Here is a 57,671-nt window from a genome sequence, read left to right on the forward strand (position 1 = left end):
GCTTACAAGCGAATTCGTTAGTTCAATGAAGTAACGTTCCCCATTAGCCAACCATGCGATTGCAATTGCTAACCTCAATGACAATTCTTTGCTGATGTCGCTGAATTCTATGTTTGATTGATTCATGTCTAATATCACTTCATATTACTTACGCAAAACTGGCTGGAGAGAAGGCGCTGAAGCTAACTCACGCCGACTTCGCCTGCACCTGCGCTATATCAAACCCCAGTATCTGATCAAAAAATGCGCAGCCCTCCGCGCTCTGGCATGCTGTCGCCAATTCCACCTCGCTCACCTCTGCCGGCGTGGCGGCTATCTCCAGCGCAGCCAAGGCCGCTTTTTGCAAACGTTCAGGCGCTTGCCGGAAATGCGCAATGCGGGCGCGCGCTGCCGCAGAAAACACCGTGTGGCTTTGCAACAGAGCCAGCGCGGCTTGCAAACCTTGCGGCGTGGCGTGTTGCGCGGCTTGCAGCAAGTCATGAAATTGCCGCGCCGCGCTGTTTTCGTGGATCTTGCATAACTGATCCAGCGCGCTGTGCAGGCAGTCCGGGCGCAAGCCGCCATCGATCAAATTCACCAGCGTCAAAAAGACTTCACCGCGCACATGCGACGGCAGTTTGGCAAAAGCCGCATGGCGCTGGCTCACATCCAGCGCCAGACTGGCGGCGTCTGCGCTGATGCTGTTGCGCTGGCGTGGCATACGTTGCAAGCCGGCGCGCGCGGCTTGCGCCACACATTCCGGTAAATCCAATTTGGCAAGTTCGGCCATATTCACCATTTCAGCGACCGAAGGCGCGTGCCGGCCCGATTCCCAGGCCGAGACGTTCGGCTTTTTACAGCCGTAACGCTCGCCAAACGCATCCTGGCTCTCGCCCAGAATACGCCGGCATTGCTGAACAAATTCACTGATGATCTGTGCGGGTGGGGGAGTGGTTTTCATGATCTGCGGAGTATAACTTCGATGCAAAAAACTGACAAATCAGATAAATTTTACAGTTTCATTGAAGAGTTCACATAAACAAAATATACTTTGCAAACTTTTGCAAACCATAGCCGCATGCGTGCCAGTCTGGTCAGGCGTGTTGGCATGGTAAGGGTGACCTTCATCTCAATAGGAGAAATCATGCATACATTATTATTGCTGAGCGATTATGCTGCTGTGGCCCAAGGTTTGAGCGTCATGCTGGGGCCGGAATATGTTCTCAAAGCCTTGCCGCCCCATGCCACACTGGCCGAAGGCCTAAAGCAGGGCGATCATGCGCTGGTTTTGCTCGATACCCAATGGCGCGGCGGGCAGCACTTCGGCATTACTTTGCGCCAATGTGTCAGCTATAAAACCCCGACCGTGCTGTTTGGCTATTCCTTGTATTCGCACACCCTGGCCGACGCCATCATTATGGGCGCGCACGGCTATTTACCGCCGTCCACCCAGCCGGCAGAATGGCGCGCCGCCTTGCAACAAGTGCTGGCGCAGCAATATGTGTTTTCGCCGGATCAGGTCTTATCTACGGTGCGCCACATGGGCGAACTTGTGCCGGAATTGAGCGAGCGCGAACGCGGTATTTTGGATTTGCTCTTGCTCAACGAAAATATGGAAAACCTTGAAATTGCTAAGAAACTCAATCTGTCCACCGGGCGCACCAAAAATGTTCTGACCGGTATTTATCGCAAATTCAATGTGGAAACCCGCCATCAGCTGATTCATGTCGCGCGTCAACGCGGTTATTACCCTGGCATGCCTTTGGAAATGTACGCCAAATTCTTTAAAAAATACGGATTACAAAAGCCGCGCCGTGCGCATGGCGCTTGAGCGGTGGATGCAATTGCGTCATGGCCGGGCGGGCGCAATATGCTAAAGTGCGGGCAAACTGATTCGCCTGTCGCCATGCCGTCTTCCATGCTCACCCATCGCTGCCAAGCGCAGCTCATTGCCGCTACCCGCCAGGCCATCCAGATGGCGCCGGGCGGCTTGGGGTTGCGCCGCCCCCCGCTGGAGCCGCGCCATGGCTAAAGAAACCGTCACCCAATCCAGCCGCTTCTTTTGCGTGAGCTTAGTGCCGGATTTTTGTAAAACGCCGGTCGGCCCCGCCACGCCACCCTTGCCTTACACCATCAAGGGCGAATTCAAACAAACCAGCAAGCCCAGCAAAACCCTTAAAACGCACAGCGAGCCGGTGTTTTTGCACAATACAAGCGTGATTCCCACCGTCACCGGGGACGAACCCGGGGTGGCCAAGGGCGTCAAGAGCAATACCGTGGGCAAACGGGTGGAGAGCCTGCGCTTTTCCAGCAGCTATGGCGCAAACAACACCAAGACCATCGAAGTTGGCCACATGGTGTGGATGAATGACCGCAACACAGTGGGACAGATTCAGGAGCGCGGCGCACAGCCGGCCAAGCCGACCCAGGCCGACTGGACGGTTAAATTTCAACAAGGCTTTAAACAGACCGAACAAAAAGTCACGCAAAAGCTGCAAGACTTGTCCAAACAAGTGAATCAAAAGGTGAAAGCCAGCAGCAACGCCTTGCTGGATCAAGGCGCCAGTATTTTGCAAAGCATTCACCAGAAAGCAGAAAACGTGCGCATCAGCTTGCAACCGCTGGCGCGCGAGTGGCAAAACGGCAAATCGCAAGCCTTTCACGCCTTTGGCCAGGATGCCATGGACACCGGCGGTAAAATCGGCGTCGGCAGCGCGGCGCTGGGCGTAGCCGGCTTGGGCGTCGGCGCCACCGGGATTGGCGCGCCGGTGGCGGTGGTGATGGAAGGCGGGGCCGCCGCCGGCGGCGTAGTGGCCGCCGGCGTAGGCGGAACCGGGGCCGTGGTCGATTCCGGCGCCACCTTGCTGGACGACGCAGCCAACTTCATCCTCAACGGCAAAACCCCGGATTTAGTGGCCAGCGCCAAACAAATCGGCAGCAATGCATTGCAACTCTTACCCATCGCCAAGCTGCGCGGCCTGGCCGGCAAACTCTTGCCCAAGGGCGCAGCGAAAGCGCCCAAGCCCGGCGCGCCGGCCCCCAAACCGCCCGCCAAGCCACCCAAACCGCCGGCCAAAGACCCGCCAGCCAACCGCAGCGGACGCGATGGCGGCAAAATCAAACCGGGTAAAAAACCCAAGCAAGACAAGCCCAAGGACGAGTGTCCTAAGAATTGCGCCACTGGCGGCGCCAATCCGCGCCCGGTCAAATCACGCCGCCCGGTACACTTTGGCACCGGTGAAGAAATTCTGTATCAGACCGATTTCGTCACGCGCGGCAGCCTGGGACTGGAATGGACGCGCTGCTACCGCTCCGGCAGCGCAGCGCAAGACTGGGGCGTGCTGGGCGCACGCTGGTCTTTACCCTACAGCGCCAGCCTGTCGATCTCGCGGCGCGGCATCGTGTATCACGACGCCAGCGGGCGCGCGCTGCGTCTGCCGCGCATCGCAGTTGGCGAGCGCCATGCTGTCCCCGGCGAAGGTTTTACCTTGGAGCGCAGCAGCGAGACAGAATGCATCCTGCATTGGCAGGACGGCAGCCAGGACCGCTTCACACGCGGCCCGGATGGCTGGCTGCCGCACGGGCATGATGGCGTCAACGCCATGCTGCGTCCCGGCGCGCCATTGGCGGTGCGCAGCTATCACTTAAACCGGCATCAAGCCGCCAATGGCCAGGGCTATCGTGTGCTGCGCGACTTCGCCGCCGCCCCCGGCGCGGCGATGCTCGAAGTGCAGGGCGACGACGGCACGGTATTGCGCGCGGTGCGCAGCCAGAGCGCGGCGCAACACAGCCCGCACAGCCAACCAGTGATCGGCGAAGTCTGGCAACTCTTCGAGGATGGCGCAGCGCAATGTATGGCGCGCTATGAATATGGGACAGAAGACTGGGCCTGCGCCGCGCCGCCGCCAGGCTTCGCGCCGCTAGCCGACAGCTGGCCCGGCGGCGAGGAGCAAGTAGCGCAACACGCCCCCGCCTTGGCAAACCAGGGCTTGCCGCATCCGGCCTTCCTGCAACTGCCGCCACGCTTAAATCTGACGGCGCAACGCAATGCCCTGGATGCGCGCCGCGAGTATGCCTACCGCCTGCACCTGCTGCAGCGCTACACCGATTATCTGGGACATGGCTTCACGCTGGAATGGATCAGCCTGGAGGCCTTGCGCGCCAGCTGGCGGCGCGACTTGAGCAGTATGACGCCGGAACAATGCGCCGCATGGCAAGCCGAGTGCGCAGCCCATGCGCCGATCCGCTTAAGCAGCAGCCAGCAAGCGCGCGCCATCGTCAGCGGTGCGGAGGACGGCGCGGAGCGGGTGCAGATCCGCTATCTGGATGAAGACAGCACCGAAGTGACAGAGGCCGACGGCAGTCGCCATCTGTACTATTTTAATGACGCCTGGCTGGTGACAGCCTACCAGGCATGGCAGCCCGGCATGCAAGATGAACCGGAACGCCCGGTGCAACTTGGCAAACGGCGCTGGAGCCGCGAAGGCTGGCTCTTGAGCGAAAGCGACGCCAACGGACATACCGAACAATACAGCTACGATGCGCATGGCAATTTGATTGAACAAATCGACGCCTGCGGCGCGCGCACCCGCATTGAGTATGACGCCGGCAATCGGCCCATCCGCATCCAGGATGCGCTGGGCGGCGAGACCCGCATGGAGTGGGACGCAGGCGGGCAACTGCTGCGCCACATTGACGCACTGGGACACTGCACCGCCTATGCCTGGGATGCACAAGGACGCTTAAACGGCGTGCAAGACGCGCGCGGCGGCCAGACCCGTCTGCAATACGATGCCGCCGGGCGGCTGATACGGCATACCGATTGCTCGCAACGCAGCACGGAATACAGCTACGACCGCAGCGGCAATTTGCTGCGCCAGACCGATGCCATGGGACAGAGCACCAATTACCGCTACGATGCGCTGGGCCGCCTGCTGCAAGTGATGTACCCCGATGGACTGAGCGAAACCCTGGAATGGGACGCGGCTGACAATTTAATCTGTCACACTGACACAGGCGGAGCGCAAACGCGCTATCGCTACAACAATCTGCAATTGCCGGTTGAGCGGATTGATGCGCTGGGGCAGCGCATGCGTTACGGCTATGACGCCATGGGGCGTTTGAGCATGCTGGAAAACGCCAACGGCGAGCGCTGCAGCTTTGCCTACAACCGGCAAGGCTGGCTGATCCGCGAAACCGGCTTTGACGCTAAAGTGACAGAATACCAATACGACGCGGCGGGCCGGCTGCAAAGCAGCGCCAGCGCCGGCGCGCAAACGCACTATGTGCGCGATGCGCTGGGCCGCATCTTAGCGCGCAACAGCGCGGATGACACGGTGCGCTTTGATTGGGATGCGCTGGGACGGCTCACCGCCGTGGAAAACCGGCACGCCAGCATGCGCATGCGTTATGACGCGCTCGGACGCCTGCTGGAAGAGCGGCAGCTGCTGCGCCTGCCAACAGAGATCCGCAGCGCGATGCAAACCCTGCATGCGCAAGCGGCAGCGCAAAATAATCAGCAAAACAATCAGCAAAACAATCAGCACGCTAACCAGCACGCCAGCGCAGCCGCCGCCGCCAGCGCAGCCAGCCAAGACCATGACGAACTGCCGCACAGCATCGCGCTGCTGACGCGCCACGAATACGACGCCTTAGGCAACCGCACCGCCAGCGTGCTGCCAAACGGGCGGCGGCTGGACTGGCTGCGCTATGGTTCCGGACACTGGCACGGCGCCCTGTGGCAGGGACAGGAAATCGCCCACATCGAGCGCGACGCGCTGCACCGGGAAGTGCGGCGCAACATCGGCTACCGCCGTGGCGCACAGCAAAACAGCCGTGGCATTGAACTGGAAAAACACTACGACGCACAATCGCGCCTGTCCCGCTTCGCACTGTACAGCGCACATAGCCAGCAAAGCCGCAGCTATGAATACGACCGCGCCGGCCACCTGCAGCGCATCACAGACAGCCGGCGCGGTTTGCAAGAATACCGCTACGACCCGCTGGGCCAATTGCTGCAAGCCACGCAAAGCGGCCACACCGAACGCTTCGCCTTCGACCCGGCAGGCAATTTACTGCAAGAAGGCAGCGCCAATCAGCCCAACGCAGCGCCAAACACCGGGACAAACACCGGGCCAAACGCAGCGCAAATCAGCGCGCCGCCCGGCCTGGGCCGGCTGACCCACAATCTGCTGCAACAATGGGGCGGCTGCCGTTACGCCTACGACAAACAGGGCAATATGATCAAACGCAGCCTGCAGCATGGCAGCCTGGAAGATCAGAGCGAATATGCATGGGACGCACAGCAATGTTTAAGCAGCATGCAGCGCAGCTACGCCGGACGGCGCTACCGCGCGCATTATGTGTATGACGCCTTCCAGCGCCGCATCGCCAAATACGTACACAGCGCGCGCCACGACGCGCAAGGCCGGCTGCAGGAAGAAGGGGCGGAACTGTATTACTTTGTCTGGGATGGCGACGTACTGCAGCAGGAAATCCGCTTCACCCAGCACCTGCCGGGACAGCCGGCCATGCACAGCGCCAACCATAGCGGCCGGCACAGCGCCAGAGATTACGACAGCGCCGACCTGCCAAGCCCGCACGCCACCCGTCCCCTGCCGGCGGGACAGGGGGAATGCACCACCTATCTGTACGAAGCGGACAGTTTCGTGCCGATGGCGCGCACAGTGAGCCGGCACGAACAGGAGGAATTCGCCGCCAGCGCAGTGTATCTGCCGCCGGCGCCAGGCTGGGCCAGCGCACGCGATCAGCTGGCGCAAGCGCAAGCCTGTGACAGCCATTGCCAGGCCCTGCAACACGCGCGGGAAGAATGGCGGCACCACCAAATCCAGGCGATCAGAGAAGAACGCGCGGCGCGCCTGGCGGCGCAAGACGCACAACTCTACTACCACTGCGACCACATCGGCGCCCCGCTGGAGCTGTTGGACGAAGACGGCATCGCACAATGGTCAGCGCGCCGCCTGAGCTGGGGCAAGCTGCACGACATCCAGGACAAACACGCCAGCCAGCCTTTGCGCTTCCAGGGGCAATATTTCGATGCGGAAAGCGGTTTGCATTACAACCGCTATCGTTATTACGACCCGGAAGTGGGAAGGTTTGTTTCGCAGGATCCGATTGGGTTATTGGGTGGGGAGAATCTTTACCAATATGCGGAAAATCCGATTGATTGGATTGATCCATGGGGCCTGTCAAAGTTAAGAAGCGCTAAGACTATTAGATATAGTCAAAATAGCATTGGGCGTAATTTTTCGGATGATTCAGATTGCGTCAATAGCTTAATATATCAATTAAAAGCAGAGCCAGGCTTTGCAAAAGAAATTGAGCCAATTAGGCTGATACGATTTAAAGATTTATCAAATGATGTACAGAAGAAGCTGATAGAAGGTGGTGCTAAACCAAATATGATTTTCTCATTGGATAATAGGCGATTGTATGCGGCAAAAATGGCAAAAGTCAAGGTAAATACGAGGTGGGCAACAAGAGACGAGATTGAACGGTTTGCTCATATTAAACGATTTTCAACAACGAATGGAGGTAAATCAGCATGTCCGAAATAAAATGTCTTAATATAAACACACCATTTGGAGTGGCACGGACTAGAGAGGCATATACTTTGAAAGAGGTATTGTTTGAGCCTAGAATTAGGAGTTTGACATTGAGATTTAATGTTGCTGTGCAGCCAGAAAAAGCAGCCCCTCAACGACATGAACTAGCCGTTCGATTTAATTCTGTTCATTATTTTGAAAGTATGGATTATGATGATGGAGAGTATTCTTATAGCAAGTACTCGAACTCTTGCTTTGATGAGTTGTTGCCAACTCTGTCTAAAAAAAAGGGGAAAAATACATATATAATATGGTTTTACGATAATGCTTTCAGGATTGATGCGGGTGGATATTCATTTTTAATACAAGAAACTTGAAAGAACCAGGCTAAACACGCCAACCAGCCTTTGCGTTTCCAGGGGGGCAATATTTCGACGCGGAAAGCGGCTTGTATTACAACCGCTATCGGTATTACGACCCGGAAGTGGGAAGGTTTTTTTCGCAGGATTCGATTGGGTTATTGGGTGGGGAGAATCTTTACCAATATGGGCCGAATGCGGAGGGTTGGGTTGATCCGTTGGGGGTGGCTAGGAAGAGTGCAAACTATTTCCATGGTAAAAAACAAAAATATGAAAATCCAGGCCATCACGATCCTTCATCTGGAAAATTTAGAGGCGGTGGTATTGGGAAAACTGCACTATTGCCATGTCACCATAAGAAATTAGCTAAACATGCTATCCCAGATAGTAATGGTGTGGATTGGTATTCCATTGACAATAAAGGGGTGATACATCGCTTCGGAAATAGCAATGATGGGAAGATGCATTGGAATGGGGACTCTGTACAGGGACGTGGAATTGTTGTGCCGCCAGAAGTTAAGAAAAGGCTGTAGAGTATTTATAAAGATGGAAAAGCAGTGCCTACGGAGTGCTAATTATGGAAAATGTTAATTTTGATTTTCATATAGAGACTGGGGTTGAATGGAATTCGGCATGCTGCAGAATGCAATTGTTGCTTTCCGACGCTAAGTGGAAGATTGGCGAAATTGAAAGTTCTGTGCTCTGTAGATTGATGTTGGCTTCGGTGAATTTTTTTCTGGAAACAATAAAAAAGCAGATGGACTATTCTGAAATATATCAGAATATGACAAGTTCTCTTCCAGCCAATAAGGTGATAGAAGGATTGTATTCAGCGCAATGGGAGGATGAAGAGTTTTCATGTGGATCAGTAATTTTTACCAAGGAAATAGCAATAACTCTAAATGCGCTTCCAATGACTGTGGAAACGTTTGACGGAGAGATTGCTTATATTATTTATTCTAGGGACACTGAAAGTGGTAGATTGATTTGGAGAGACTACGATAGTCGTAGTATTAATGAATGTCTAATCGATTTTAATCAATACATTAGTATGTGGGAAGAAGTTAGGGTGAAACTTGAAAGTAAGGCATTGATTTGATAGTTTGGAATTGGTCGAAGATCATGCGTCTCACTGGTCAGCGCGCCTGACTGGGCAAGCTGCACGACATCCAGGACAAACACGACAGCCAGCCATTGCGTTTTTGATGGTAATATTTCGACGCGGAAAGCGGCTTGCATTACAACCGCTATCGGTATTGCGACCCAGAAGCGGGAAGGTTTGTTTCGCAGGATCCGATTGGGTTATTGGGTTGGGAGAATCTTTACCAATGTGGGCCGAATGCGGAGGAGTGGGTTGATCCGTTGGGGTTGAATAGGTTAACACCTTCTCAGTTGGCAAAAAAAATCCAGGAAATTAAATCCAGCATCGATATTGCTGTGTGTAACTTCCAAGATGTGGATGCTGTTTTTTTGGTGCTTTCCCTAATGCATTAAAGTCACCTGGGGCAGGTGACAAGCCAGAGACTAAAACTGATCGAGATAAAATGAATTTCAAAAAATTAAGGAAAACAGCTGGGGTGCCGGTATTCCATAATGATTATAAATTTAGATCTGGTGGAAAAGTTTTATTTTGGCATGAAACTTTAGAGGATGAACATCCATGCAAGCATACTGCACACATAAATATGTATGACAATGAGAAAGGACAAAGAGTGACGATTTACATTAATAATGCGTGCAAATCCAGGGGGGGATAATGAATGAACTGAGTATTGAAAATTTGGAGAAAAATATAAGGGCAGGAAAGATTTTAAAATACTTCACTGATATTTTTCAGAATAACGAGCAAATTACATTTGAGTTGTATATTTCTTTTTTAAAAAACAATGGAAAATTTCAGGTGAACTGCTACAAATTCAAGGAAGAATTTTGTGATGTACCGGATTTTTATATTCTTAACTACAACGGGGTGTTTTGTAATTTTGAGGATGTGGTCTTATATCTTACCCAAGAATTAAATGTAGATGAGCAGATATTGAGAGACGCGAGAAATCTTAAAAATAAGTGAGAAACATTGCTCTATTTGGTTGTGCAAAATACAAAACATGATGCAAAACGCCACGCCCGCAAAATCAAACTGCTCGATATCCCTGAGTAGCCCTGTCCCCCTTGGCAAAACGACAGTGGCTTGGGCCAAGGGAAGAATGGCGGAGCCACCAAATCCAGGCGATCAGAGAAGAACGTGCGGCGCGCCTGGCGGCGCAAGACGCACAACTCTACTACCACTGCGACCACATCGGCGTCCCGCTGGAGCTGCTGGACGAAGATGGCATCGCACAATGGTCAGCACGCCGCCTGAGCTGGGGCAAGCTGCACGACATCCAGGACAAACACGCCAGCCAGCTTTTGCGTTTTTGATGGTAATATTTAGACGCGGAAAGCGGCTTGCATTACAACCGCTATCGGTATTTCGACCCGGAAGTGGGAAGGTTTGTTTCGAAGAATCCGATTGGGTTAGATGGCGGGATTAATTTGTATCAATACAGCATCCTGTGCAATGGATTGATCCATTAGGGTTGGCCAAGAAAAAAGGAAAAGAATCAACTTCAGGATCATTAGATTCTAAAGATGGCTGTGGTGAGTTGGTTCGGATGCGTCATTATACAAGTGTGAGTAAGGCTAAAAAAATTATGGAGATTGGAATGATCTTGCCTGGTGAGCATTTTAGGGTTTATTTGGAACATCATCTCATTATCATGGGAAATCAGGAACACATCATTGCTATGATTCAGAGGAAAAATGAAAACTCTTTTTTTTGAAGAATTGCTTAGTTACTTGGGGATTTCGAGATATTCCGTCATTACTGGTGAAAATAAGTATTGCTCCTTGCTTGATAGACTCGAAATGGAGGGATATCCTTCTTTATTAATCGTAATCTCACAATGGTTTGATACTCCTTTAACTCTTATTCAAGAGAAAAAGGGGGCAGTCGGCAATTTGGGATATTCTGACTTAATAAAGGCATGTGTCAATAGGCTGACGATCTCCAGAGGTTCGAGAGTTTTTCTTATAGATGTTGTTGAAATCAATATCAGAAAACAGCGAGTTATTGATTTACTGGTCAAAAATGAGGAGACTTTTGGGCGGCGTATTTTTCTGTTTTCAAATTTAAAAATGAGGAAACGAGATTGGATTGAGGAGAAGGTTGATAGTCTTCCTTTGCTTTTGATAGAATATTTTGATGAGCTGGATGGGCTAGTTCATCCCAATGGGGGTATTGATTCAGATGCGGCTTACATTTGTTGGCTTGAGTTTCAGAGGAAAATCTTCCGAGAAACAAATTTTTTCATAGCCTCAATTTTGTCAGAGAGGCGGGGTGTTAATGGTATTATTTGCAAAAATCTTACTGGTTTAGGTGATGATGAAAATGGTTTTTTAGATGATGATTGTAGATTACTTATTCCATGGAGAGGTTTTTGTGATTGAGATGTGAACGAGATGGAATGCCACACCGAACGCTTCGCCTTCGACCCGGCAGGCAATTTACTGCAAGAAGACAGCGCCAATCAGCCTAACGCCGCGCCAAACACCGGGCCAAACACCGGGACAAACACCGGGCCAAACACTGGGACAAACACCGGGACAAACACCGGGACAAACGCAGCGCAAATCAGCGCGCTGCCCGGCCTGGGCCGGCTGACCCACAATCTGCTGCAACAATGGGGCGGCTGCCGTTACGCCTACGACAAACAGGGCAATATGATCAAACGCAGCCTGCAGCATGGCAGCCTGGAAGATCAGAGCGAATATGCATGGGACGCACAGCAATGTTTAAGCAGCATGCAGCGCAGCTACGCCGGACGGCGCTACCGCGCGCATTATGTGTATGACGCCTTCCAGCGCCGCATCGCCAAATACGTACACAGCGCGCGCCACGACGCGCAAGGCCGGCTGCAGGAAGAAGGGGCGGAACTGTATTACTTTGTCTGGGATGGCGACGTATTGCAGCAGGAAATCCGCTTCACCCAGCACCTGCCGGGGCAGCCGGCCATGCACAGCGCCAACCATAGCGCCCGGCACAGCGCCAGAGATTACGACAGCGCCGACCTGCCAAGCCCGCACGCCACCCGTCCCCTGCTGGCGGGACAGGGGGAATGCACCACCTATCTGTACGAAGCGGACAGTTTCGTGCCGATGGCGCGCACAGTGAGCCGGCACGAACAGGAAGAATTCGCCGCCAGCGCAGTGTATCTGCCGCCGGCGCCAGGCTGGGCCAGCGCACGCGACCAGCTGGCGCAAGCGCAAGCCTGTGACAGCCATTGCCAGGCCCTGCAACACGCGCGGGAAGAATGGCGGCACCACCAAATCCAGGCGATCAGAGAAGAACGCGCGGCGCGCCTGGCGGCGCAAGACGCACAACTCTACTACCACTGCGACCACATCGGCGCCCCGCTGGAGCTGTTGGACGAAGACGGCATCGCACAATGGTCAGCGCGCCGCCTGAGCTGGGGCAAGCTGCACGACATCCAGGACAAACACGCCAGCCAGCCTTTGCGCTTCCAGGGGCAATATTTCGACGCGGAAAGCGGTTTGCATTACAACCGCTATCGGTATTACGACCCGGAAGTGGGAAGGTTTGTTTCGCAGGATCCGATTGGGTTGCAAGGAGATAGCAATATTTATCGCTATGCGGCTAATCCTGTTTCGTGGATTGATCCGCTGGGATTGGCTGGCCACCGTTGCGCTGATGATGCCGCTCGGGAAGCATTGATTCAGGCTAATGCAAAGTCGATTGCAAAAAATAAGGAATATGGAGGACTTATTTACAAAAATGGAAATAAGTATTTTGCAACGAATCCTATACAAGGTACAGGGCGTACTTTCTCACCGAAGAGTGCATTTAAATATGTGCCTAAAGGGGCGCAAGTAGTAGGTGATTATCATACGCATGGGGATTATTCAGTGAAAGGGTTAAATGGCAAGACGGTGAGAACTGGTGATCCTAATAATGATGATTGGGATAGTGATAATTTTTCTAGATCAGATAGGAAAATTCACATGGATGCATGTGAAAGATTTTCAAAACATAGATCATATTTGGGGACGCCAAGTGGTAAATTTTTTGTCTTAGATAATGGAGTTGTACATGGTTTTTGATGTGAGAAGATTTGATTCTTATTGGGATATGCGAAAAGAATATGATGGGAGAGATATTCTTGAAGTTATTAATGGTGAACTTGATGTTGTAAATGGCGAGGATGGGATTTTTCTTAAAAATATCATTGAAAAAGGATACGACAATTTTTTAATTGATTGTGGCAAAAAAGCTAAAATTGAGAACTATACGGTTATGATTTGGAAATACCCGATAGATTTTTTTTGTGAGATAGCTTTTGTTCCAAAAACAGAATGGTTAGATGGGTATGGATTTGAAGTGCCTAAACAAGGTGTGTGGCGAAATGGCCCTGGTATTAGTTACTATTATGATTGGATGACATGGGAGCTGCAAAGGAAGGTGTGGATGAAATGATTTTAATATATTCGGTTTGTTAGGTACTGTCTTGATTTGAGGATTGACTAATATCAATTATCCATTGATGATATTAAAAATTTTTAATTATTCTTGGCATCGAGATAGGTTGAATGTATCTCTTATCTGCAAAAAGCGGAGAGTTTTGTACCGATGCTGCGAACAGTATCCCGGAAACAACAGGTGAAATTCGCTGCTCGTATCAGCTAGGCAGCGCATGCAAAGAATTGCTATGATAGTTGCTGCTACAGCATGCAACACGCGCTGGAAGAATGGTGGCGCCACCAAATCCAGGTGATCAGAGAAGAACGCGCGGCGCGCCTGGCGGCGCAAGACGCACAACTCTACTACCACTGTGACCACATCGGCGTCCCGCTGGAGCTGCTGGACGAAGATGGCATCGCACAATGGTCAGCACGCCGCCTGAGCTGGGGCAAGCTGCACGACATCCAGGACAAACACGCCAGCCAGCTTTTGCGCTTCCAGGGGCAATATTTCGACGCGGAAAGCGGCTTGCATTACAACCGCTATCGGTATTACGACCCGGAAGTGGGAAGGTTTGTTTCGCAGGATCCGATTGGGTTATTGGGTGGGGAGAATCTTTACCAATATGGGCCGAATCCGGAGGGGTGGGTTGATCCGTTGGGGTTATCGTCATGTGATGACTGTTGTCCTGTCCGACGTGCGCAAACCGAAGGTGATGTCACCTTTAAGTCAGTACGTGCGGCAAGAAGAGCTGCAATGAGAGCACAAAATATTCCGACTTCTCAATCATACAGATCAAAAATTGAGATTGATCCTACTGCAAGAAAAGGTGATAAGTCATTGCGAGTTGAGAAAATCATGCAAGGGGGGGGAAATCTGGCGGACCAGTTGAAGTGGGAGAAATAGGTTTGCATCCAGATGGACACATCTTTCCGGCAAATAAACACACGCCATGCGTCACGTTTGAGCACCCACATTATCACGATAAAAATGGTGAGCATCTTTCGTATGCCGAAGGCATGCCTAGAAATACGAATAAATACAGTGGAAGGTTATAATATGCTTGAAATTAATTACGAAAAAGGAATGGATTTCTCAAATTTTATGTATAAAATAGTTTTATGTGATAAAGCTATTTTGAAATTTAACGATTTTGAGCAAGCTGATTTATATAAGGAGTTTCGCAACTTTGGTCAAGGAGATTTTTTGTGCGCATTTTATAAAAGATATAAAGGTGGTGAGAATAAAATAATTTCATTTCCCCCCCGTGTCAAAATAGTTGTCGCCTCCAGTGATTTGGAGTTCTAATCCATCCCGGGGGCGATGGAACAGACGATAATGAAATACACACAAGAGAAGAAAGAACATGTGCTCAAGCTGATGAGCGCACCACAAAACAAGTCTGTGGCCGAGGTCGCTGAGATAAGCGGCGTGCCAGAGGCTACGCTTTACCTGTGGCGGAAGCAGGCCCGTGAAGCCGGTCGTGTTGTGCCTGGCGACGGACAAAACCCCGAGCAATGGCGTGCTGCGGACAAATTTGCTGCAGTACTGGAAGCGGCGCCGCTGAACGAAGCAGAGCTGGCTGAGTATTGCCGCCGTAAAGGCTTGCTGGTAGCGCAACTGGAGCGCTGGCGCACAGAAATGCACGCTGCGCTTAGCAGCCAGAGCAGTCAAGCCGATGCTGCAGCCCGGGCCAAAGACAAAAAGCGCATCAAGGAGCTGGAAAAGGATTTGCGGCGTAAAGAAAAAGCGCTGGCGGAAACAGCGGCCTTGCTGGTTCTGTCCCGAAAGTACGAGGCGCTGGGGATCGACGGCGAGGACGCATGACTGCGTTGCCCCAGCGCCTTGAAATGATCGCCGATATTCTGCAGGCCCGGAAGGCTGGTGCGCGTTTAGCATTGGCATGCGCCGAACTCGGTCTAAGCGTGCGCACCTTGGAACGTTGGCGTTGTGACGGTGAAATTCGTCCTGACGGCCGACCGGAGGCAGAGCGGCCAGCGCCTGCGCACAAACTGTCTGATGAAGAACGTCAGCGCATCCTGCAACTGTGTCATGAACCGCGCTTTGCCGATTTGCCGCCAGCGCAGATCGTGCCGCGGCTGGCCGACGAGGGAGCGTATGTGGCATCGGAATCGTCGTTCTATCGTGTGCTGAGAAGCGCCGACCAGCAGCATCACCGGGGTCGCAGCAAGGCTCCTGTGGCCAGCGAGCCGGTGCGCCATGTCGCCCATGGCCCCAACCAGGTCTGGAGCTGGGACGTGACGTACCTGCCCAGCCGGGTGCGCGGCCAGTATTTTTATCTGTATGCCGTGCTCGATATTTACAGCCGCAAACTGGTCGCATGGGAAGTCCACGAGCGGGAAAATGGTGAGGAAGCTGCTTTACTGATTGAGCGCGCCTGCTGGCGTGAACAGCGCCGCTGCACGCCATTGGTGCTGCATGCCGATAACGGTGCTGCGCAAACTTCGCACACGCTCAAGAGCAAGTTGGAAATGCTGGGCATCGGCTCCTCGCATAGCCGGCCTGGCGTCTCCGATGACAATGCCCATATCGAAGCGTGGTTCCGCACCTGTAAATATGCGCCCAGCTATCCAGCCAAAGGCTTTGAGAGCATCGCGCAGGCTCGGGATTGGACACTGCAATTTGTGACTTGGTACAACTGCACCCATTTGCACAGCGCCTTGGCCTATGTGACGCCGGAGCAGCGCCATACGGGCGCCGCCAATGCGATCCTGGAGCGCCGACGCGACGTTTATGCCGAAGCCCGGCAACGCCATCCGCTGCGCTGGAAGCGTCATACACGGCCCTGGCTGGCGCCCAATGAGGTCTGGCTTAATCCGCCATCAAAGCTGGACCAGCGCATGGTTGCTTAATCGATTTTTTGCGACAACTACCTTGACACGCTCCGATTTCGTGGTGCTGCTGGTGCTATGAAGTTTCATGAGTTTAATAAGAATAAAATAATTGGATTAAAGAATAAGGGTGATGGGGTAATTGACTTCTTGGATATTTCAGTTCTTTCAAAGACAAGTGAAAATGAATGTGGAGATTTTTTTCGTTCATTATTTAAAGGATGGATGCTTAAAATTTTTTATTGCACAGGTGAGATTAGTAAACGGGATGTTAATATGGTAATAAAGCAGTCATGCATTAATTTTGGAGAAGTTGATTTTGACTATTCAGAAGATATGGGACAAGTCGAGATGGACACGAAGGGGGTATTTAATATATTTCCGATGATGGGAAATCATGGTGAAAGCCTATTTTTCTTTACAAAAAATCCTGAAAGGGCATTGAAAGATATGAAGGAATATATTGAAGAGCAAGAATTGGAGGGCTATTGTTTTAGGATAATCAATCCAGTGCGATTTTACTAAATTTATTCAAAGGGCGAATTCAAGCACCAACTGCAACACTGGGTTAATGAACAGTACCGGATTGATGCTTTAAAAGTCGGTTGAACTATTCACTTTGAGAACGGGAAAAGTGATTTTTTCAGCGTTTCCCTAAGCAGTTGATCGGCGGTAATTGCCGCCGGATTGCGGTTTTGCATAATTGACCGGCGAGGCGTTTCCAGCTTCAGGGCAATTGAAATCAAAATGCCGCGCTGCAGAATGAAACAATATTCCCGGCATCACAAGAATAAGTTTCGTCCTGTAGCGCGACTGCATGCAGAGGATACGCCTCAATCTTGGGTACACACTTTAGCATTTATCGGATTGTCATTGCCAGGCAGCAGTCTTATATATTGGCAGCTTGCCAATGCATGCCATCCGGTGTGCGCCAATTACCGCCCCAGGTCCACTCTTCACTCGCAAACGCTTCTAAAACCTGTGGAATCAGAGCAAAATTCGGGGTCTTATCTCCGAAAGAATTACGGGCTGAGTCAAAATCAATCGCACATCCCCAGCTATGCATGGAAAGCCGTGTTCCATTGCGCATCATTCTGAAATTGAAGGCGCCAGCATATAAACTCATACCCCATTCATTGATTTTATCTTGCTGCATGCCGGCATTGTTCCAGATAATTGAAAAAACTTTCTGCAGACTGTCTGCGCATTTCTTATGAACCTTGATTGATTTAACCGGCTTAAAATCCCAAGCGGTGATAATTTTCCAAGGTGGTGCGATACGGATGATGTTATCTGAAAGCCAGTCAGGATCAACTTCACCATTCTCGCCGCGTGGATTGCCATAAAAACTGTCCACCATGCTTTGTTTTGGCCATTTTGCCATCTTGAGCCTCCATTGGTTTAGTATGTTTTGCAGAAAAACGCGCATAATGGTTTTGCGCCGCTTAGCGCAAAGCGCTGCCCTGATGTAATAAACTGCGCTGCAGCTTTCGTCGGGCAATTTCCAAACTGCTTAAAGCGTCCAGACGCAGAAACTTTTTGCCGGTGTGCGGCACGTTATCATTTTCATCATCCCCATCCACCAGGATCTTGCCGCCATTGCGCAGGCAGTCGATGATGTCCGGTACTGACGGCAGCCGCCCGGTGTTGCGCAGGAAGAATTCTTGCAGCAGCAGAATCACGCCGCTGACCACCGGCGTTGCCTGACTGGTGCCTTGCTGCACTGATTCGCCACGGTCGGATGCAATGCCCGAGGAGGTCACCGGCGCGCCAGGCGCAAAAATATCGGTGCGGCGGGTGGCGTCCACATCCTGATGCAAGCGCTGTGAGAACGGCGTGATTTGATCGGCGCGCGATGAAAATGCGATAGCGCCGTCGTTATATTCAAACGGACCTTCATTCGCGTCGTACACCGCACCCACGCTGATGGTTTCGCGCAAAATGGCCGGATAGGACATACCCTGTGCTTTGAATTCAAAATAATCATTTCCAGCAGCGACCACAACTGGAATATGCAAGCCGGATAATTTTTGAATCAGTTTGCATGTGTCTTCATTGCGCAGATCATCGTCACTGATGTCATTGGATGATGACCCAAGCGACATGCTGACTACGCTGATATTGTGTGTGTGATGATTGTCCAGCACCCATTGCAGCGCTGCATCTATCATGGCAAATGAACCGCCGCCTTCATTGGCCAACACTTTAAGCGGCGCAATATTAGCCCCCGGCGCAATGCCATTGTGAATCCCTTTCGCAACAATAATGCCACCCACATTTGTGCCATGACCATTGCCATCAGTGACGTCATCACTGTTGCCATTATTGTCTGAGGTGAAATTTTTTTGCGCCCGCACTTTTCCTTGAAAATCCACATGTGTGGTGCGCAGGCCGGTATCAAGGACGGCAACAGTTAATCCGGCGCCACTGACTTGAAAAGAATTACGCGCACGCCGCACCCTGACCATGGTATCCACTTGCGCATCAAACAAGCTGATTTGCGGTTGACTGAATTGACGTGGTGGAATCGGTTGAGGAATGCTTAATTCACGATTGATCATGATAATCTCCACTGCTGTTGAAAAACAGGCGCATGGAATTGCGTGACATTCCTTCGCTGCGCCAGCTTTGTTCAAATGCGTTCGGCTAAGAAATAATCGTACTCTGAATGGCGTTTCACCATTTAGATGACAAGGAATAATTTCATACGCCTTGAGCAGAGGTCTGCCAGCCGACTGATTCAGACTGATCAAGCTCAAAACAGCACGAAAATATAAAGCCGGATTATTCCGGCGCATCACCACACTGGCGAGGGTGATGGCATGCATTTTTTATGGACCGCACCATGTTTCCTGATGGTGAGTGCTGCAAGTATAGGATATGGAGAGTGAAAGCAAAATGAAATTATATTAAAAGTAGGAATTATAAAACTTTAAATTTATTGTAAACATGTCTTGTTTGATGGTTTTTAAAAAATGTGTGCAAATAGTGTTGTCACGGCGAGAGTTTGAGGCAGGACGCAGCCACCGCCATGCCAGCGCCTGGCACAGCCAGAGCAGTCTTGTGAGCATGGGCGAGATATCTTTTGCGATCTTTTTCACAAATACCACACTTCAATTGCAAGCACTGGAGCTTGAGCCGATCCCAGGCTAAGATGCGCGTTTTGGTCCATGCCTGTTACTGCTGCCGGCCATTTGCCGCAAGCGCTGAATCCGTGGCGCCCCATCAATTTCCTCACAAAACCAATAGGAGGCATCGTGCAAACCACGCTCAAGCAAAGTCTATCCACCTGGCAGCTTTGGGGGATTGCGGTTGGTTTAGTGATTTCCGGCGAATATTTTGGCTGGAGCTATGGCTGGGCCTCTGCCGGCACTCTGGGCTTTGCCGTCAGCGCCATCTTTGTCGCCTTGATGTACACCGCCTTCATTTTCAGCTTCACCGAACTGACCACCGCGATACCGCATGCCGGCGGCCCCTTTGCCTACGCCAAACGGGCTTTCGGCCCGCATGTCGGCTATCTGGCCGGCGCGGCCACGCTGATTGAATTTGTATTTGCGCCGCCCGCGATTTCCCTGGCCATCGGGGCGTATCTGAATGTGCAATTCCCGCAAATCGACCCGAAAATGGCCGCGCTCGGCGCCTATCTGGTGTTTATGAGTTTGAATATTGTCGGCGTGCAGATCGCCGCCAGCTTTGAGCTGATTGTCACCCTGCTGGCGATTTTTGAATTGCTGGTGTTCATGGGCGTGGTGGCGCCCGGTTTTGCACTGTCCAATTTCGTCAAAGGCGGCTGGGCCGGGCAAGATCATTTTGGCTGGCATGCCGTACCCGGCATGTTTGCCGCAATTCCCTTCGCCATCTGGTTTTTCTTAGCGATTGAAGGGGTGGCGATGGCGGCGGAAGAGGCAAAAAATCCGCGCCGCTCAATTCCCATCGCCTACGCCGGCGGAATTTTGACCCTGGTCGTGCTGGCCCTTGGCGTGATGCTGTTTGCCGGCGGCGTGGGCGACTGGCGCGCGCTGTCGAATATCAATGACCCGCTGCCGCAAGCCATGAAAACCATTGTCGGCCAAAACAGCGGCTGGCTGCATATGCTGATCTGGCTTGGCCTGTTTGGCTTGATCGCATCTTTCCACGGCATCATTCTGGGCTATTCGCGGCAGATTTTCGCACTGGCGCGGGAAGGCTATTTGCCGCCGGTGTTAGCGCGCATCCATCCGCGCTTTCAAACCCCTTACCTGGCGATTTTAGCGGGCGGCGTGTTTGGCATTGCGGCGATTTTCAGCGATGAATTCATCAAATTCGGCGGCCAGAGCTTAACCGCCAACATCGTCACCATGTCCGTATTCGGCGCAATTTTGATGTACATCATCAGCATGCTCTCACTATTCCAATTGCGCCGCAGCGCGCCGCAAATGGAGCGTCCCTTTGCTGCGCCCGGCTATCCCTGGCTGCCCTTGTTCGCGCTGTGCGCCGCGCTCTTGTGCATGGCTACCATGATTTATTACAACCCGCTGTTGGCGGGCCTGTTCGCCGCCTTGCTGGCGCTCGGTTATATTTATTTCCTGCTCACCGCGAAGGCGCGCGAAGCGATGCAAGCGCGCGCGGCGCAGGGTATGCAAGTGTAAGCCGGGAGCCGTGCATGAGCCGTTTCAAACAACAACTCGGGGCGCAGGTCTGGCAATTTGCCGATCTGCGCGAACTGATGGCCAAGGCCAGTCCCTTGCGCGCAGGCGATTGCTTAGCCGGCGTGGCCGCCCTGAGCGATCAGGAAAGAGTGGCGGCGCAACTTTGCCTGGCCGAACAGCCCCTGTCCCTGTTTTTGCAGGAATATTTGATTGCGCCGGAACAGGATGAAGTCAGCCGCCTGATTTTGGCGCAACATGCGCGCGCACATGAGGCCGCCGGTTTTGCGGAGATTGCGGCATTGAGCGTGGGTGAATTCCGCAACTGGCTTTTAAGCGAGATTGCCGACACGCCGCGTCTGCGCCGGCTGGCCCCGGCCTTGACGCCGGAAATGGCGGCGGCGGTATGCAAAATCATGCGCAATCAGGATTTGATTCTGGTCGCGCGCAAATGCGAAGTGGTCAGCCGTTTTCGCAATACGCTGGGCTTATCCGGGCGCATGGCGACGCGCTTGCAACCGAATCACCCGACCGATGACGCCAGCGGGATTGCCGCCTCCATGCTGGATGGCTTGCTGTATGGCAGCGGCGACGCCGTGATCGGCATCAATCCCGCCAGCGACAACCTGCCGCAAGTCATGCGCTTGCTGCAGATGCTGGACGCGGTGATCGCGCGCTATCAGATTCCGACCCAGTCTTGCGTGCTGACCCATGTCACCAACACCCTGGCCGCCATGGCGCGCGGCGCGCCGGTCGATCTGGTGTTTCAATCGATTGGCGGGACACAAGCCACCAACGCCAGTTTTGGCATTGATCTGGCGATCTTGCGCGAAGCGCACGCCGCCGCCCAGTCTTTACGGCGCGGCACAGTGGGACAGAATGTGATGTATTTTGAAACCGGGCAGGGCAGCAGCCTGTCCGCCGGCGCGCATCATGGGATCGATCAGCAAAGCTGCGAAGCGCGCGCGTATGCGGTGGCGCGTGAGTTTTCGCCCTTGCTGGTGAATTCGGTGGTCGGTTTCATCGGCCCGGAATATTTGTATGATGGCAAACAGATCATGCGCGCCGGATTGGAAGATCATTTCTGCGGCAAGCTGCTTGGCCTGCCGATGGGCTGCGATATCTGCTACACCAACCATGCCGAAGCCGACCAGAACGATATGGATATTTTGCTGACCGTGCTGGGCGCGGCCGGCTGCAATTTCATTATGGGCGTGCCGGGTGCGGATGACATCATGTTGAACTATCAAACCACCTCATTTCACGACGCGCTGTATGCGCGCAAAGTGTTGGGCTTGCGCGCCGCGCCTGAGTTTGAAGCCTGGTTGCAGTCCATGCGCATCATGGATGAGGCGGGTCGTTTGCGCCAGGAGCTGAGCGCGCCGCTGGCGCAAGTTGTACAGCGTATAGGCTAAGGGAGGCGGCAATGGACAAACTGCCGGCACAGGAACAAACAGAACATCAGCAAAACACTGTACAGGACAACCCCTGGCAGGGTTTGCGCCGCTTTACCGCCGCCCGCATCGCCCTGGGGCGCGCCGGAACCAGCTTGCCGACCCGGGCCCATCTGGCGTTTCAAGCCGCGCATGCCTGCGCCCGCGACGCTGTGCATTTACCCTTGGCGGCAGAGGAATTGGCGCGCGATGTGCAGGCTGTGTTGCGCACAGCCGGCGCGCCGGATGTGCCCTGCCTGCAATTGCACAGTCGCGCCCGCACGCGCCAGGAATATTTGCAAAGGCCGGACTATGGCCGCCAGCTGGCGCCGGCCTCGCGCAGCCAGTTGCAAGCCTTGCCGCCTGCCGGCGCAGATCTGGCCCTGGTCTTGGCCGATGGTCTTTCCGCCTTGGCCTTGCGGCAGCAGGCCGCACCGTTTTTGCAAGCCCTGTTGCCTTTGTTGGGGACGGACTGGCGACTGGCTCCGTTGTCGATTGTGCAGCAGGGCAGGGTGGCGATCGGCGATGAAATCGGCCACTTGCTGCAAGCGCGCTGCGTGTTGGTCTTGATCGGCGAGCGTCCCGGATTGAGTTCGCCCGACAGCATGGGCCTGTATTTAAGCTGGCAGCCGCGCCCCGGCATGCACGATGCAATGCGCAACTGCATCTCGAATATCCGCCCCGGCGGGCTGGATTTTGCAACGGCGGCGCAGAAAGCGCATTATCTCTTGCAAGAAGCGCGCCGAATCGGCTTGAGCGGAGTGGAATTGAAAGACGAAACCGGGGCCGCCGCCCCGGAATTGGATATCAAGGGGAATTTTTTGCTGGGGTCTTGAGATTGATTGCACTGACGCAGTGTAAGTCACTGCGTCAGCCGTTCAAGCACTGAAAACATCATAAGTCACCCCGGCTTGTAATACGCCGACCAGGGCTGCCGTGTTTTCAGGACTTTCAGAAAATGCCGCCAGCACATCCGCCGCAGTGCCCTTCTTCTGATCCAGAATGTCCTGCCAGAAAGCGCGTCCGTCGGCATCCGGGGCGCGATGCAATACGTTTTGATAAAATTTGTCCACCAATTGGGCATTGCTGGGCGCAGCGCCATACAACGATTTGAATTCGGCTGACTGGATGAAACCTTGCGCAACCTGGGCTACGCTTATGCCGCCATTATCGAATTGCTTGATCCAAAAACCCAAACCGCTCTTATCTGGTGCGCGGTTGAATGCGGCCTGGTAAATACGATAAGCCTGTTCAGCATGGACGTCGCCTTTGAAGAATAAACCGGTATAACTACCTTCGATTCTTTCCACATTTGCGAATGTGATTGAGGAAGAAATGCTTGTGCTGATTTTGTATTGGTCCTCAATTTTTGTGGCTTTCCCATTGAAACTGCCAACTTTGATCATGTCAAAGCCATTGCCGCCATCCACAAAATCATTGCCATCGGTAACATAAAATGTGTCATTGCCGTCACCGCCATATAAGCGGTCATCACTTTTGCCACCGGTGATCAGATTATTCTGTGCATTGCCGCGTCCGGTTTGAATCCCGGCAGGAGTTTTACTGCTCTTGACCAGCACCAGGTTTTCAACATGATCCGGCAGGGTGAAATCCAACAGAGCAGAGAAGGCGCTGTCAGTGCCGGCGTCCGCATTTTCCTGCAGACGGGTGCCGCTGGAATCAATCCAGTAATGATCGTCACCCCGGCCACCGGACAATACAGCACTGTTGCCCATATCGTTGAGGTTGTTTCTTGTATCAGTATTGATTCCGCCATTGATGGAGATCAATTCCATATTGCTGACGCCTGAGTCAATTTCATTTGGGTTGCTCAGACCGGAACCGTACATCGTCTTGCCATAATTTCGCAGGAAAATCTTAGTGCCATCGTCACTCATGCCGGATACGGTATAGGCCACGCGGCTTTTTGCAGCATAAGGGGTGAGCGGATGTAAATCGCCTGTAACAGTGTCTTTGATAAAGACCTGTTCAGAAACGCGGCTTTGCCCTTCAAAACCGTCACCTTCCCCCAATAAGACATAACGGCCATCTGCAGACATATCCAAAAATCCGATATTTTTTGATTTAACGCCGTCATTGTATGTAAAAACCGGTTTGATGGCGCCGCTGGTTAAGTCTTTTTGTACAATTTTCTTTGTTTCAATATTGTTATTGATTTCGCTGCTGATAAAAAATACTTTACTGCCATCCGCACTGAGTTGGGCAAATGAAGCTGAATATATTTTCCCGTTGCTATCGGTGTCAGCATATTGAATTTTGCCAGTGTCCATATTTTTCACTAACAAACGTGGTTCTTTCAGCTGAACATTGCTGTTTGGCGTGCTATCCGGTAATAAATTCCCGGCTGAAGTTGAGAAAACGACGGTTCGGCCATCCGCGCTCAACGCCACCAGATCTGAATTGTCATTGCCAACCACGCCATTGGCTGTTTGTGAGACCAGTTTCCAACTGTTGTTTTGCAGGTCTCTGATATAGACATCCTTTTTGCCATTATGATCATTTGATACAAAGTCATTGCTGATGACATTAATTGCAATAAAACGCCCGTCACTGCTTGGAACGTAACTGCCCCAGACGAAATCATTATGTCCACCGGACTTGTACACTTCTTTTGAGACGCCATCTTTCACGTCGGCCATGTGCAATGTATAAGCCATGCCCTTGTCCAGAATATAGCTTTGAGTTGTATAAAATAACTTACTGCCATCGGATGAAAAATAAGCATTATCCGGATAGTTTTGTGTTTGTATCAGACGTGTGACGCCTGTTTGCAAGTCTTTTAAAATTAAATCCTCTCTGCCATTATTCACGGGCAGCGAAAGATGAAAAGCAGCGTATTTCCCGTTGGAAGAAATCACAGGGCTGTGGTTGTAAGAACTTGAACTTGAGATGCTGAAGAGTGTTTCTGAGACAAGTTGCATAGACTTTCCAGGATAAAGAATAGGATGTTGAGAGTGGTGGGATGCTGGATCGGTGCAATTGTAGCGCAAAAGATGCCGCATGGAAATATGATGCGTGCTTATTTTGTGGCGCCTCAGCCGGATTCAGGCAAAAAACGCAGGCTGGATTGAGCGCGGCGATAAGCCGGCGTCCGACTGTTGCCAAGGAGATGATGAGCCGGAGTTGTGTGTTGTCAGCGCTTCAGTTGACGTAAGGGCCTGCTTACGCACATCCGATCCAAACAGCATAAAGCGTTCCGGACTATGCGGCTTGTGGCGGCCAAGCCAAGCGGATGTGCGCAAAGGAATACTAGCCTGCGCAGTCCTTCTGCTCCTGCAGCAGTAGATGAAAAATCCGGTTCAATTCCCCAATCACATCCGGCGCGCGTGATTTTTCAGGCCTGGCGCCGACATCTTGCGCCAATTCCTGTTCGATAAAAGCCTGCAAGGCGGGGCGCGCCGGGCCTGAGTCTAAGACGCCAGCGCGTTTTCGAGCCAATAAATCTTCGACTTCAGCCAGGGCCGCAGGCGCATCCTGCAGCAGCGGCAGCAAGCGCGCAAAATCCACCGGCGGCGGCGCGCCATGCTGTGCAATCCAGCGTGCCGCCAGCAAATCGCGCAGCACATAAAAATATTTCTTTTGCCGCACTTCTGCTTCCCGCAAATGGCTGCGGAAGGTGCTGGCAGCCATATTCCGGTAATGATAAATTCCCTTGAGTGGGACATACATGCCGCTCAGGCTGCGCAGTGCTGTTTGCTTGAAGCAACCCGCTTCGATATAGCACAGCGGTGCTTGCAGCCATTCGATAAAGGCGGGATTGGCTTTCCACAGCAGGCGCAAAGCCTTGCGCAGATCCCAGCCATGCAAGTCAATCCCATCTGTCAGCGGATATTCAATCACATCGCGTTTTTCTTCCAAGTCCACCGCCTGATACCAGGATGGCGCATGCATATAGATAAAGCGCACATCAAAATCGCTGTCCGGCGAATCGAAGCCCCAGGCCCGGCTGCCGGCCTCCACCGCCAGCAAAATGCGCACATCGTGCTCAATTTCGGCTTGGCGCAAACGGCCCAGGATTGCGCTTTTCTGTTCTTCCGTCATCATGTTTGTTTCACTCCAGGCTGCGGGTTTGGAAATTCCTGCAAAACCGCATGGAAAATCCGGTTCAACGCTTGTTTCACCTCTGGCGCGTCGGTTTTATCATGGCGTGCGCCCAAGCCTTGCGCCAGTTCTGCTTCAATAAACGCATTCAGCAGTGGTATCGCCGGCGCCAGTCCCAATTCCGGCGTATGGCGTTTGAGCGCGAGTAAATCCTGCACTGCCTGGTTGAGTGGCGCGTCATCGCCCAGCAGCGGCGCCAAGCGTGCAAATTCAATCGGCGCCGCTGCGCCATACCGCCCAATCCAGCGCGCCGCCAGCAAGGGACGCAGCACGTAGAAATATTTTTTCAGGCGCACCATCTCCGTCCGTAAATATCCCCGGTAATTGGTTTTGGCCATGCTGAGGTAATGGTAAATGCCTTTGGCCGGCGCATAAATCTGTGACAAGGCTTGCAAACTGAGCTGTCGCAAAGCGCCATCTTCGATATAGATGATGGGGGATTGTATCCACTCGACATAAGCCGGATTGGAATTCCAAAACAGGCGCAGCGCTTTGCGCAGATCCCAGCCATTCAAATCAATCTCATCCACAATCGGATATTCGATCACATCGCGCCGCTCTTCCAAATCGACCGCTTGATACCAGGCTGGCTCACGCATATAGATAAAGCGCACATCGTAATCACTGTTGGGTGAGGCAAAGCCCCAGGCGCGGCTGCCGGATTCCACCGCCAGCAAGATGCGAATCCCATGTTCGGCGGCGCAAGCATGCAAGCGGCGCATGATTTCCGCGTGAATTCCGGCAGGAATCGCTTCTGTCACACAATTCGGCGGCGCCAGGGCCGCGCGCTGAGCGTCAGTCTGTGTCATGTTCTGCTTACCCGTCTGGCCCGGCGGCCAGCGCCGGGGTTTGTAAAAAAATGCGTAAGGTGTGCGCCAGCGCCGCGCCGTCGCGCAGCGTGCATTCCCATACCGTCAGCACTTGCCAGCCCAGCGCCGCCAATTGCGCGCAGTGCGCCGCATCGCGCTGGCGGTTTTTATGGATTTTTTCCTGCCAATAGGCGGCATTTTGTTGCGGCATGCGCGCGCCGCGTTTGCAATCGTGTCCGTGCCAAAAGCAGCCATGCACAAAAATCGCTTTGCGCCGCCCGATGAACACAATATCCGGCTTGCCCGGCAACTCCTTGCGGTGCAGGCGGTAGCCGCTGAATCCCAGCGCGCGCAACAGCTGGCGCACACACAATTCCGGGCCGGTGTGCTGCCCTTTGACGCGGCGCATGATCTGGCTGCGTTCCATCTTCAAGCCTCATGCAAACGGGCCAGCGGCAGCAACAGATGTTGCGCCAGCCAAGCCGCCACCGGGGCCGCCACCGCATCGCCCATCGCCTTGTAGGCGGCATTGTAAGAGCCTGGCAATTGATAATGTTCCGGCGCACCCATCAAGCGCGCAGTTTCACGCGCAGTTAATAAACGGCTGTGCAGGCGGCCTTGTTTTTGCAGCACCAGATATTGCCGGCTGCTGCCGCCGCCCGGCGTGCGCAGACAGCCGGCTACCCCGTCAAAGCGCAATTCCAACACCTGGCGCCCGTTGCGGGTGCGCTTGTACCCCGGCGCCACACAATCGCCCAGGCTTTGCAGACGCGCCTTGTGCGCCGGCGCGATCAAGCTCAAATCATGCGCCGCGCCTGCGCCTTGCTGACAGGGTGCATCCCATTCAATCAGATCCGCCAGATCTTGCGTGCGCGCCGGTGGAGCCGGCAGACGCCACCAGATCCAATCCTGCAAACCGGCGGCGGCTTGCTGAATCGGCGCAGGGTGCGGCCATTGCGGCCCGGCGGCGCATAATTCAGGCGGCGGCGCGATATCCGCGCGCAAGGCGATCACAAACACGCGCGGACGCGACTGCGGCAACCAGCGCACCGCATCCAGCAACAGCGCGCCGGCGCGGTAGCCGCGTGCTTGCAGGGCGTGGTGCAGGGCGCGGTAATGCGCGCCTTGATTGGCCGAAACCAGGCCAGCCACATTTTCCGCCGTCAGCACAGCCGGGCGCAGCGGCATTTCATCCAGCACCCTTAACCACTCCCACACCAGACCGCTGCGGCTGGCGTGGATGCCGGCGGTATTGCCAGCCAGGGATAAGTCTTGACAAGGGAAGCTGGCCCATGACAGGGCGGCAGGCGGTAAATCAGCGCCGCGCACATTGGCAATGCTGCCCAGATGAAAATGCTGTGCGCCATGATTGGCGCGATACACTTCGCCTTTTTTGGCGCAGATGTCATTCGCCCATTTCACCTCAAAATAATCGCGCAGGGCATAGCTGACCAGGCCGCTGCCGGCAAAAAATTCCAGACAGCCCGGACGGTGCTGGCGCTGTGATTGCTTACTCATTGAATCGTGTTCTTCCTTGATCGCCAAAGCTGCGGCGCATGCGCACACCCCGCGCTGGCCGGCTCAGCGAGTATAGCAGGCGTGGCGCGCCCTGCCAGCCGCTTGCTTTATACTGCATGTTTTGCCGGACTGCGCCTTGTGCGCCAGACCTTAACCATCAGTTTGCAAACTGGCTGCATCATGAACTCCCGCCTCCCCAAAATCCTCACCGCGTCAGCCATCATGCTGCTGCTGTTGATGATTGGCGGATTTGCCCTGCGCGCCATGCTTGAAAGCACCATGCAGCCGCAATGCCAAAATCAGATCTTGAGCACACTTGTCGCGCCGCAGGGCAAGCACAGCGCCATCTTATTTGCGCGCGATTGCGGCGCCACCACTGGCGGCTTGGCGCGGCATATTGCATTGCTGCCGGCCGGCGCGCAATTGCCAGCGCAAGAAGGCGGTTTTTTTGTCGCCGTATTGCACCGTGACGCCCCGGCCCCCGCCGAGCCGGTGCGCCTCGCATGGCGCCCGAATGGTGATTTGCAGATTACCGTGGCGCCCGGTATGGAGATGTATCACGGCGCAACATCTGTGCGCGGGGTCGCCATTCACTATCAATTTCCGCCTTCGCCAAGCGCGGCGGCGCAACCATAAGCAGCAATTGAGCACATCATGCAAATCATCCACCACAATGAGCAGGTATTTTCCATTCCGCATTTATTAAGCAGCGCGGAATGCGCCGGATTGATCCGCTTGGCCGAGGCCGGCGGATTTCAAGAGGCGATCGTGCGCACTGCGAGCGGTGAACAATCCTTGCCGCAGATCCGCAATAATCAGCGCTGCCTGTTAGAACATCCCGCCTGGCGCGCGCAACTTTGGGCGCGCTTGCAGCAAGCCGGCCTGCCTGTGCTCGACGGCGCCATGCCGGCAGGTTTGCCGCGTGAGTTGCGCTTTTATAAATATGCGCCGGGACAGCGCTTTAAAATGCATAAAGACGGGCCATGGGAAGAAGATGGTTTGCGCAGCAAACTGACATGTCTGGTGTATTTGAATGATGATTTTTCCGGCGGCGCCACCGATTTCCGCCAATTTCAGATCCAGCCTGAGACTGGCAGCGCCTTGCTGTTTGTGCATGCTGTCTGGCACGAGGGCTGTGTGCTGGAATCCGGGGTGAAATATGTGTTGCGCTCGGATGTGCTGTATGCGCCAGCCTGATGCATCTGCTCAAGCGATGCAAACGCAAATTGTTCACCATGCTTAACCCCGTTTGAGCGCCGCAACCGTTTATCTGTCAGCGCGCAACGCTTGCCGCCTTGAAGAAACGAATTGGAGAAATTATGTGGCGAAGAATAGTGATGTTGTTATCCTTGTGCAGTCTGGCATATGCCGGCCTCAGTCTGGCGCAAAGCACGGCGACGCGTCCCGCTGGCAGCGCGCAGGCGGGCGCAACGGCGCTGCCGGCAAAGCCGAATCCCGCCGTCGGCGCGGATCTTACGGCGCCGCGCATCCTGCCGCGCCCGCCGCAGCCGCCGCAATTCATCAGCGCGCCAGGCGCGGAAACGCCGATTGTCTTAAAAAGCCTGCGCCTGCAAACCCATATTGTGGGCGGCATGGCGCACACCACTGCCGACATGGTGTTTTACAATCCCAACCAACGCAATTTGGAAGGCGAATTGCAATTTCCACTGCAAGAGCAACAGCACATCATCGGCTTTGCGCTCGATATTGATGGCAAGTTGCGCGCCGCCGTGCCGGTACCCAAGCAGCGCGGACAAGAGATTTTTGAGGAAATCCAGCGCGAACAAATCGACCCCGGCCTGCTCGAAATGACGCAGGGCAATAACTTTAAGTTGCGCATCTACCCGCTGCCGCCCAAAGGCCAGCGCAGCGTGCAATTACGCTATACCGAAAATCTGACGCGTCAGGATCAACACTGGAGCATGCGTATGCCGCTCGGCTTTGCGCAAAACTGGCAGGAAATCACACTTGAGGTGCACGCGCGCGATCTGGCGCAAGCGCCCAAGGTCAGCGGCGCACCGCTCGCCTTCAGCGCGCAGGGCCGCGATTATATGGCGCGCTATGAAATCCGGGGCAAGACCGCGCAGCAAGAAGTGCGCCTCCTGCTGCCGCGCAAAAATACGCCGCAAGCCGCCGTGCAGGAATTTGCGGGACAACATTACTTCACCCTCGAAGCGCCAATCGAAGCGAAAGACAGCAAGCGCCAATTGCCGAATCAAGTCGGCATTTTGTGGGACAGCTCAAGCTCCGGCGCCAAGCGCGCGCACGCTGCTGAATTGGCCTTGCTGGATCAGTATTTCAAAGCGGCAGGCCAGGCCGAAGTCAGTTTAACCCTGCTGCGCGATGTGGCCTTGGACGGCGGAAGTTTCAGCGTGCGTAATGGCAATTGGGACAAACTGCGGCAAGCCTTGGAACGCGTGACATACGATGGCGCAAGCGCCTTGAGCGCCTGGCGCAGCGCGCCGCAAGTGCAGGAATATTTATTGTTTTCCGATGGCCTGCGCAATTATGGCAGCGCACCGTTTCCCATCCTGGCGGCAAACCAGCGCTTATATGCGATTCAAAGTGCGGCCAGCAGCGACAGCCCGCGCTTAGCCGCCTGGGCCAACGCCAATCGCGGCAAATTGATCCAGCTCGATCCCGCCCATGGCGCCGCCGCCGCGCAAGCCTTGCTGCAGGACGGCGTTTATCTCGAACATGTCCAAGCCCAGGGCGCCGGCGAAATTGTGTTTGCCGAGCGCCATGTGCAAAACGGCATGTTGCGCATCGCAGGCAAGCTGGAGAATGCGCAACAGGGCGCCCGCTTGCAATTGCAGCTGGCCGGCAGCCTCAAGCACAAGCTGGAAGTACAGATTCCAGCCGCGCCGCAAGCCCCAGCCCATCCCTACGCTGCGCAACAATGGGCGCAATACAAAATGCGCATGCTGGAAGGCGATGATGAATTGCACCGCGCACAAATCGCCCGCCTGGGCCAGCAATTCTCCATCCCGGGGCGCGAAACTTCGCTCTTGGTCTTAGAGCGATTGGAAGATTATCTGCGTTACGAAATCGACGGACCGCCAGAACTGCAAGCCGCACTGGCCAAGCTGCGCGAGACGGCCCGGCATGCCAAGCAAACGCAACAGCAAGCGCATCTGCAAACCGTGTTGCAGCGTTTTAAAGAAAAACAAGCCTGGTGGCAAAAAGATTTTCCTAAAGGTGACAAACCGGCGCCAGAGAAAAAGCAAGCCCTCATAGCGGAACAAAGGGTCGTGCTGACTGGCTCCAGGCTTGCAGATCGCAACGCGGCGGAAGCTGCAAGTGATATGCAGGAGCGTCGGCGCGTGGTCACAGAGATGCCGCACGCGGCGCCGGCATTATCGCCTGCGCCAAAGCAAGCTTCCGCCACCGCGAAAGAGGGTGCGCCAAACGCGCCGCAAATCAGCATCAGCCTGAAAAAATGGAAAGCCAATGCGCCGTATCTGACGCGCATGAAAAACGCCAAGCCGGAACATGTGTACGCCATCTATCTTGATGAAAAACCGGGCTTGCACAACAGCAGCGCGTTTTATCTGGATGTGGCCGAACTCTTATTGGAGCAGGGCCAGCAGGAACTGGGTTTGCGCGTGCTCTCCAATCTGGCCGAAATGGATTTGGAAAACCGCGCCCTGTTGCGCATTTTGGGCTACCGCTTAATGCAGGCCCAGCAAGCAGCATTGGCGCTGCCGGTCTTTGAAAAAGTCTTGCGCTTAGCCCCGCATGAACCGCAATCGTTGCGTGATCTGGCGCTGGCCTTGGCGCAAGATGGCCAGCAGCAGCGTGCGGTGGACACGCTCAACCGCCTGGTGGAGCAGAAATGGGACGTACGTTTTCCGGATATTGAATTGATCGCCTTAGCCGAAATGAACGCCATCATCGCCACCAGCAAACAAAAAATCGACACCCGCGCCATCGACCCGCGCTTATTGCACAATATGCCCTTGGATTTGCGCGTGGTGATGAGCTGGGATGCGGATAACAGCGATATGGATTTATGGGTGACAGATCCGAATGGTGAGAAATGCGATTACTCGCAGGTCTTGACCTACCAGGGCGGGCGCATGTCGCGCGACTTTACCCAAGGTTATGGCCCGGAAGAATTTTCGTTGCGCCACGCCAAACCGGGGAAATACCGCATCGAAACCAATTTCTTTGGTAACCGCCAGCAAGTTTTAGCCGGCGCCACCACCCTGAACGTGAAATTGACCACCGGCTTTGGCACGGATAAGCAAAAAGACCAGGTCATCACCTTGCGCTTGCGTGAGGCGAAAGACACAGTGTTTGTCGGGGAGTTTGAAGTCAAGCCATAAACCAGGCTTGGCGCAGGGCTTGACGAAGCTTTTTTGCTGTTCGTGCTGAGCTTGTCGAAGCACATCGCGGCAAACCTGCCCTGAGCGCCATAGGCGCAGGCGTATTTGGCCTCAGGTCTGATGCGCCAGCATGGCGTTGCGCATTGAAGCATCCAAAGCGCGCGCCAGGCTGGCAATCACATCCTCTGCGCTGTCCAGTCCCAGCGCTAAACGCACCAGACTGTCGCTGATGCCGGCGGCGGCTCTTTCCGCCGGGCTTTGTTTGTAATACGAAAAAATACAGGGCTGCTCAATGAAGGCATGCACCCCGCCAAAGCCGGTCGCCATGAAAGCGATGTCAACCGCATCGACAAAACGCATGGTGCGCGCCAGGTCGCCGTCAAGCTCAAAAGAAATCAAGCCGCCATGTCCCCGCAGCTGATGCGCCAGTTCTGCATGCGGATGCGAGGGCAGGCCGGTGTAAAACACGCGGCGTATGCGTTTGTCCTGCTCCAGCCAGTGCGCCACCTGCATGCCGCAATCATTCAGATGGCGCATGCGCAAGTTCAGGGTTTGCATGCCGGCCATGATGCGGGACACATTGGCGGATTCGCAAATCGCCCCGTTGACATTGCGCAAGGCGCGGATGGTTTGACACAAGGCCACGCTGCCGGCGACGCTGCCGGCCATGGCGTTGGTGTGTCCGCCGATATACTTGCCCAGACTGTGCAGCACCAGATCGGCGCCCAGCTGCAAAGGCTGTAAATTGATTGGCGTGGCCACGGTCGAATCAATCACCAGCAGGCAGCGCGGCGGCAACAGGGCGCGCAGGGCGCGGATGTCGGTCAGCAGCAAATGCGGGTTGCTCGGCGCTTCCAGCAAGACCATGCGCGTATGCGGATTAAGTTGCGCTTCGATCTGCGCCAGGATCGCTTCGGCATGATCCAGCTCCGGTGTGATGGGACAGGTTTGTATCCCATAGCGGGGCAAATGTTGATGGCACAGCGTGGAGATATTGCGATAGCCTTTGCTCGAATAAATCACCTGATCGCCTTGCCCGCACAAAGCCAGAATGGTGCTGAAAATCGCCGCCATGCCACTCGGAAACACCACAGCAGCCTCTGCGCCATCGAGCGCCGCCAGTTGCTGCTCCAGCAATTCCCAGCCGAAATTGTCATAACGGGCATAGCGCGCCTGCCGCCCCACACCCTGGTGATAATCAATCACTGCTTGCGAATTTTCAAAATAATAGCTGGCCGAGACCGCCATCGCCGGCACCACCGGATGCTGAAAATCCTGTTGCTGCGTCTTATTCATACCCCCTCCAGAATGATGTGCGTTATGCAAGCATGCAAAACCATTGTCGCTGGCGTGGATGGTATGAAGCGGGCATCCAGTCTGGTTAAATGTAGTACATATTTTCCTGTGCGGCAATTTTTTAAGAGAGCTTAGCGCCTGTGGGCAGGCGGCGAGGGCAACGCTGCGCCTTGCAGCCCTGGCTTGCTGATTGTCAGGGCGCTGCCGCCGGCGCTTTAACCGACTTGCGTCCTGAGATCGGTGAAATGGCGGCGCAGATAATGCGGTGTGTTATTGATCGACACCTCGTATTTGCGACCATCCCACAGGTTTTCACTGGTCATTTTGGGATTGGTTTTGAGTTCTGATCTGCTGGTTTTGCTTTCGCGTTTGTAATCAACCTGCGGGGTGACATCCCTGCCGCGACTGACAAAGGTCAGCACCGTGTTGCCATAACCACGCACCAGGCCGGCAATATCGTAAGCCTCGATCGCCGCATTCGGGTAGTTGCCTTGCGAACCAAAACCCAGCGCCTGGGCGATGACCTTGGGATTATGATTCGTGTTAAAGCCGACAATCGTTAAACGGTCTGCTTTGCGCGCACCCAAGCGATTGAGCATTCTTTGAATCACTTTTTTAGTGCCTTTTTGCTGGGTTGCCACAGTTGTTGCCTGATCTATCGTGAAGTGCCCCCCAATCATCGTGTCCCCAACCGTGATCACGACGGCAGTACAGGTGGACATATTCGGGAAAGTCAGAATCGTATCTTCATCGACATGTTCTTCCATCAACAGGGTCGCAGTTCTTACCAGAGGCATATGTTTCTCCAAGCGTTTTTTGCAATGCGGCAAGTATATGCGGCGTCCCAGCCGGCAGGCGCTTACAAAGCATGACAAGTGATTACCGGCGATGACAGCGCCGGCATGCTTTGTCAGGCTTGGCGGCGCGCCGGGATGCGGCGACGCCATGCCGGCATTCTGATGGGACGGAAAGTTGGGACACAGCGGCGGGGCAGAAAAACGGGGCAGAAATACAGAACAGAAATGCGCACAGGGATGCAGCAAACAACATGTATATGCACGTTGCCTTGACGCCTGTAAGCAATGGCTTGCCGAGCAAAAAATGCGCCAAATGATAATTGATGTGATTTATTTGATTGCAAAAAAATATCAAAAAATTCCCAAATGGCTAAGAAAATGCGTTTAAATACTGCCTGTCGGAAATTAATTTCCGGACGCACACTTTTCGCTCAGTGCTGTTTTCCGTGCAAAAAAGCCGTGCGCACAAAAAAATCAATCATGGAGACCCTTGAAGATGAATCGCCGTCACAGCGCATTGCCGCTTCCGCTTTCCTGCCTTGCCTTAGCCATCCTCCACATCCTTACCTTCAGCCAAAGCGCCTCTGCTGCTGACCTGGTGGCGCCAGCTGATCCACACGCCAGCGCGGCCAAAGAACAGCAGCGCAAACATGTGCTGGCCGGGCCGCAGGATGCAAAAAAACAAGCCCTGGCGCAGCAATTTGCGCGTGAACATCTGCAGCAGCTGTTGGCGCACAAGGGCAATGCCGGCGACGATGTGCAAGTGTTGCGCAGCTTCAGCGACGCGCGCGGGCGCGTGTTTGTGCATGTGCAGCACACTCAGGGCGGGATTCCGGTGTGGGGTTCGCAAGCGATTGTTGAAATGGAAAGCGATGGCATGCTGGCGCATGTGGTGGACGATGTGAAGCCGCAAGTCAATCGCGGCTTCGCCAAGGCCAGCCTGCAAGCATCGGTGACGGCGGAAAACGCCAACGCCCTGGCGCAAGCCGCCGCCGGGATGAGCGCGCGCCAGATGACCGCGCCAGCCCGGAGTGACTTATGGCTGTTGCGTGATGACAGCGGGCGCGACCGCCTGGCCTGGCGCGTTGCCCTGCGGCGCGAAGATGGCGGTAAAGACACCACCATGCCGGTGGTCTTTATTGACGCGCACAGCGGCGCCACGCTGTGGAAGTATGACAATCTGCAAACCGCCAGCGTGGCTGTGAGCGGGGTTTCCAATTACGAAGGGACACTCAGCCTGACAGGCTTTCAGAGCGGTTCCACCTATTATCTGGAAGATGTCGGCCGCAAACTCGGCACATTTAACTATAACAACACCACTTCGTCCTTGTCGCGCGTCAGCAGCAGCAGCGCTGACTTTAACAGCACCGTACACAAAGCGGCAGTGGACGCCCACTATGGCGCGGTGAAGACTTATGACTATTTCAAAAACGTGCATGGCCGCAATGGAATTGACGGCAATGGCGGCCCCGGCAGCACCATGTCGATTGACGGCGTGACCAGTTTGATCGGCTCGCGCGTGCATTATTCGACGCGCTACAACAACGCGTTTTGGAACGGCTCTTACATGACCTATGGCGATGGCGACGGCACGACTTTCGGCCCGCTCACCTCGCTCGACATTGCCGGCCATGAAATGACGCATGGCATCACCGAGCGCACTGCCGGCCTGGTGTATTCCGGCGAATCCGGCGCCTTGAATGAATCCATGTCGGATGTGTTCGGCGCCTTGGTCGAACGTTACGCCAAGGGCGAAAGCGCAGCCACCTGGAAAATCGGCGAACAGGTGTATACCCCGGCCAATGGCACAGGGGACGCCTTGCGCTATATGGACAATCCGCATCTGGCCAGCAATAACGGATTTACCGCCGATGACGACCCCGACCACTACAGTGAGCGCTACACCGGCACGGCGGACAATGGCGGGGTGCACATCAATTCCGGCATCGCGAATAAAGCGTTTCATCTGGTGGCCAAGGGCGGCAGCCACCATCTGGGCGGCACGATGACCGGCATAGGCGCGGATGACGCCGCCAAAATCTGGTACAAGGCGCTCACCACCTATATGACCTCCAGCACCAATTTCGCCGGCGCCCGCAGCGCTACGCTGAATGCCGCGACTGCGCTGTTTGGCGCAACGAGCGCGCAATACAATGCGGTGTGCAATGCCTGGAACATGGTCGGGGTGGGCGCTTCCTGCAATGTCGTGCCCAATCCCAACCCCGGCACGGATCTGCTCAGCAATGGCGGCTTTGAAACCGCGATTACGCCCTGGATCATGTCCGGCACAGGCGCTTTTTATATTGCGAATGGCAATTATCCGCAAGCCGGCACGGGTTACGCCTATTTCGGCAACGCCAACAGTGTGACGGGACAAACCTATCAGCAAGTCACGCTGCCAGCCGGCAGCAATCTGAACTTCAGCTATTACCTGAACGTCAGCTCGGCGGAAACCACCACCACCACGCAATACGATAAATTGTTTGTCGAGGTGCGTGACACATCAGGTGTTTTGCTGGCGACCCTGGCCACCTACAGCAATTTGAATAAGGCTGCGACAGGGGCGTACAGTCTGAAGAGCCACAGCCTGGGAGCTTACGCAGGCCGCACCATCCGTCTGCAGTTCAGAACCACGACGGATTCCAGCAATATCACCACTTTCCGGGTGGATACGGCGGCGGTGAAATAAGGCGGGGCAGGCAGCGGCCTTGTTTGCGCGCAGGAGCTTGGCGCCGCGAACAAGGCCGCAGGGAAATCATGCAGCGACATTGCTGGCGGGTAGGAGCGGCTTTAGCCGCGAAAACCGGCGGTGGCGCTGCGCAGAAGCTGATTTGTGAGCAAGGGGTTAAACCCCTCCTGCCAAGCAAGCCGCAGCAGCTGTCTTTAGGCGCCCGCGCCAAAGCGGCGGCGTAGTTTTTGTGTCACTTCATCGCCTATCCCCATTTTTTCCGCCTTATCCAACAGATCCAGCGCTTCTTCTCGCTGCCCCAGCTTCGCCAGGGTTTTGGCTTGATCACAGTAAAACGCAGGATTTCGGCTACCCGCCGCAATCTTGCCTTGCCGCAAATCCTGTGCGCCGGGGATATCGCCTGATCGTTCCAGCGCATTGGCGTAAACAGCCTCGCAAATGTCATCGCTGATGCCACGCGCGCGCGCCAAATCCAGCACCATGAGCGCGGCGCGCGCATCGCCTTGGCCCAGCCAGGCTTTGGCTTGATCGCAGTAATCCGCAGGATGCGTGCTGCCAGCATCAATCCGCTGTTGCCGTTGCGCTTGCGCTTCTTGCCAGTGCCCGGTTGCTTGCAGAATACTGCTTTCGATCGCGTGGGTTTTAGCGTCAGTGCAATCTCGCCGGCGTGCTTCTTGCAAGAGCGCCAGCGCCGCTTCGCTCTTGCCTTCAGCATGCAGGGCGCGCGCTTCGTCGTTATAAAAAGTTGCATGTTTTGAGCCGGCATTGATTTGCTGCCTGCGCAACTGCCGTGCTTGTTCCGCTTGCCCGGTAGCGCTCAGGCAATCGGCTTTCACCGCTAGCACATGTTGATCTATCCCCTGCGGATATTCCCGCTCCAGCTTTTCTATCTCATCCAAAAATGCCTGCGCCCCCGCCGCCCCCTGCGCCAGCAGGGCGCGGCCCAGATTAGTCCAAAGAGGCGGAAAATCTTTTTGAATCTCACAGGCTTTTTTGAAGCAGTGCAATGCATCTGCACTGTCCCAGCCATCGTTTTTCACGTGGCATTCGCCCAAAAAGCGCCAGGCGCGTGCTTCATCGGGGTCCAGATGCAGCCAATATTCCAGCACCCGCATTTGTTCTTTGCGCGGCGCGCGGGATTGATATAAATGCGTGTATAAATTTCTAATTTTCCGCAAAGCCCAATCCAGCTTGCCGCTTAATAATTCCACGGCAATGCCATGAATGCGCTCACTATCATTGGCTGCCACCAGGTGGTAAAACGCCTCCAGCGCACGCGCAATGTTTAATTGGGTGCGCCGTTTGCCGCCGCCCAATTGCTTCAACCAGCATTCGGCCACCGCCAGATGGCGCTCGCGCAACATTGCTTGTTTTTCCAGCGCCAAGCCATGCGCCAATACCCCTGCGCCCGCTTCGCCGCCGGCAGCATAGCCTTGCAAGGTGCGCAGCCACTCGGCAATAAAACCGTGCAAATAAAACGCATGTCCGTCCGGGCTGCTGCTGAGCAGCATGCGCTGGTGCAAGCCATCCCAGCCGCCGCTTAAGTCCAGGCGTGCTTCCAGCCAGTCTGCATGGTCATGCGGAATTTCGCTGCGGTAGAGCGCCAGGGTTTGAATCAAAATCTGCTCGTTATTACTTAACACATTGTGAAACAAATCGTTGAGCAATTTGCCTTCCAGCGCCTCTTGCAAATCACTGCTGTGCGTATCCAGCACCTGTTCAGGGCTTTTGCCGCTGCCGCGCGCCACTTGCACCAGCAGGCTCAAGGTTAAGGGGTGTGCGGTTTTACCATTGCCCGCGCCAATCCAGCCATAGATGCGCCTGAGCTTATCGCCCTTGTATTCCCATTGTGCGCCGGGCGGCGCGAGTGCGGCCAGCATGGCCCCGGTGGCTTCGCGGTCCAAACCCGGCACTTCGATGGCGTAGGCGGCGCTGCCCAGCAAGCCGGCGTCAGGCCGCTCGCGCAATTCCAGCACCAGCGGCAGCCGTGCGCCATAGGCTTGCTGCAAACCGGATAAAAAATGACGCATAGACAGGTCTTTAAACGCGGCGCCATTGGCTTGCAAGAGCAAATGCGCACGATCTAAGTGCAGCCAGAACGGGGTGGGATTCGGGTATTTCTTTTGCAGCTCGGCGCTAATCTGCCGGGCGTCGCCAGTGGGCGCTTGCGGATGTTCGCTTTGCTCGCCCAAAGACCAGGCAATCGCGCGGAATATATCGTTCGGGCTGGAATCGGCATGCAGCATCAATCGTAAGCCTGGCTTGCCGGCTAAAGGCGCTTGCTGGGCCAAGGCATCCAGCAAGGCGCTTTTGCCATTGCCGCGCATGCCGTACAGCAGCAAGACCGGGCGCTCTTTGAGTTTGGCGGCGCATTCGCGCAACAGTTTTTCGCGCCCAAACAGGGGGCCGGTCGCCGGGGGCGGCGTAGTCCTATTTTCTGTCCCTTGTTCTGGCTTGGGGGCGTTTGTTTGTACGGATGTGAACCAGTCAAGCTCGCGCATACGCAACGGCACATCAAACCCCCACACCCCATCTTCCGCATGCTGCGCCACCGGGTGTGTGAGCCAGCCTTGGCGGAATTGGAATAAATGCGCCGAGCCTTGTTGCGCGCCGTTCTGGAGTTGCACAAAGTTGATCCCAAATTCATCTTCCGTCCCCGCGCCTAAAGCCCCGGCGCCGATGCGCACATGATTCGTCTGCGCTTCCACCCAGGTATTGTGCATATGGCCAAACAGCCAGAAATCAAAATCGCTGGCAATCCTTACTTTGGCTTCTTCTCGCTCGGCTTCGCACAGCCAGTCCAGCGGGTGGTGGATTAAGCCGATGCGCATATCCACATCTTGCAAAGCCGTCTGTGCGCGGTTGAATTGCCATTGGGCGCCGAGCCAGAGGTGGCGGTCATCTTCATCGCCGGCGCAAGACCAGGCGGAATTAAAGCCGGCCACGCCGATTTTCAAACCGTCAATCTCCAGTTTGCTCTGGTAAATGCAGCGTCCCTCTTTATCGTGCTGGTGCGGTAAAAAATCGGCGATGAAGTCGGCATACGCTTGCAGCCGCTTCATGGCGTTGAGAAAGGGATTCGGTTTTTGCTCCAGGCGTTGATTGATGCGGCCAACATTATTGCGCGAATCCTGCGCCATGGCATGCAGCGCGCTTTGCGCATCTTCATCGAGCTGGCTGCGGTCAATATCATGATTGCCCGGCACCAGAAACAGCCGGCTTTTATCCAGCTTGCACAAGCTCAGCAATTCAGTAAAAAACTCCCTGGCTTGCGCATATTGTTCAGCTAAAGGGTGTTCTTTCGTGGCGCCGAAGGCGATATCGCCGGTGCAGAAAATCAGATCCGGGCGCGGCAACTTCTTCGCCTCAAAACGCTTTTGCAAAAAACTCAGCAACTCGCGGCGGGGGCGCGCATCGCGCCATGCGTCTTTTGCATGAAAATGAATGTCTGACAAATGCAACCAGTGAAGCGCCATATCACACCACCTTGAATGCTTGCTCGGGAACAGGCATTTTATCACCGCGTTTCGGGCTGTCCTGTTTTGCGCATTCTGGTTTGATGCGACAGATTGGCTGCCTGGGGCGCCGATGATTGATGACTGTTCCACCAGATGGCGCTCAAACCACTTGATCACCTCAGCCCCTCAGCAGCATGCCGGCGCTAATCAGGGGGAAGAATTTTTTCATCATTGGCGCAAGAATCCCGCTTGCAAACCTCAATCCTGCAGACCGGGCAGGCGCAGCCAAGCTCTGCTGCCGCCTGCGCGCCCCCGGTCCGATGTGGCTTGGCTTATTTCAAACAGTTCGGCGCCACTTTCACGCCCGGCCAGATCGACTGCAAATAGCTGGCCGAATTTTTATTCAAATTGAAGATCATGAAGCCGCCATTGAATTGATTCGCGCTCAGGCAGGCATTCAGATTTTTTGCGCTGGCGCCGGAAGTCAGCACGGTCGAGGCGCCCACGCCCAGCTTGGCCTTGGGCACGCCTTTGCCGACATAAGAATTGAGCCGGTTTTGACAATTGCCGCTGGAGTAGCTCATTTCCTGGCCATAGGTCAGCAAATCGCCCAGGCGTTTGTTGTTATATACCGGATCAAAATTGCTCAAGTCGGCAAACAGTGCTTTGGAGATGATTTTATCGCCCAGCTCCTGGCGCAAGGCGTAGCTGACTTTGACCAGCGAATCATTGTAGTGCGCCTGGCAGGCGTCGTATTCATCGTCGATGTCAATGCCGTCGAGTTGATAGCGCGCCACCGCCGCCGCCACTTCTTTGGCGAAGGCGCTGGCGCTGGTGGCGTCGGCAAAGCAAGACCAGCCAGCGTTTTGATGGTTGTTCAAAATGCTTAACACTACCTTGATGCCGCGTTTTTGCAAATTGCGCACGATGCCGATATTGTTTTCCAGCAGATCTGTGGTTTGCGGGTTGGTGGTGAGGGCCGCCTTGCCGTTCACAAAGCCGATATTCGCCGCGAAAATGGTGGCGATTTGAAACAGCGGGTCGCCATTCGGTTTATTGAAGCAGCCGGCATTGCCCAGATTGTGATCATTGACTTCAACATAGGCGGTGTTTTCGGCGCGTTTGCACAAGGCGCTGTTGAGTTCGCGCGCATCGTTTTGCTGCAGCGTGCAATTGCCGCCGCTGCCGCTCAAGGATGCCTGTTGCGACAGCCGCGCCACGTCTTGCGCGCCCAGCATGGCGCAATAGCGCTTTTTGTCCGCCGCCACATCGGCGTAGCTGAGACCGACATAGTTGCCGGGACAGGTTTTGGCTTTCACATATTGCACTTGTGGCGGCGGCGTCGGGGTTTGCGTGTCGGCGCATAAAATCGAACCAAGATTGCGGCTGTCGCTGGCTTTGATGCCGCAGCCGTAGCCGCTGCCATCCATCGAGCCGCCATTGGCGATGCGCACAATGCTCCACTTGCCCAAGACTTTGCAATATTCGGTTTTATTTTGTTGCGCTTGCGCATAGCTGACCACGCTTGAGCCAGCCGGGCAGCTCTGGCCATTGACTTCGCTGACGCCGGCTTGCGCCGGACTCGCCGCGAGCGCCAGGGCGCAAGCAGTCCAGATGCCGATGGCGCCGTTCAGGGACAGGGGCTTATGGTAAACATGCGATTTCATGGGTTTCCTTTGTATGCTGAATAAAGTGAAAAGATGCAATGGCAAAGCGGCGGCGCAATCTCAGACGCCGCAAGCGGGCGTGATCTGGCTGGGAAGGTGAGACGGGCGGGCGGCTTTTGGCTGGTTGCAGGATTCAGCCGGCGCCGGGATGCAGCGATGCAGGCGCGTTTGCGGCAGAACGGGCCAGACTATACGGCGCCAAGCCGGGGCGGCATGCTGAAAAACCGTGAAGTGCGCTGATATTTACCGATTTTGTCTTATTTTTGCATCAGGGCGGACGCTTGATTGCGCTGAGCGCTGCAATCAACCGTCCCTGTGACAGACTGCCCTTAACCGACCAGCGCCGCCAGATTGGTGAAATGCTGGCGCAAATAATGCGGGGTATTGTTGATGGTCACCACGCTCTTGCGGCCATCGAACAAATTATCTTTTGTGGCCTTGGGATTATCCGCAGTTTCTTCGCGCACAGTTTTGGAAGTCCGTTTGTAATCCACCGAGGGCTGGGCGCCATCGCCGCTATGTTCAAACGTAATCATGATGTCCTCGCGGTAATTGCTCACCAGATTGGAGATATCGAAAGCCTCCAGGCTGGCGCGCGCATAATCGCCTTTGCTGCCAAAACCCAGCGCCTGCGCCAGCAGGGCGGGATTGTGGTTGACATTAAAGCCGACTATCAGAAGCCGATCCGGGATGCGGGCGCCCAGTTTGTCTTTCAGGCGCTGCACCAGTTTTTTAGTGTGCGGCTTGAGCGAATCCACATCTTTGGCGCGGTCGGCGGTAAAGTGGGCGCCAAGCAGGGTGGCGCCGGCCACCATCACCACGGCGGTACAGGTTGACATGCCGGGAAAACACAAATTTTTATCTTCCCCGACTCCTTCTTCTTTAATGACGGTCGCATTTCTGACTACGGGCATGGCGCTCTCCTTTGAAGGTGGGTAAGGCTGCGGCAAACGTTCAGTATATACCCGCAAAATGGCGGCGCCACTGAATGAAATTGCATGCTGACCCCGCTTGCCAAGCCCGTCCCCAACTTATTGACTTGCCAGCGCCAAGGCGCCCGGCTTGAGCGTCAAACTTTGCCCATCGCTAAAGCGCACCGTTTTTTGCTGCGCCTGCGGATTCCAGGCAAGATATGTGCGCTTGCCGTCGGCGCGTTTGAGCACCGCAGCCCACAGGCTGTCGGCCTGTACGCTGAAATCCGGCGTGCCCCACTGCTTGAAACACTGAATCCAGTGGTATGTGTGGCTTACCGTCTCGCCCAGTTCGACCATGCCTTGCGCATCCCAGGCCCGCTCTGCCGCCTGCGGATCGGCCAGCGCCAGATAGCCTTCCAGAATGTCTTGCCAGATTTGCGCCGGCGCATATTCAGCACGCTCGATTTGCCGGTATTTGGCGTATTCGGCGTCGATGATGTTGCGGTGCCGTTTCACGTAATCAGCATGCTTGCCCAGATACAGCGAGGCGGCTGTCAGGGGCAGGAAATTGATGCCGGCGATTTCGCGCGGGTCTTCGGTAAACCAGGTGGTGTGCGCCAGTTTGCCGCCCCACACAATGCCGGCATTCATGTTTTGATATGCTGGCGGGAAACTCAGTTTGTGCAGGTCAAACCAATAATATTCCGCCGCCGCGATTTCACTGGCGTACAGAAACAGGCCGGCCTCGCGCACCGCTTTGTCGCCGCGCACCTGTCCCCACAAGGTGACCCCGGCCCAGGCGTGAATCGCCTCCGAGCTGGATTCCTGATTATTGCCCTCGAAAAAGGGCGCGCTGCCGCTGGCCCAGGAATGGCCTTCCCAGGCGTCGAAATGACGCAGGAAGGGGAATTGCGCGTCGCCGCGCTGCGGATTGGCGATATCGCGCACCAGCAAATCCACCATGCCGCCCCAGGTTTTGGCCCAGGCCGGATCGCGCAGGCCGACTTGCGCCGCCGCGTAAATCCAATACCCGTAATGAAAATGATGGTCGTTTAATTCCAGCGCGCTGCCATATTCATCCGGGTAGCCGATCAGCGTGCCGAGTTTGGCGTGGTAATAGAAATAACCAGGCCCATCGCCGCGAAACCAGCTTTCCATGCGCCGCTTGAGCGTCGCTAACAGGGCGTCGCGCGTGGCCTTGTCGCCGGCTTGCTCTGCCACCGCCATCAGCTGCGCGGCGCGGCCTAAGCCCTTGCCCTGCCAGTATGTGCCGGCGCCGGGTGCGGCCAGCAGGGCATCGGCCCCGCCGGCCATGTCTTTGGCGATCAGCTGGCGCAATTGCTGCTGCGCAGGGCCATCTGGCAGGGCCGGCAAAAACGGCAGCAGGCCGGGCAGGGCGCGTTTCACGCTGAAGCTGTGCGCGGCAATCAAGCGCAGCGGCCCGCGCACGCTGGCGTACTGTCCCGGCAACAGGTCCAGCGCCGGATTTTGGTGGTAATGATGCGGATACAGCGCCAGCAGGGGACGTAACTCGGTTCCGGCCAGGGCTTCGGTTTGCAGCGCATATCCGGTCAGCACACTGGCCTGGGCTTGATCCACTTGCCAACTGATGCGGCTGTCGCGGATGCGCACAAAAGCATGTTTGGTAAACAGCGCCAGCGTCGCCGCATCCTGCTGCGGCAGCACGGCCAGCGAGATGAAGCGGCGCGCAGCGGGCAGGCTGATTTCAATCTGCCGGCTGACGGGGTTTTCCTGCCAGCTGGCGCCATCCGGCAGATTCAGCAACCAGGGCGCGCCCTGCAGGGTCAGACCAAGGCGCTGCGGCTCGCGCAAAAATATCTCAGCCTTGCCCTGCATGTGCAAATCCAGGCGCGTGTGCCGGCTTTGCACCAGCAACACCGGGTTGCCGTGCGCCAAACTGACTTGCAGCATGTCTGGCCCGTTTTGCGCTGACAGCTCCAGCTCCAGCGCCCAATCGCTGCTGTGCGTCACCACAGCGCGCCGCCAGGCGCTGCCCGGGGTGCTGATGCGCCATGCGGCTTCATGCAAAAAGTTGACATCGATTTCGCCCCGGCTGGGAATGCTTTGCTTTTGCAGTTGCGGCATGCCGACTTCCAAGCCTTCATCATCGGCATGCACTGTCAGAGGCAGCGCATACAAGGGCTGGCTGCGCGCGCCAAACAGGCTGCCGGCGTACCAACTGTTGGAGGGGACGGGGCCGTGGCCGCGCCAGCCGGGGGCCGGCGGCGCTTCGCGTTCGCCACCGGGGCGCAGAGTGTGCGCCGCGCGCCACGGCGGAGTATCGGCGGGCGCTGCGGCATGGGCGGGCAGGTTCATTATCGTCATCCAGGTCGCCAAAAATAAAATCCATCGCCAAGCCATGATCAGGCGCAGGCTTTGCGCGCGTCCGCATCCTTGGCCGCCCCGCGCACATAGCGCACATTGGCAAAGCTCATGGAAAACTTGGCGGTGGTGTAAAACAGGAATGGCGTATTCACTGAGGTGAATTTGGCCCCGCTTTTGGCAAAGCAGGAGAGCGGGATTTTAACCGTGGCTTTTTGATTCAAGGGCAGCGCTTTGAAAATTTCCTGCGCCTCGATCACGCCCAGGCAAGGGTAGCGGCAATCCACGCGGATGGTGACAGAGTCCTGCGGTGCGCTGTGCACCACCGTGTCAAACACCAGGGCGCTGTCTTCATCCAGCCAATCGGCCAGATCCTGGGTCGATTTGGCTTGCACATACAGCTGGCCGATACCGCCATTCCAGCTGACTTTGCGGCCATCGCCCGGCGCATTGATTTGCGTGCTCTCGGCCTTGATCGAACCGATATTCAAACTTTCGCCATCCGGCAGCGGATAAGCCCAATTCGTCGGCGAGCCTAAAAACATGGTGTAGGGGCTGGCGGTTTTGCCATTAAACACCACCCATTCCTGGGTTTGGGCCGGATTCGGCGCGGCGTCTGCCGCCAGTGCGGCCACAGGCGTGGCCAGCAGCATGCTGCTGCACAAGAGTTGCAAAAAAAGCGGGCGATAAGTGGAAATATGCATGGTGTTCTCCTTGGTCCTGGAATGAATTGCGCTGTACCTGGCCTGGCGCGGTTTATCAATCTGTCGCGGCGACGGGCGATAAACCGCCTGGCCGGCACGCCGCAGCGTGTTGGCAGAGCTTTGTTACAGATTGAATTGCGCCAGTCTGCGTTTGCAATGGATTTTTGAAAGCGCTTTCAGTAGTATATGCACTAATTCCTGCCGCCGCAAGCGTTCCACTCCGTCAATTTCATGCAGCCAGTCTGCAGGGCGCCGGCAGGGCAAGGCGAAACAAGGTAAAGTATGACGGCGCTTTCACTTAACAGGATAAGCAATGCGAAAAGAACAGCGAACAGAGCAGCAAGACCCGGGCGAATCCACCGTCACCCTGGAAATGGTGGCCAAGGAAGCCGGTGTTTCCCCCAGCACCGTGTCGCGCATCTTGAACGGCACCGCCAAGGTGTCGGAAGACAAGCGGCGCGCGGTGGAGGCGGCGATAGCGCGCACCCATTTCCAGCCCAACGCCATGGCGCGCGGTCTGGCCAAGGGGCGCACCATGAGCATAGGTGTGCTAACCCAGTTCATTGATTCGCCGTTTTATGGCGAAGCCTTACGCGGAGTGGAAGACGCCTTGGCCGCGTCTTCCTTTATTCCGCTGTTCGTCTCGGGACATTGGAATTTAAAGGACGAGGTGGACCGCATGAGCCTGCTCTTGGGGCGGCGGGTGGATGGCGTGATTATCCTGACCGGGCGCTTGAGCGATGCGCAACTCATTGAATATGCACAAAAAACGCCGATAGTGATCACCGGGCGGCAGTTGCAGGCCCCGAATCTGCTGAGTATGGCGGTGGATGATTTCCAGGGCGGCTACACCGCCACCAAACACTTGATTGACTACGGCCATACGCGCATCGCCTATATCAGCGGGCCGGCGGATCACCCGGACGCCTTGGAGCGCCTGCGCGGCTACAAGGCGGCGATGGAAGAGGCCGGTTTGCAAGTCGATAGCGACTTGATTGCGCAGGCCGATTTCCACGAGTCCGGCGGGGCGATGGCGATTACCCAGCTGATCAATTCGCGCCGCGATTTCACTGCCGTGTTTGCCGCAAACGATCAAATGGCGTATGGCGCGCGACTGGCGCTGTACCGCTTGAATTTACGCGTGCCGGATGATATTTCGCTGATCGGCTTTGATGATTTGCCGACTTCCCTGTACGCCACCCCGCCCTTGAGCACCATCCGCCAGCCGGTGTATGAGATCGGCAAGTGCGCTGCGCAAGCGATGCTGTGCCTGATCGAAGGCCGTCCCTATGAGGGCAGCTTGCCGCCGCTGGAATTGCTGATACGTGAGACCACCCGCAGATTGCGCAGATAAAGGGACAGGCGCGCGGCCAAAGCCGCGCCGCCCTTGCATGAAAGCAAGCGGCGCCTGCATCCGCTTGCCCCGCAATCTGCCTTTGCCTCTGCCTTTGCCGCTGCATCAGCCAGCGCGCGCCGCCAAAATTTCCCGCAAATGTAAAAAAATGTGTTGACACCCCGCTTTGCGGGTTTATAATTTGCTCAGTTTTGAAAGCGCTTTCAAGAAGGCGCAAAACCCACCAAGGTGACTGAATGAATAAGAGAAGACAGATTATCCTGGCGGCGCTGGCTGGCGCTGTCATTGCCGCGCCGGCGCAAGCTGAGCAAATCACATTGACCGTGGCGGCTTTTCCGGCGGTGGATCAAATCGTCAAGGCGGCTGTGCCGGCCTGGAAGAAATTGCATCCGGAGATCGATATCAAAGTGGTCAGCCGCGAATATGCCGATCATCACAACGCGATGACCCTGGCCCTGGCCACCGGCAATAATCATGCCGATGTGATGGCGGTCGAGCTGGGCTTTTTAGGCCGCTTTGCCGAAGGCGGCGGGCTGGAAGATTTGTACAAGGCGCCGTATCAGGCGAAAAACCTGGTCGCGAAGTTTGAACCCTGGACCATCCCGCAAGCCACTTCCAACAGCGGCGAATTGGCCGCAATTCCGACGGATATCGGCCCCGGCACGCTGTTTTACCGCCATGATATCGTCAGTAAAGCCGGCGTCACGGCGCCGGATTTAACCCGCTCCTGGGACAGTTTTATTGAAGCAGGCAAGCGCATTAAAGCCGCCACCGGGGTGTATCTGGTGGCGCATGCGCGCGATATCACGGAAATCATGATCCGCTCGAATTTGAAAGACGGCGAGGGGATTTATTTTGACAAAGATAATAATGTGCTGGTCGAAACGCCGCGTTTTGTGCATGCCTTCCGCTTGGCCAAAGCTGCGCGCGAAGCGAAAATCGACGCCAAAATCAATGCCTGGAGCAATGAATGGACCGAGAGTTTTAAACGCGGCACGGTCGCCACGCAAATGATGGGCGCATGGCTGGGCGGTCATCTGGCGAATACTTTCGCGCCCGCAGCCAAGGGTTTATGGCGGGTGGCGGATCTGCCGGCGGGCGCGTATGCCTCCTGGGGCGGGACGTTTTATGCGATTCCGAAAAAAGCCAAAAACAAGGCGGCAGCCTGGGAATTTATCAAATTCATGACCTTGCAAAAGGATAATCAAATCGCCGCCTTTAAAAACCATGACGCCTTCCCGGCGCTGGTAGAAGCGCAAAGCGACGCCTTTTTCGAGCAGCCGCTGGCCTATTTCGGCGAGCAGAAAGCGCGCCTGATCTGGCGCGAAGCCAGCCGCCGCACGCGTGCGATTGATGTGAATAAATATGACCCGCTGGCCGCCGAAATCATCAATACTGAACTCGATAAAGTCTTGGATCAGGGCAAGGATGTGGCGCAAGCGCTGGCTGACGCTAAAAAATTGATTGTCAAACGCGCACGCCGTTAAGTCTTGCGCCGGAGGAAAACATGATGAAGATCGAAGCCGGCCGCATGCCGGCTGTGAGTCAAAACCAGCGCAAGGTGCAATGGCAGCGCTGGCAGCGCCGCGCCGCACCCTGGATGTTTTTGACGCCATTTGTTGTGCTGTTTTTGTGTTTTGGCGTCTTTCCCATTCTGTTTTCGCTGTTTTTATCGTTCCACTCCTGGAACCCGGCGGATGGCTGGGCCGGCATGAAATTTGTCGGCCTGGAGAATTTCAGTTTTGCGCTGGGCGATGAATGGTTTTGGAAATCGCTCTGGAATACTGCGTTGCTGGCGCTGTTATCCGGTTTGCCGCAGCATCTGGTGGCGATTCCGCTGGCGTATTTTTTGCACACCTCATTCAAGCGCAGCCGTAATCTGGTGGTGGGCGCCTATTTTGTGCCGTATATCACGTCCACCGTGGCGGTGACGCTGATGTTTACCGCGCTGTTTTCAACCGATTTCGGGGTAATCAATGCGGCCTTGCTGTGGCTGGCCAAATTACCGCTTGTGGGCGGCCTGTTTCCAGTCGAGGCGGTGGATTGGATCGGCAAACCGGCGTTTATTCAACCGGCGGTGGCGTTTATCGTGTTTTGGCGTTTTGTCGGTTTTAACACGGTGTTATATCTGGCGGCTTTGCAAACCATTCCAAAAGAATTGTATGAAGCGGCGGAAATGGATGGGGCCGGCAAATGGCAGCAATTCTGGCATATCACCTTGCCCTTATTGCGTCCGATGATGTTTTTCGGCGCCACCTTATCGGTCATCGGCGGCTTGCAGTTATTCGATGAGCCGTTTGTGCTGACCGGCGGGCGCGGCGGCGCGGATCAGGCGGTGCTGACCACTGCCATGTATATGTTCCGCTCGGCCTTTGAGTTTGGCGAATATGGCGCAGCCAGCGCGATTTCCTGGCTCTTATTTGTGATTATCGCTTTGCTCTCCTGGCTGACGCATAAAATCTTCGGCCAGCATGATGAAGCAGCGGAAAAAGGAGAGCAGCATGCATAAGGCGCATTCCATCAAGCGTGCGCGGCAACATCGCGCCATCATGGCGTATGCCCTGGTCGGCATTGGCGCGCTGTTTATGCTGACGCCGTTTTATTTTATGTTTGTGTTTGCCGGCCATACCAGAAGCGAGATTTTCCAAATGCCGCCGCCTTTATGGTTTGGCGGGCATTTTCTGGAAAATATGGATTTACTGCTGGAGCGGATTCCATTTTGGCGCAATGTGGCTAACAGCCTGTATGTGGGCTTGATGAGCACTGCCTTGACTCTGCTGTTTTGCGCGATGGGCGGTTATGCCTTCGCCATGTATGAATTCAAATACAAAAAAGCGGTGTTCGCCCTGGTAATGTCAACCATGTTGCTGCCGCAATTTCTGGGTTTGATTCCGACTTTTATGATCATGGATTTTCTGGGCTGGCTGGATCAACCGCGCGCTTTATATCTGCCCGGCGCGGCCAGCGCGTTCGGCATCTTTTTAATGCGCCAGTACATCGGCTCGGCGATTCCGAAAGAAATTATTGAGGCGGCGCGCATGGATGGCTGCGGCGAATTCCGCATCTTCTTTTCCATCGTGCTGCCCCTGATCGGGCCGGCTTTGAGCACGCTCGGATTAATCGCCTTTATCGGTTCCTGGAATAACTTTGTCGGCCCGCTGGTGGTTATGCAAAGCGTGGAAAACTACACCTTGCCGCTGGCCCTGCGCAGTCTGCAAAGTCCGGTGAATACGCCTTGGGGCGCGGTGATGGCCGGCTCTGCGGTGGCGGTGCTGCCGTTGCTGGTTTTGTTCGCGCTTTCTTCGCGCCGTTTAATCGATGGCTTGACCGCCGGCGCCGTCAAATCCTGATTTACTCATTATCTGCATACACGGCGCGTGAGCGCCGGGGGAGAACTCATGCCTGAAATTTGTCAAACCGGTGCGCCGGAAGCGCTGGCCGGCAGCGTTGCCGATCTGCCCAACGATTTCCCCGCCGACTTTATCTGGGGCTTGGCCACCAGCGCCTATCAAATCGAGGGTGCGACTGAGCTGGATGGACGCGGCCCCTGTATTTGGGACACCTTTGCAAGCAAGCCCGGAGCCATCGCCGATGGCAGCAGCGGCGCGGTGGCGTGCGAGCATTACCAGCGCTTGGACAGCGATCTGGATTTGCTGCAAGCCTGTGGCGCGCGCGCCTACCGCTTTTCGATTGCCTGGCCGCGTGTGCAGCCGGATGGCAAGGGGGCGTGGAACGAAGCCGGCTGGGCGTTTTACCAGCGTTTGCTGGATGGTTTGGCCAAGCGCGGCATCCAAGCCCATCTCACCCTGTATCACTGGGATTTGCCGCAAGCATTGCAAGATGAGGGCGGTTGGGCGGCGCGCAGCACGGCGCAGTATTTTGCCGCGTATGCAGCCCAAGCCGGGCGCCGTTTCGGTGCGCAAGTGGCTTCCATCGCCACCTTGAATGAACCCTGGGTGGTGGCCACGCTGGGACATGAATCGGGTATTTTCGCGCCCGGAATCAAAGATCGCGCCATCGCCATGCAAGTCGCACACAATTTGCTGCTGGCGCATGGTTTGGCGCTGCAGGCTTTACGCGCCCAGGGCGGGCCGGCCTTGCTTGGGATTGTGCTCAATCAAGCCCCGGTGCAGCCTGCCAGCGACACACTGGCCGACCGCGCCAAGGCGCAGCTGGAAGACGGTTTGCTGGTGCGCTGGTATATGGATGCGCTGTTCAAGGGCGCTTATCCGGCGGATGTGCTCGAACATCTGGGACAGGATGCGCCGCATACCGAAGCCGGCGATATGGCCTTGATCAGCGCGCCGCTGGATTTTCTGGGCTTGAATTACTACACCCGCAATCTGGTCAGCGCGCAGCAAGCCGGCGCGCCCGATTCGAGCGGCAGCCGGCGCGCCGCCCAGTATGAGGTGACGGACATGGGCTGGGAAGTCTATCCGCAGGGTTTGCATACGCTGCTATTGCGTCTTGCCCGCGACTGGGACACGCCGCCCTTGTATGTCACGGAAAACGGCGCGGCCTATGCCGATGTGCTGCAGCAGGGCAGGGTGCACGATGTCGAGCGTTGCCGCTATCTGCAAATGCATATCGGCGCGATGCGCCAGGCGATGCAGGACGGGGCCGATGTGCGCGCCTATTTCGCCTGGAGCTGGATGGACAATTTTGAATGGGCCTTCGGCTACAGCAAGCGTTTTGGCCTGGTGTATGTGGATTACGCCAGCCAGCAGCGCTATCTGAAAGACAGCGCATATTGGTATCGCGATTGGATCATGGCGCAGCATCAGGCCGCGCTTGCCGCATGATGCCGGCGGCGCGCCTTATTCGGGACAGCAGGAGAAAGCAATGAGCAATGTGCATTTACGCGGAATTCAAAAAAGTTATGGCGCCACGCAGGTTATTTCCGGCATAGATCTGGAGATTGCGGATGGTGAATTTGTGGTCTTTGTCGGCCCCTCAGGCTGCGGCAAATCGTCCATGCTGCGCATGATTGCCGGCCTGGAAGAAATCAGCGATGGCGATTTATTGATCGGCGGACAGCGCGCCAATGATCTGGCGCCGATTGAGCGCGGCGCGGCCATGGTGTTTCAAAACTACGCCCTGTATCCGCATATGACGGTGGCGCAGAACATGGGTTTTGCGCTGAAAATCGCCGGCAGCCCGGCCGGCGAGGTTGAGGCAGCGGTGCAGCGCGCCGCCAAAATCCTGCGCATCGGGCATTTGCTGCAGCGCAAGCCCAAGGCGCTCTCGGGCGGCGAGCGGCAACGCGTGGCGATCGGGCGCGCGATTGTGCGCAAGCCGCGTGTGTTTTTATTTGATGAACCGCTGTCCAATCTGGACGCCGCCTTGCGCGTGCAAATGCGGCTGGAGCTGACCCGCTTGCATCGCGAATTGGGCGCCACCATGATTTATGTCACGCATGACCAGGTGGAGGCGATGACCATGGGTGAGCGGATTGTGGTGTTCAATCATGGCCGCATTGAGCAGTCCGGCAGCCCGCTGGAATTGTATAAGCAGCCGGCGAATTTGTTTGTGGCCGGTTTTCTGGGCAGCCCGAAAATGAATTTCCTGCCTTGCCGCGCACTCTCGTTTGTGCCGCAGAAAAACGATGGCGCAGCTTTGCCGCCGGGCGTGCGAGAGGTGCATATGCAGTTTGGCGGCGGCGCGGATCTGGTCTTGCCGCTGGCGCTGGAGCGCAGCCATCTGGGGCTGGATGTCACTCTGGGCGTGCGCGCGGAACATTTGCAGCTTGGCGCAGTGGGGCAGGGCTTGCCCGGCACGGTGGATTTATGCGAGCACCTGGGGGATGTCATGCTGGTCTGGGTGCAACTCAGCGGTATGCCGCAGCCGATTGCGGTCAAGCTGCCCGGCAATGCGCCGCCGCCGGCCCCCGGGACGCAGCTTGGCGTGCTGCCCGATCCGGCGCATTGCCATGTGTTTGACAAGCAGGGCGTTGCATTGCGGTAAGTGTTTGGCTCCTTGCTTCAAGGCGCACTCTTTTCATCTCCTCCTTGACCCAAGGGCGGATTTTGGGCGGCTTTCACAGCCGCCCTTTTTTTCATTCTGAACCACATTTCCGCCAGAAAAATGGCAAAAAACATTTGACTTTAGAGGGTGTGCTCAGTATTATGAAAGCGCTTTCAAGAGAAAGCGCTTTCATAAGAAAACAGATTTCAAGAATTCATGCGCTGACATGAATTCATTACCTGAACCAATGCGAAGATGAGGACAGCATGTTGAAACGATTCACTCTGGCGGCGTTCATCGCTGCAAGTCTGGCGCCACTCGCCGCACAAGCCGGCAAACTGGGCGACATTGATTTGAGCGGTTATGTCTTACTTGAAACCTGGGTGGACCGCCACGATTTGCGCGGCAAGACTGCGCTGCCGGCCAATCAACCCTATGCATTTGTGTTGCACAATCTGGAGCTGGGCGGGGAAAAGGAAATTGGCGGCGGGCAAAAAGTTTCCTGGCGTTTGGGACACCGCAACCGCAACGGCAATCTGGGCAATAGCGGCGCCACCGGCTCGCGCGAAGCCTGGCTCGGCATTGAAGGCGAATATGGCGCGGTCAAAGTGGGCCGTTTTTTGACCAAAGCCTGGCAGGTGCTGGATTATCCTTACGGCTCAGCGGCCTGGCAGGCTGAACCGCTGGCCGAAACCGGCGCGGCGGATTGGGTCACGGTGAAAGCGATCCGCTACACCGCGCCGCGCATGGGCGGGCTGGAGCTGGAAGCCACCTATGACACCGGCAATCAGAGCAATTCAGCGCGCGCGGCCCTGTTTGAAGGCTTTGCCCGTTATAGCAGCGGCCCGCTGACATTTGACTTTATCGCTCAGCGCAAGGTGAATGCGCCGCTGCAAGTCGGGGTCGGCGATTTCGGCGGCAGCGATGGCGGGCCGGATGTGAAAGACGGCAATCGCCAGGGCATCTGGTTTGCCGGCATGCGCTGGCAGATGGGCGGCGGCTTTGAATTGCTGGCGGCGTATAAGCGCAATTACTGGCACGCCGACGGCGGCGCCGGCGATTTGCCGCAATGGGGCGGACGGCCCGCCACCAGTGGCGTGGATCTGCATAACTCGCGCATTTTGCTGGGTTTGAATTACCAGACCGGTAAATACAGCTGGAATGGCGCGATTCAGCGCGTTACCGAGGGACACGACAGCGTGCGCGGCAATCTGGATGACGGGGCCTGGGTGATCGGCGGCCGCGTGGTGTATGCGGTGAAAGATGGCGTGTTCCTGTATGCCGGCGTGCGGCATCACCGCTTCAGCGGCAAGCACACTCCGCTTGACGCCTTCCCCTGGCAAGTGCAGGGCGATGGTTCGATCGCCAAGGCCAACACCCGCATCGGCGTAGGCGCGCAAGTGATGTTTTAAGACTGGCCGGCTTGCGCCATCCGTCGCAGCAGTTTGACAATTGACGCCGGCAAGCCGGCGTCATCCATTTTCGCCCTGCCGATTTCCGCGCTGATTCACTGACCCCGGCAGACTGCTGGCCGCAGGGCTACAATGCAATCGAAGCGGGAGGGGAGATGGACGAGCGGCAAGCCGGGCCAGGGCGGCCAACACACCCTGGCGCATATTACGCCACACGTATGGCCAGAGTCCTGGCCTATATTGATCAGCATTTAACCCAGCCTTTGGAGCTGGCCGAACTGGCCGCGCTGGTGGCGTTTTCCCCATTTCATTTTCATCGTGTGTTTTTGGATTGGCAGGGCGAGACGCCGCAGGCCTACATCCGCCGCGCGCGCATGACGCGCGCCGCCGCATTATTGCAATATGCGCCGCAATCACCGATTCGGGAGGTGGCCTTGCTGAGCGGTTTTACTTCGCCCGAATCTTTCGTGCGCGCCTTCCGCAGTTTTTTCGATGTCACCCCCTCCAGCTGGCGCAAAAGCGGGCTGCACAGCGCGCCGGCGCAGCGCTTGCCGCCGCTGCAGGATGCCGCCTGCGCGGCGCGGGTGCGCTTATGTTATTTGCCGCGCATGCAGGTGGCGTATCAACGCAAAATCGGCCCCTATGGCGAAGACGAGGCGCGCGTCTGGGCGCGTCTGGCTGAGTTGCTGCGTGAAGCTGGCGTCGGGCTGGATGGCGCTTGCGCCATGGGGATCGGGCTGGATGATCCGCGCTTAACCCCGCCTTCACATTGCCGCTTTGACGCCTGCGTTGAAATCCCCGCCAGCCTGCGCCTGCCGGCGCATATTCCGGTGAAATGGATAGACGCCGGCATGTATGCGCATCTGCCGCTGCAGCCGGCAGAAATCATGCGGCATGCGGATAAAGAAGCGTATTGGCGCTGGCTGTTTGAATGCTGGTTGCCGGCCTCCCGCTTTGATATCAACAGCCATCCCTGTTTTGAGCTGTATCCCGGCGGGATCGCCCAGGCTTGCGGCGGGGTGGGGGAGTTGTGTTTGCCGGTAAAAAAGGGGCGTTGATGGGCGCATGTCGCGCCGGCTTGTGTTACATCAAGCCTGACGCAGCAAATCCTGCTTTGCCTCACACTCAGCGCCTGCGCCACCGTGGCGGGATACTTACCCATGCTTTGCATATTGCGTGCAATTTGCAGCTGCTTGGCGCGCATGCCTTTCTCTCCTCCCTTGGCCTCACCGGTTTGCCTGGCCAATTGCAACATGCCGCGCTGATCCTGGATCTGCATTTCACGCCCTTCCTGCGCCAAGGTGCGTGGAATGCTTTGCAAACGCTTGGCAAAGCGCAGGAAATACATTCATTGATCCAGCAGATTGTCTAGCCCGGCTTCGTCTTTGGCGTCACCGGGGCCAGATACGGATTCTGAATCCGCACCTGCTGGATGCGAAAGGGCGGCGCCAAACCCGGCACGGCATTCAAGAAAGACAGCAAAATAGCCTGGTTTTCCGGGCAGCCGGAAATTTTCGTGAAGGCATAGCCAGTCAGCGGATTGAGAAATGGCATGGCGTGCTGCGCAAAAAATCGGATAGCGCGATGATGCCACCATTCAAAACAGGAAAAAAAGTGAAGCGGGGAGGGTTTTTGCGCAGAATCTTGCGCCGCAGACCGCCCATTGCAGGCAGTCTGCGGCTTCAGTTATGGCGCAGGGGGCTTACCAGCCTATCGTAACCGTCGCCGTGGTCGGGTAAGGCGTATGCAGTGAAGAGCTGTGGCCCCACACATCGTCATACGCAAAACCGTAACTCAAGCGATTGATCGAATAATCGTGGAAGAATTTGGCGAACCAGTTATAAGGCCGGCTGGCCGGGTAATAACTGTTCCAATCACTCCACTTGTGCGGCAGCTCGACAATGCCCCGGTTCAAGGCGGCGCACATCTGCGCCTGGATTTGCAATTGCTTGTCGCGCGCCGGCACAT

Annotated in this window: 48 protein-coding genes and 2 pseudogenes (2 of these 50 running past the window's edge); 32 read left to right on the forward strand and 18 right to left on the reverse strand. The window is 55.6% G+C overall.

Features of this window, described 5'->3' with window-relative positions; translation table 11 throughout:
- Together V8J88_RS05450 and V8J88_RS05455 are read right to left on the reverse strand one after the other, a co-directional pair.
- Positions 1 to 126 carry the beginning of a hypothetical protein gene (locus V8J88_RS05450; RefSeq protein WP_338848285.1) on the reverse strand. It extends 762 nt beyond the left edge of the window, so the window shows 126 of its 888 coding nt (coding positions 1-126); the start codon lies at positions 124 to 126; the stop codon falls past the left edge of the window.
- A gap of 61 nt (positions 127 to 187) precedes the next feature.
- Entirely contained in the window at positions 188 to 940 is a 753-nt protein-coding gene (locus V8J88_RS05455; protein ID WP_338848286.1) for a helix-turn-helix transcriptional regulator, read from the reverse strand.
- Positions 941 to 1,123: 183 nt separating this feature from the next.
- Here V8J88_RS05455 and V8J88_RS05460 point away from each other — a divergent pair, with 183 nt between their 5' ends.
- The 17 genes and pseudogenes from V8J88_RS05460 (at position 1,124) to V8J88_RS05540 (ending at position 16,795) form a co-directional block, all read left to right on the forward strand.
- Positions 1,124 to 1,810, forward strand: a complete 687-nt coding sequence (locus V8J88_RS05460; RefSeq protein WP_338848276.1) for a LuxR C-terminal-related transcriptional regulator — start codon at positions 1,124 to 1,126, stop codon at positions 1,808 to 1,810.
- Between the two features lie 193 nt (positions 1,811 to 2,003).
- A complete protein-coding gene (locus tag V8J88_RS05465; RefSeq protein WP_338848287.1) occupies positions 2,004 to 7,556 on the forward strand; it encodes an RHS repeat-associated core domain-containing protein in 5,553 nt (1,850 codons plus the stop codon).
- On the forward strand, positions 7,544 to 7,921 hold the full coding sequence (locus tag V8J88_RS05470; protein ID WP_338848288.1) for a hypothetical protein: 378 nt from the start codon (positions 7,544 to 7,546) through the stop codon (positions 7,919 to 7,921). Before V8J88_RS05465 ends, V8J88_RS05470 begins: the two co-directional genes overlap by 13 nt.
- Positions 7,922 to 7,992: 71 nt before the next feature.
- A complete protein-coding gene (locus tag V8J88_RS05475) occupies positions 7,993 to 8,436 on the forward strand; it encodes an RHS repeat-associated core domain-containing protein (protein ID WP_338848289.1) in 444 nt (147 codons plus the stop codon).
- A gap of 44 nt (positions 8,437 to 8,480) precedes the next feature.
- The gene (locus V8J88_RS05480; protein WP_338848290.1) at positions 8,481 to 9,002 is read left to right on the forward strand and encodes a hypothetical protein; all 522 of its coding nucleotides are present in this window, start codon (positions 8,481 to 8,483) and stop codon (positions 9,000 to 9,002) included.
- Positions 9,003 to 9,127: 125 nt separating this feature from the next.
- Positions 9,128 to 9,397, forward strand: a pseudogene (locus V8J88_RS05485) (RHS repeat-associated core domain-containing protein); the annotation flags it as partial.
- Positions 9,398 to 9,659: 262 nt separating this feature from the next.
- The gene (locus V8J88_RS05490; protein ID WP_338848292.1) at positions 9,660 to 9,971 is read left to right on the forward strand and encodes a hypothetical protein; all 312 of its coding nucleotides are present in this window, start codon (positions 9,660 to 9,662) and stop codon (positions 9,969 to 9,971) included.
- A 101-nt stretch (positions 9,972 to 10,072) separates the two neighbouring features.
- Complete coding sequence (locus tag V8J88_RS05495; RefSeq protein WP_338848293.1) at positions 10,073 to 10,321, forward strand: RHS domain-containing protein; 249 nt, start codon at positions 10,073 to 10,075, stop codon at positions 10,319 to 10,321.
- Positions 10,322 to 10,384: 63 nt separating this feature from the next.
- Complete coding sequence (locus V8J88_RS05500) at positions 10,385 to 10,477, forward strand: hypothetical protein (protein WP_338849838.1); 93 nt, start codon at positions 10,385 to 10,387, stop codon at positions 10,475 to 10,477.
- Positions 10,456 to 10,722, forward strand: coding sequence for a hypothetical protein (locus V8J88_RS05505; RefSeq protein WP_338848295.1), 267 nt, complete (start codon positions 10,456 to 10,458; stop codon positions 10,720 to 10,722). The genes V8J88_RS05500 and V8J88_RS05505 overlap by 22 nt, the downstream gene beginning before the upstream one ends.
- Positions 10,703 to 11,389 carry a hypothetical protein gene (locus V8J88_RS05510; protein WP_338848297.1) on the forward strand — a complete coding sequence of 229 codons (687 nt, stop codon included), beginning with the start codon at positions 10,703 to 10,705 and terminating at the stop codon, positions 11,387 to 11,389. Before V8J88_RS05505 ends, V8J88_RS05510 begins: the two co-directional genes overlap by 20 nt.
- A 12-nt stretch (positions 11,390 to 11,401) precedes the next feature.
- Positions 11,402 to 13,060, forward strand: a complete 1,659-nt coding sequence (locus tag V8J88_RS05515; protein ID WP_338848299.1) for an RHS repeat-associated core domain-containing protein — start codon at positions 11,402 to 11,404, stop codon at positions 13,058 to 13,060.
- The gene (locus tag V8J88_RS05520) at positions 13,050 to 13,433 is read left to right on the forward strand and encodes a hypothetical protein (RefSeq protein ID WP_338848300.1); all 384 of its coding nucleotides are present in this window, start codon (positions 13,050 to 13,052) and stop codon (positions 13,431 to 13,433) included. The genes V8J88_RS05515 and V8J88_RS05520 overlap by 11 nt, the downstream gene beginning before the upstream one ends.
- A 252-nt stretch (positions 13,434 to 13,685) precedes the next feature.
- The gene (locus tag V8J88_RS05525; RefSeq protein ID WP_338848301.1) at positions 13,686 to 14,324 is read left to right on the forward strand and encodes an RHS repeat-associated core domain-containing protein; all 639 of its coding nucleotides are present in this window, start codon (positions 13,686 to 13,688) and stop codon (positions 14,322 to 14,324) included.
- Positions 14,325 to 14,477: 153 nt separating this feature from the next.
- Complete coding sequence (locus V8J88_RS05530; RefSeq protein ID WP_338848302.1) at positions 14,478 to 14,726, forward strand: hypothetical protein; 249 nt, start codon at positions 14,478 to 14,480, stop codon at positions 14,724 to 14,726.
- A 27-nt stretch (positions 14,727 to 14,753) separates the two neighbouring features.
- Positions 14,754 to 16,291 (forward strand): annotated as a pseudogene (locus tag V8J88_RS05535) (IS3 family transposase).
- A 57-nt stretch (positions 16,292 to 16,348) separates the two neighbouring features.
- A complete protein-coding gene (locus tag V8J88_RS05540; RefSeq protein ID WP_338848303.1) occupies positions 16,349 to 16,795 on the forward strand; it encodes a hypothetical protein in 447 nt (148 codons plus the stop codon).
- A gap of 364 nt (positions 16,796 to 17,159) precedes the next feature.
- On the opposite strand, the gene V8J88_RS05545 is transcribed toward V8J88_RS05540, so the two are convergent.
- Together V8J88_RS05545 and V8J88_RS05550 are read right to left on the reverse strand one after the other, a co-directional pair.
- Positions 17,160 to 17,654: a M15 family metallopeptidase gene (locus V8J88_RS05545; RefSeq protein WP_338848304.1), complete on the reverse strand. Its 495-nt coding sequence runs from the start codon at positions 17,652 to 17,654 to the stop codon at positions 17,160 to 17,162.
- A 61-nt stretch (positions 17,655 to 17,715) separates the two neighbouring features.
- The gene (locus V8J88_RS05550; RefSeq protein WP_338848305.1) at positions 17,716 to 18,831 is read right to left on the reverse strand and encodes a S8 family serine peptidase; all 1,116 of its coding nucleotides are present in this window, start codon (positions 18,829 to 18,831) and stop codon (positions 17,716 to 17,718) included.
- A 696-nt stretch (positions 18,832 to 19,527) separates the two neighbouring features.
- Between V8J88_RS05550 and eat the strand changes: the two genes are divergently transcribed.
- Genes eat through eutC form a run of 3 tightly spaced genes read left to right on the forward strand, consistent with a single transcriptional unit; the run spans position 19,528 to position 23,164 of the window.
- Positions 19,528 to 20,898 carry an ethanolamine permease gene (eat, locus tag V8J88_RS05555; protein WP_338848307.1) on the forward strand — a complete coding sequence of 457 codons (1,371 nt, stop codon included), beginning with the start codon at positions 19,528 to 19,530 and terminating at the stop codon, positions 20,896 to 20,898.
- A gap of 14 nt (positions 20,899 to 20,912) precedes the next feature.
- Positions 20,913 to 22,310, forward strand: a complete 1,398-nt coding sequence (locus tag V8J88_RS05560) for an ethanolamine ammonia-lyase subunit EutB (RefSeq protein WP_338848308.1) — start codon at positions 20,913 to 20,915, stop codon at positions 22,308 to 22,310.
- Between the two features lie 11 nt (positions 22,311 to 22,321).
- A complete protein-coding gene (gene eutC / locus V8J88_RS05565; RefSeq protein WP_338848309.1) occupies positions 22,322 to 23,164 on the forward strand; it encodes an ethanolamine ammonia-lyase subunit EutC in 843 nt (280 codons plus the stop codon).
- 42 nt (positions 23,165 to 23,206) lie between these two features.
- On the opposite strand, the gene V8J88_RS05570 is transcribed toward eutC, so the two are convergent.
- From V8J88_RS05570 to V8J88_RS05590, 5 genes are all read right to left on the reverse strand, one after another.
- The gene (locus tag V8J88_RS05570) at positions 23,207 to 25,270 is read right to left on the reverse strand and encodes a DUF4214 domain-containing protein (RefSeq protein WP_338848310.1); all 2,064 of its coding nucleotides are present in this window, start codon (positions 25,268 to 25,270) and stop codon (positions 23,207 to 23,209) included.
- Positions 25,271 to 25,598: 328 nt separating this feature from the next.
- Entirely contained in the window at positions 25,599 to 26,393 is a 795-nt protein-coding gene (locus tag V8J88_RS05575; protein ID WP_338848312.1) for a nucleotidyltransferase domain-containing protein, read from the reverse strand.
- Positions 26,390 to 27,259: a nucleotidyltransferase domain-containing protein gene (locus V8J88_RS05580; RefSeq protein WP_338848313.1), complete on the reverse strand. Its 870-nt coding sequence runs from the start codon at positions 27,257 to 27,259 to the stop codon at positions 26,390 to 26,392. The genes V8J88_RS05575 and V8J88_RS05580 overlap by 4 nt, the downstream gene beginning before the upstream one ends.
- 7 nt (positions 27,260 to 27,266) lie before the next feature.
- On the reverse strand, positions 27,267 to 27,686 hold the full coding sequence (locus V8J88_RS05585; protein WP_338848314.1) for a very short patch repair endonuclease: 420 nt from the start codon (positions 27,684 to 27,686) through the stop codon (positions 27,267 to 27,269).
- 2 nt (positions 27,687 to 27,688) lie between these two features.
- Positions 27,689 to 28,777, reverse strand: coding sequence for a DNA cytosine methyltransferase (locus V8J88_RS05590; protein WP_338848315.1), 1,089 nt, complete (start codon positions 28,775 to 28,777; stop codon positions 27,689 to 27,691).
- A gap of 180 nt (positions 28,778 to 28,957) precedes the next feature.
- Between V8J88_RS05590 and V8J88_RS05595 the strand changes: the two genes are divergently transcribed.
- The 3 genes from V8J88_RS05595 (at position 28,958) to V8J88_RS05605 (ending at position 33,105) form a co-directional block, all read left to right on the forward strand.
- Complete coding sequence (locus V8J88_RS05595; protein WP_338848316.1) at positions 28,958 to 29,413, forward strand: hypothetical protein; 456 nt, start codon at positions 28,958 to 28,960, stop codon at positions 29,411 to 29,413.
- Between the two features lie 18 nt (positions 29,414 to 29,431).
- Positions 29,432 to 29,974, forward strand: a complete 543-nt coding sequence (locus V8J88_RS05600; RefSeq protein WP_338848317.1) for a 2OG-Fe(II) oxygenase — start codon at positions 29,432 to 29,434, stop codon at positions 29,972 to 29,974.
- 122 nt (positions 29,975 to 30,096) lie between these two features.
- A complete protein-coding gene (locus V8J88_RS05605) occupies positions 30,097 to 33,105 on the forward strand; it encodes a VIT domain-containing protein (RefSeq protein WP_338848319.1) in 3,009 nt (1,002 codons plus the stop codon).
- 111 nt (positions 33,106 to 33,216) lie between these two features.
- Here V8J88_RS05605 and V8J88_RS05610 read toward each other — a convergent pair whose 3' ends face one another.
- Positions 33,217 to 34,401 carry an aminotransferase class I/II-fold pyridoxal phosphate-dependent enzyme gene (locus V8J88_RS05610; RefSeq protein ID WP_338848321.1) on the reverse strand — a complete coding sequence of 395 codons (1,185 nt, stop codon included), beginning with the start codon at positions 34,399 to 34,401 and terminating at the stop codon, positions 33,217 to 33,219.
- A 215-nt stretch (positions 34,402 to 34,616) separates the two neighbouring features.
- A complete protein-coding gene (locus V8J88_RS05615; RefSeq protein WP_338848322.1) occupies positions 34,617 to 35,198 on the reverse strand; it encodes a hypothetical protein in 582 nt (193 codons plus the stop codon).
- Between the two features lie 496 nt (positions 35,199 to 35,694).
- On the opposite strand from V8J88_RS05615, the gene V8J88_RS05620 reads away from it, so the two are divergent.
- Entirely contained in the window at positions 35,695 to 37,887 is a 2,193-nt protein-coding gene (locus V8J88_RS05620) for a M4 family metallopeptidase (RefSeq protein WP_338848324.1), read from the forward strand.
- A 194-nt stretch (positions 37,888 to 38,081) separates the two neighbouring features.
- On the opposite strand, the gene V8J88_RS05625 is transcribed toward V8J88_RS05620, so the two are convergent.
- From V8J88_RS05625 to V8J88_RS05645, 5 genes are all read right to left on the reverse strand, one after another.
- The gene (locus tag V8J88_RS05625) at positions 38,082 to 41,363 is read right to left on the reverse strand and encodes a metallophosphoesterase (protein ID WP_338848326.1); all 3,282 of its coding nucleotides are present in this window, start codon (positions 41,361 to 41,363) and stop codon (positions 38,082 to 38,084) included.
- A 314-nt stretch (positions 41,364 to 41,677) separates the two neighbouring features.
- Positions 41,678 to 43,012, reverse strand: coding sequence for a glycosyl hydrolase family 18 protein (locus tag V8J88_RS05630; RefSeq protein ID WP_338848328.1), 1,335 nt, complete (start codon positions 43,010 to 43,012; stop codon positions 41,678 to 41,680).
- A 329-nt stretch (positions 43,013 to 43,341) separates the two neighbouring features.
- Complete coding sequence (locus V8J88_RS05635) at positions 43,342 to 43,926, reverse strand: hypothetical protein (RefSeq protein ID WP_338848329.1); 585 nt, start codon at positions 43,924 to 43,926, stop codon at positions 43,342 to 43,344.
- A 117-nt stretch (positions 43,927 to 44,043) separates the two neighbouring features.
- The gene (locus V8J88_RS05640; protein ID WP_338848331.1) at positions 44,044 to 46,272 is read right to left on the reverse strand and encodes a glycosyl hydrolase; all 2,229 of its coding nucleotides are present in this window, start codon (positions 46,270 to 46,272) and stop codon (positions 44,044 to 44,046) included.
- A 38-nt stretch (positions 46,273 to 46,310) separates the two neighbouring features.
- The gene (locus tag V8J88_RS05645) at positions 46,311 to 46,973 is read right to left on the reverse strand and encodes a putative glycoside hydrolase (protein ID WP_338848332.1); all 663 of its coding nucleotides are present in this window, start codon (positions 46,971 to 46,973) and stop codon (positions 46,311 to 46,313) included.
- A gap of 313 nt (positions 46,974 to 47,286) precedes the next feature.
- Between V8J88_RS05645 and V8J88_RS05650 the strand changes: the two genes are divergently transcribed.
- The 8 genes from V8J88_RS05650 to V8J88_RS05685 all read left to right on the forward strand — a co-directional run bounded on the left by V8J88_RS05650 (position 47,287) and on the right by V8J88_RS05685 (position 56,761).
- Positions 47,287 to 48,327, forward strand: a complete 1,041-nt coding sequence (locus V8J88_RS05650; protein WP_338848334.1) for a substrate-binding domain-containing protein — start codon at positions 47,287 to 47,289, stop codon at positions 48,325 to 48,327.
- A gap of 236 nt (positions 48,328 to 48,563) precedes the next feature.
- Complete coding sequence (locus V8J88_RS05655; RefSeq protein ID WP_338848336.1) at positions 48,564 to 49,814, forward strand: extracellular solute-binding protein; 1,251 nt, start codon at positions 48,564 to 48,566, stop codon at positions 49,812 to 49,814.
- A gap of 20 nt (positions 49,815 to 49,834) precedes the next feature.
- Complete coding sequence (locus V8J88_RS05660) at positions 49,835 to 50,836, forward strand: sugar ABC transporter permease (protein ID WP_338848337.1); 1,002 nt, start codon at positions 49,835 to 49,837, stop codon at positions 50,834 to 50,836.
- Positions 50,829 to 51,677: a carbohydrate ABC transporter permease gene (locus V8J88_RS05665; protein ID WP_338848339.1), complete on the forward strand. Its 849-nt coding sequence runs from the start codon at positions 50,829 to 50,831 to the stop codon at positions 51,675 to 51,677. The genes V8J88_RS05660 and V8J88_RS05665 overlap by 8 nt, the downstream gene beginning before the upstream one ends.
- 48 nt (positions 51,678 to 51,725) lie before the next feature.
- A complete protein-coding gene (locus V8J88_RS05670) occupies positions 51,726 to 53,129 on the forward strand; it encodes a GH1 family beta-glucosidase (protein WP_338848341.1) in 1,404 nt (467 codons plus the stop codon).
- 40 nt (positions 53,130 to 53,169) lie between these two features.
- Positions 53,170 to 54,291, forward strand: coding sequence for a sn-glycerol-3-phosphate ABC transporter ATP-binding protein UgpC (gene ugpC / locus V8J88_RS05675; protein ID WP_338848342.1), 1,122 nt, complete (start codon positions 53,170 to 53,172; stop codon positions 54,289 to 54,291).
- A 266-nt stretch (positions 54,292 to 54,557) separates the two neighbouring features.
- Positions 54,558 to 55,703 (forward strand): porin, encoded by a 1,146-nt coding sequence (locus V8J88_RS05680; protein WP_338848343.1) that lies wholly within the window; start codon positions 54,558 to 54,560, stop codon positions 55,701 to 55,703.
- Between the two features lie 155 nt (positions 55,704 to 55,858).
- Positions 55,859 to 56,761: an AraC family transcriptional regulator gene (locus tag V8J88_RS05685; RefSeq protein ID WP_338848345.1), complete on the forward strand. Its 903-nt coding sequence runs from the start codon at positions 55,859 to 55,861 to the stop codon at positions 56,759 to 56,761.
- A gap of 310 nt (positions 56,762 to 57,071) precedes the next feature.
- On the opposite strand, the gene V8J88_RS05690 is transcribed toward V8J88_RS05685, so the two are convergent.
- Both V8J88_RS05690 and V8J88_RS05695 read right to left on the reverse strand, forming a co-directional pair.
- The gene (locus tag V8J88_RS05690; protein WP_338848346.1) at positions 57,072 to 57,257 is read right to left on the reverse strand and encodes a hypothetical protein; all 186 of its coding nucleotides are present in this window, start codon (positions 57,255 to 57,257) and stop codon (positions 57,072 to 57,074) included.
- 148 nt (positions 57,258 to 57,405) lie between these two features.
- A protein-coding gene (locus V8J88_RS05695) for a glycoside hydrolase family 64 protein (protein ID WP_338848347.1) crosses the window boundary here: on the reverse strand, positions 57,406 to 57,671 show its 3' portion. The gene runs 2,494 nt beyond the window's last position; 266 of the gene's 2,760 nt are visible here — the last part of the coding sequence; the start codon falls outside the window, past its right edge; the stop codon is at positions 57,406 to 57,408.

This window comes from Massilia sp. W12, from assembly GCF_037300705.1.
Classification (GTDB): Bacteria; Pseudomonadota; Gammaproteobacteria; order Burkholderiales; family Burkholderiaceae_D; genus JACPVY01.

What these genes read in the sequence shown, in the direction of transcription:
- V8J88_RS05685 (WP_338848345.1), top strand. Translation starts at nt 55,859, where the DNA reads ATGGACGAGCGGCAAGCCGGGCCAGGGCGGCCAACACACCCTGGCGCA.
- V8J88_RS05560 (WP_338848308.1), top strand. Translation starts at nt 20,913, where the DNA reads ATGAGCCGTTTCAAACAACAACTCGGGGCGCAGGTCTGGCAATTTGCC.
- V8J88_RS05455 (WP_338848286.1), bottom strand. Translation starts at nt 940, where the DNA reads ATGAAAACCACTCCCCCACCCGCACAGATCATCAGTGAATTTGTTCAG.
- V8J88_RS05600 (WP_338848317.1), top strand. Translation starts at nt 29,432, where the DNA reads ATGCAAATCATCCACCACAATGAGCAGGTATTTTCCATTCCGCATTTA.
- V8J88_RS05665 (WP_338848339.1), top strand. Translation starts at nt 50,829, where the DNA reads ATGCATAAGGCGCATTCCATCAAGCGTGCGCGGCAACATCGCGCCATC.
- V8J88_RS05490 (WP_338848292.1), top strand. Translation starts at nt 9,660, where the DNA reads ATGAATGAACTGAGTATTGAAAATTTGGAGAAAAATATAAGGGCAGGA.
- V8J88_RS05640 (WP_338848331.1), bottom strand. Translation starts at nt 46,272, where the DNA reads ATGACGATAATGAACCTGCCCGCCCATGCCGCAGCGCCCGCCGATACT.
- V8J88_RS05680 (WP_338848343.1), top strand. Translation starts at nt 54,558, where the DNA reads ATGTTGAAACGATTCACTCTGGCGGCGTTCATCGCTGCAAGTCTGGCG.
- V8J88_RS05645 (WP_338848332.1), bottom strand. Translation starts at nt 46,973, where the DNA reads ATGCATATTTCCACTTATCGCCCGCTTTTTTTGCAACTCTTGTGCAGC.
- V8J88_RS05585 (WP_338848314.1), bottom strand. Translation starts at nt 27,686, where the DNA reads ATGGAACGCAGCCAGATCATGCGCCGCGTCAAAGGGCAGCACACCGGC.
- V8J88_RS05470 (WP_338848288.1), top strand. Translation starts at nt 7,544, where the DNA reads ATGTCCGAAATAAAATGTCTTAATATAAACACACCATTTGGAGTGGCA.
- V8J88_RS05595 (WP_338848316.1), top strand. Translation starts at nt 28,958, where the DNA reads ATGAACTCCCGCCTCCCCAAAATCCTCACCGCGTCAGCCATCATGCTG.
- V8J88_RS05480 (WP_338848290.1), top strand. Translation starts at nt 8,481, where the DNA reads ATGGAAAATGTTAATTTTGATTTTCATATAGAGACTGGGGTTGAATGG.
- V8J88_RS05610 (WP_338848321.1), bottom strand. Translation starts at nt 34,401, where the DNA reads ATGAATAAGACGCAGCAACAGGATTTTCAGCATCCGGTGGTGCCGGCG.
- V8J88_RS05620 (WP_338848324.1), top strand. Translation starts at nt 35,695, where the DNA reads ATGAATCGCCGTCACAGCGCATTGCCGCTTCCGCTTTCCTGCCTTGCC.
- V8J88_RS05690 (WP_338848346.1), bottom strand. Translation starts at nt 57,257, where the DNA reads ATGCCATTTCTCAATCCGCTGACTGGCTATGCCTTCACGAAAATTTCC.
- V8J88_RS05650 (WP_338848334.1), top strand. Translation starts at nt 47,287, where the DNA reads ATGCGAAAAGAACAGCGAACAGAGCAGCAAGACCCGGGCGAATCCACC.
- V8J88_RS05635 (WP_338848329.1), bottom strand. Translation starts at nt 43,926, where the DNA reads ATGCCCGTAGTCAGAAATGCGACCGTCATTAAAGAAGAAGGAGTCGGG.
- eutC (WP_338848309.1), top strand. Translation starts at nt 22,322, where the DNA reads ATGGACAAACTGCCGGCACAGGAACAAACAGAACATCAGCAAAACACT.
- V8J88_RS05525 (WP_338848301.1), top strand. Translation starts at nt 13,686, where the DNA reads ATGCAACACGCGCTGGAAGAATGGTGGCGCCACCAAATCCAGGTGATC.
- V8J88_RS05460 (WP_338848276.1), top strand. Translation starts at nt 1,124, where the DNA reads ATGCATACATTATTATTGCTGAGCGATTATGCTGCTGTGGCCCAAGGT.
- V8J88_RS05670 (WP_338848341.1), top strand. Translation starts at nt 51,726, where the DNA reads ATGCCTGAAATTTGTCAAACCGGTGCGCCGGAAGCGCTGGCCGGCAGC.
- ugpC (WP_338848342.1), top strand. Translation starts at nt 53,170, where the DNA reads ATGAGCAATGTGCATTTACGCGGAATTCAAAAAAGTTATGGCGCCACG.
- V8J88_RS05660 (WP_338848337.1), top strand. Translation starts at nt 49,835, where the DNA reads ATGATGAAGATCGAAGCCGGCCGCATGCCGGCTGTGAGTCAAAACCAG.
- V8J88_RS05570 (WP_338848310.1), bottom strand. Translation starts at nt 25,270, where the DNA reads ATGCAACTTGTCTCAGAAACACTCTTCAGCATCTCAAGTTCAAGTTCT.
- V8J88_RS05580 (WP_338848313.1), bottom strand. Translation starts at nt 27,259, where the DNA reads ATGACACAGACTGACGCTCAGCGCGCGGCCCTGGCGCCGCCGAATTGT.
- V8J88_RS05590 (WP_338848315.1), bottom strand. Translation starts at nt 28,777, where the DNA reads ATGAGTAAGCAATCACAGCGCCAGCACCGTCCGGGCTGTCTGGAATTT.
- V8J88_RS05625 (WP_338848326.1), bottom strand. Translation starts at nt 41,363, where the DNA reads ATGGCGCTTCACTGGTTGCATTTGTCAGACATTCATTTTCATGCAAAA.
- V8J88_RS05545 (WP_338848304.1), bottom strand. Translation starts at nt 17,654, where the DNA reads ATGGCAAAATGGCCAAAACAAAGCATGGTGGACAGTTTTTATGGCAAT.
- V8J88_RS05655 (WP_338848336.1), top strand. Translation starts at nt 48,564, where the DNA reads ATGAATAAGAGAAGACAGATTATCCTGGCGGCGCTGGCTGGCGCTGTC.
- V8J88_RS05575 (WP_338848312.1), bottom strand. Translation starts at nt 26,393, where the DNA reads ATGATGACGGAAGAACAGAAAAGCGCAATCCTGGGCCGTTTGCGCCAA.
- V8J88_RS05605 (WP_338848319.1), top strand. Translation starts at nt 30,097, where the DNA reads ATGTGGCGAAGAATAGTGATGTTGTTATCCTTGTGCAGTCTGGCATAT.
- V8J88_RS05515 (WP_338848299.1), top strand. Translation starts at nt 11,402, where the DNA reads ATGGAATGCCACACCGAACGCTTCGCCTTCGACCCGGCAGGCAATTTA.
- V8J88_RS05530 (WP_338848302.1), top strand. Translation starts at nt 14,478, where the DNA reads ATGCTTGAAATTAATTACGAAAAAGGAATGGATTTCTCAAATTTTATG.
- V8J88_RS05520 (WP_338848300.1), top strand. Translation starts at nt 13,050, where the DNA reads ATGGTTTTTGATGTGAGAAGATTTGATTCTTATTGGGATATGCGAAAA.
- V8J88_RS05465 (WP_338848287.1), top strand. Translation starts at nt 2,004, where the DNA reads ATGGCTAAAGAAACCGTCACCCAATCCAGCCGCTTCTTTTGCGTGAGC.
- V8J88_RS05615 (WP_338848322.1), bottom strand. Translation starts at nt 35,198, where the DNA reads ATGCCTCTGGTAAGAACTGCGACCCTGTTGATGGAAGAACATGTCGAT.
- V8J88_RS05510 (WP_338848297.1), top strand. Translation starts at nt 10,703, where the DNA reads ATGAAAACTCTTTTTTTTGAAGAATTGCTTAGTTACTTGGGGATTTCG.
- V8J88_RS05550 (WP_338848305.1), bottom strand. Translation starts at nt 18,831, where the DNA reads ATGATCAATCGTGAATTAAGCATTCCTCAACCGATTCCACCACGTCAA.
- V8J88_RS05630 (WP_338848328.1), bottom strand. Translation starts at nt 43,012, where the DNA reads ATGAAATCGCATGTTTACCATAAGCCCCTGTCCCTGAACGGCGCCATC.
- V8J88_RS05540 (WP_338848303.1), top strand. Translation starts at nt 16,349, where the DNA reads ATGAAGTTTCATGAGTTTAATAAGAATAAAATAATTGGATTAAAGAAT.